This is a genomic window from Providencia sp. PROV174, from assembly GCF_028480685.1.
Classification (GTDB): Bacteria; Pseudomonadota; Gammaproteobacteria; order Enterobacterales; family Enterobacteriaceae; genus Providencia; species Providencia rettgeri.
This window is the reverse complement of the sequence record NZ_JAMPOT010000017.1, coordinates 168,991-226,661: the sequence shown is the minus strand read 5'-3', so window position 1 is coordinate 226,661 and position 57,671 is coordinate 168,991. Positions and strand designations below refer to the sequence as shown.

Here is a 57,671-nt window from a genome sequence, read left to right as displayed (position 1 = left end):
GTATTGCAGCATTTGTGATTGTTTCTGACCCTGCATTACTGGCGGGATTAGGAACGATGGCACAAGAACATATGCCAACACTGGCACAAGCGGACAAAGCTTACCCATGGTTAACACAATTCTTACCTGTCGGCGCTAAAGGGGTCGTATTTGCGGCATTAGCTGCGGCTATTGTCTCTTCTTTAGCTTCTATGCTGAACTCAGTGGCAACTATTTTCACTATGGATATCTACAAAGAATATATTGCTCCGTCAACCGCGGACCATAAATTAGTGAATGTCGGGCGGATCAGCGCGGTTGTTGCGTTAATTGTGGCATGTTTTATCGCACCATTATTAGGTAACATTGGACAGGCTTTCCAATATATTCAAGAGTATACGGGGTTAGTTAGCCCTGGTATTTTAGCGGTATTCTTACTAGGTTTATTTTGGAAGAAAACCAATGCAAAAGGCGCGATTATCGGTGTGCTGCTCTCAATTCCGTTTGCATTATTCTTAAAACTGATGCCGTTAGGTATGCCATTCCTTGACCAAATGATGTACACCTTCTTCTTTACTGCGGTCGTGATTGGTTTAATTAGCCTGACAACGGCAAAAGAAGATGACTGTGAGGGGGCAATTATTTTAACGTCGGAGACCTTTAAAACATCGACAGGTTTCAATATCGCATCCTACGCAATTATGGTTATCTTGTGCGTGTTATATGCGTTGTTCTGGTAGCGCAATATTTCTAACAACCTGATAATTAAATGATAGCACTAGGCGGGAAGGAACACTCCCGCCTTATTTTTTGCATTTATTAACTTAAATAATGAGCTAACATTAATATCGCAATCATTTTCGTTATTCTCGCCTAATAATATCCCTTTCTTATGTATGGTTAATTGTGTCTAAATTGATTTTTTTAATAACTATTTGTTATAAGTAAATATGCCAAATTGATTTTAATTTGACTTATTTTTAGGAATAATACTGAGACTTATTATTATTATCATTGGAACTATTTTGTGAAAAATTTAGGTTTATTTCGTTTACATCAGGTTGCCATTTTCACCTTGTTAGCGCTGGCTGTTCAAAACCAATCCATGGCAAATGAACAAAATAGCGACAAACAAGACTCTTTCGTTGTCAGTGCACAAGCACTCAAAGTGAATACTGCGCTGCAAGAAACGCCAAAATCAGTTTCGATTATTACCGAACAAGATTTGACCATACATGCTCCGCAAAAAATTGATGAAGCACTTCGTTATACCTCAGGGGTTGTTGCACAGCCTTATGGAGCTGATAATGATACTGATTGGTTCAAAGTCCGCGGTTTTGATGCTGCAACCTATTTAGATAATAGCCGGTTATATCGAGATGGCTATTATACTTGGTTGCTTGAACCTTATGGGTTGGAAAGTATTGAAGTCGTGAAGGGGTCATCAGCTGTTCTCTTTGGCGAATCCACTCCTGGAGGCGCTGTTAATTTAGTAACGAAAAAACCATCTATTAATGCTAAAAATGAAATATTTTTAGAAGCGGGTAATAACGATCACCAAGCGCTAGGTTTTGATCTTTCTACGGCATCAGTGGATGCAGGTGCCCGCTACCGTTTAGTGGGAACGATGAAAAAATCGGATGGGGAACTCAAAGACACAGATAATAAACGTCTTTATCTGGCGCCAAGTGCGGCATTTGACTTGTCTGACCAAACTGTACTTACGTTAATGGGAACGTATCTGCACGATGATGGTACGCCCACGAATCCTTTTTTCCCCGCAGCGGGAACATTAATTCACTCTAATTATGGCAAAATTAAACCATCAACCAATTTAGGTGAGCCTGATTACGATAAATATAAGCGAACTCAGTTTTCAGTGGGTTATTTATTAGAACATCAATTTAATGATGAGTGGCGTTTTGCGCAGCGTGTGAATTACGGTTACAACGACCTAACACTCAGAAGCGTTTACGCCTTCTTTAATGCAGATCCTGCTGTGCAAGAATTGGAGCGAGGTGTTGTTTTTCGCGATGGTAAAAACCAAAGTTTTAGCTTAGATAACAATATTGTCGGTGAATGGGATAGTGAGCGGTTTGAAAATACCTTACTTGCGGGTATTGAATTCCAATATCATCAAACCAAAGGTGATGAACAGGATAATTATGCTTTTGGTAAAATTAACCCGTGGAAGCCAGTTTATGGACACTATACCCCACTAGACCCATCTAATAATATTCATCGCACTATTGATAAAACACAAACTAGTATTTATTCACAATACCAAACAAAGCTTGATAGCAAATGGATTGGGGTCATTGGCGCACGTTATGATTGGGTAAAAACTGAAAATAAAGCACATAAAAAAGCAGAAGATGAGTCTAGAAACGATGGGCAGATGAGTTTAAATGCGGGTTTAATGTATATCGCTGACAATGGCATTTCACCTTATTTAAATTACTCTCAATCTTTTGAGGTTCAATCGACGATCGACCCAACCACCCAAAAACTGTATAAACCACTTAAAGGTGAGCAATTTGAAGCAGGTATCAAATATACGCCTTATTTTGTGGATGGCTATTGGAATATTGCTTGGTTCGATATCGAACAAAAAAATGCGTTAGTCACAACTCCTGAACACCCTGTTGCAACACAAACAGGTAAAGTCACTTCACAAGGTATAGAAACAGAACTCTTCGCAAGTGTTACTGATAATTGGGATATTAAAGCGACATACACTTATACCAATGCGCAAACAGATCAAACAAATGGTAAGGGACGTAAACAGGCTGGTATGATCCCCAAACATATGGCGACAGTCTGGACTGACTACGAAATTCCAATCGTGAGTAACCAGTCGTTAAAACTCGGAACTGGTATTCGCTATTATGGCCAATCAAAAGACAACCCAGCGAGCAGCAACCGTTCTGTTCCTAGTGCGATGCTCTGGGATATGGCCGCGATATATCAATTATCGAATAATTGGCAGTTCCAGTTCAATATGAATAACATTCTCAATAAAGAGTATGTTTCATCTTGTGATACCTGGTGCTACTACGGCCAATCGCGTTCATTTGTGTTACAAACAAAGTACACTTGGTAATTTTAAAAAAGGCATGCTAATAACCTTGGCATGTCTTGAGTCCTTTCTATGTTTCGATTAGCAAATATTAATATCGTTCGTGATCATCGTTCTATTTTATCTATAGATTCGCTAAATATACCGACAACAGAACTCACAGTAGTTCTTGGTCATAATGGTTCAGGAAAATCTACACTGGTTAATCTCCTTTCAGGGCAGATGGCACCGGATAGCGGACAAATCGATTTAAATGGCACGAGTCTTTCTCGATATAAAACGAAAGAATTAGCGCAGAAAATCGCGTATTTACCACAAAAACTGCCAGCCTCAGCGGGGCTGTCTGTGAAAGAACTTGTGCGCTTAGGCCGCTTTCCGTGGCGAGGTGCACTTGGTCGCTGGCAAGCTGACGATGAAATTATTATCCAGCAAGCAATGGAAAAAGCGGGAGTTGAGGGGTTTTCTTCGAGCTTAGCAGACAATTTGTCTGGTGGAGAGCGCCAGCGCGCATGGGTTGCCATGTTACTTGCCCAACAATCACCGGTTTTAATACTGGATGAACCGACTTCTGCATTAGATATTCACCATCAATACCAGTTAATGAATTTATTGAGTGAGCTTAATAAAGTTCATGGGATTGGTGTGATTGTGATCCTTCATGACCTCAACCTTTCTCTACGCTACGCAACACACATAGTGGCATTAAAAAAAGGGAAAATAGAATTTGAGGGAAAAAGTGTTCTTCTTCATGATGAAGCAAGGCTATCGTCACTCTACGATACCCCGATTAAGTTAATACCACACCCTAATTTTCCAGAGTCAGAACATCATAGGGTTGCTATCGTATGCGCTTAAAAATCAATTTGCTTGGCCTTATTTTATTAACAAGTACATTATTATGCTCATTTTATACACGGGCTTATTCTGTTACGGATAGTCGTGGTATTATCGAGTTCAATTCGCCGCCTCAGCGCGTTGTGGTTTTAGATTGGGATTTACTGGAGCAGCTATTAACCCTTGAAGTTACCCCTATTGGCGCCACGGAATTAGAGAGTTACCAGCAATGGGTTGTTGACCCAGTTGTTCCTTCTTCAGTCAAAGAGGTAGGAACCCGGGCTGAGCCTAATTTAGAGCAAATTGCCGCATTGAAACCTGATGTTATTATTGCAAGTAGCGCGCAAGAAGATTTACTGCCTTTATTGGAAAAAATAGCGCCAGTCGTTTATTTATCAAATTTTGCACGCCAAGATGACTCAGGGCTTGTAGCCATTGCGCATTTTAAAACGTTGGCTCACTTATTTAACAAAACCTCTTTTGCCGATGAATATTTAGTGAAAATGGATAAACGTTTTGCTGAATTAAGATCACAGCTTGAACGAGCTTTTTCCACGAAACCAAATGTTGCTGTTATCCGGTTTTCAAGTTTAAGCACTATTTTTCTTTATACTGAGAACTCAACGCTAAATTATGTTCTTGAACAGCTTGCATTAAAGCCCGCTATTTTAGTTCCCGCACGTGCTTGGGGAATAGAACAGAGACGAATAAATTCATTACAGTTTATTAATGATGGGTACGTGTTATATATCAAACCATTTGTAGAAGAAAAAAAACTAAATGATTCTATTTTATGGCAGTCGATGCCCTTTGTTAAACAAGGGCGGATAAATAGTGTTCGTCCCGTTTGGAATTATGGTGGTGTATTTTCCTTGCAATTAATGGCGGAAGCATTAACAGAAAGCTTATTACAGGTTGCTCCTCATAATGACAACTAAACAGTACTCAATACTATTTTTTGTATTAATGGTGTTTGCGCTGATTAATCTTCAGCTCGAACCTGGGGTTATACTCAGTCAGCAATTATTTTTAATTATTCATCCTGCTTCAGCCGATACATTTGCTGATTATTTTTATTTATATGGCCAATTACCACGCCTTGCTATGGCATTATTAGTGGGCGCGACTTTTGGTTTATTGGGCAGTTTGATGCAGCAATTAACACAAAATAATCTTACTTCACCACTGACATTAGGTTCATCATCCGGTGCTTGGTTAGCATTAGTGGTAGTCAATATTTGGTTTAGTAATGAGATTGGGTTATATCAAACGCTAGCTGCGATGGTGGGAGCATTACTTGCATTTGGGTTGGTAATATTAATTGCAGGTATTCGCAATATGACAGGCATTCCGTTGGTTGTTTCGGGAATGGTCATCAATATTTTGTTTGGTGCAATAGCGACTGCATTAATTACATTAAATTCTCAATTTGCACAAAACATTTTTATGTGGGGAGCTGGAAATCTAGCGCAAGATGGCTGGCAAAAAGTGGTTGGTTTATTACCTTTATTGTTCCCTATCATTATTATTATCTGTTTTGCACCTCGTATTTTGACATTATTGAAATTAGGTCATGAGGGGGCTAAAGCTCGTGGCTTATCCGTTTTACCTACTTTCTTGTTTTTTATTGTTTTAGCATCTTGGTTAGTGGCGGCGACTATTTCAACTGTAGGGGTTATTAGTTTTATTGGTTTATTAGCCCCAAATATAGTACGGCGAATGGGTAATATGAGTGCAAGGCAAGAGTTATTAAACAGTGCAGTTGTAGGCGCTATTTTATTGCTTCTTGCAGACAGCGGGGCTATCGCACTAACAAACTACCTTAATATTGTGGTTCCTACGGGGGTAATGACTGCTGCTATTGGTGCTCCTTTATTGATCTGGTTTAGCCGCCGAGCAATGACAGCCCAAGATCAATTATCGATAGGTCTATTACCAACAAAAATAATACTTTCCAAAACCACGGTATGTATTCTTATTTTATTGTTAGCAAGTGGAGTTGTATTTTCACTTTGCTTACAAACGAATGGTGAACAATATTATTGGCAACTGCCATCAAGTTTTCAATGGGATATTAAATGGCCTCGTTTATTAGCGGCTATATTCTCTGGCTTAGCATTGAGTATTGCAGGCGTTTTATTACAAAGAATTATTTATAACCCGTTGGCCAGCCCAGATATTTTAGGGGTTTCTTCAGGTGCTACAGCGGCACTTGTTCTATTTAGTTTACTATTAGGCACTGCTATTCAAACCTCATTTTGGGGTATTGCTTTAATCGGGAGCCTGATTGTATTAGGGCTATTGTTGTACCTAGGTAAGCGACACCAATACGCACCAGCAAGCTTAATTTTGACAGGGATCTGCCTAACGGCAACGTTAGAAGCTTTTGTTCAGTTCTTTTTAGCTCAAGGTACATTGAGTAGCTATCGGATATTATTATGGCTTTCAGGGTCAACTTATCGTGTGGAAGGGCAACAGGCCATTATTTTTTCAATCAGTATTGTTGTGTTAGCTATATTAGCGATCACGTTAAATCGTTGGCTAGTTTTATTATCAATTAGTCGGTCATTTGCACAGGGAAGAGGACTAAATTCACAATTAGCGACTATATTGCTATTAATCTTAGTTGCATTATTGTGTGCTTTTGTCACTTCTACTGTTGGCCCTATTGCATTTCTTGGTTTAGTTGCACCCCATATGGCTTTTTTAGTTGGCGCTAAAAAGGCGAAACAACAACTTATTATTAGTGGGTTGATCGGCAGTATATTAATGGTTTGGGCAGATTGGTTAGGACAAATTATTATTTATCCAACACAGATAGCTGCTGGAATATTTGTCGCCATTTTAGGTGGCGGGTATTTTTTATTGCTGATGGCGATGAATAAAATCAAGTCATAATTTATGGTGTAAATATGGCTAACCAAATCGCTACTCAAAAGACCTAACTAATATTGATAAGTCAGGTCATATCGCGATAGCCATAAAAAAAGATAAATACGAAAAGAAAATAGTAGTATTTATCTTATCCGTATTATTTCAATACCACAGCCCCAGAATGGCAGTAAAAAGGTGAGTTAAGTTGAGCCACGCTCAATTAATTGCCATTCGAGGATTTCATGGCTGTCATCGAGTTGCGGGTGCTTAATTTTATTGAGTAGCAGTTGAACGCTACGGATGCCAAATTGATGCATCGGCTGTACAATAGTACTTAATGGCGGCGTGGTTACTTCACCGAAGGGCACGCCATCAAACCCTAACACGGCAATATCATTGGGAATATGCAACCCCTGCTGATGTAAAACACTCATTGCACCGCCTGCGGTGACATCAGAAATCGCGAATACAGCATCGGGTTTGGGCGCATTTTGCAGTAACTTTTCCATGGCCTTCGCCCCTGCGGTGTAATCTAATTCTTCTACATACTCGATTTTACAATACTCAAAGCCAAGTTCAGTGAGTGCTTTTCGATATCCTTGTTCCCGTTGTTGCGAATAGAGGTAACGCATATCACTGTTAATTAATGCAATGCGTTGGCGATTTTTCGCTGCTAAATGATAAACGCCAGCGCTAGCGGCTTGTGAATTATCAATAGTAACCGAAGAAGCACGAAATTCTGGATCCCCCTCACCACACTGCACCCACGGAAAATCGCCAATCATATCCGTAAGCCCTGGCAAACAACTCACGGCATCCATAGTGATGACGCCATCAACAACCTTACCTCTGAGTAAACTCAGATAAGCGGATTCACGTGTTGGATTGGATTCAGAATTACATAACAAAATATGATAGCCGTGGCGTTCCGCTTCTTCTTCAATACCTCGTACAACGAGTGAACAAAAGGGGTTAGTGATATTAGATACCAACACCAATAGCATACGACTACGCGAGGTACGTAGTTGGCGCGCTAATAAATTAGGCTGATAATTACACTGAGCGATGGCGGCGAGAACTTTATCGCGAGTTGCGGGTTTGACAATATGTTGATCATTCAATACCCGTGAAACCGTTGCGGCAGAGACTCCTGCGATTTTCGCCACTTTTTCTATCGACATTGTTCACTTTTCCTTTTGTCTATTGCCATGCACAGTATGCAACATCGTGATGAAAAGTACGATTGATACAAGCAACTTGTGATGCAGATTGCAAATTTACCTTTTAGGTCATTATTGAACCATTCAGCTAGTTGCTGAAAGAAACAATTTGGCTATATTTTATAAATGAAATCGATTTCAGTAAAAATGTAATCGATTTCATTTTGGGATCTAGCTGCCATTTAGCAAAAAGCCTCATTTTATAAACAATAAAACATGAGAGGTAATGAATGGATATACAACTACAGCTTGCGAAATACACTGATCGGAATGAAGTCGCGCATTTGATTTATCACTCAACGAATGTCTGGTATCAGCAACATGGTTTAGGCGCAATATTTCAGTCTGCGCCTGAAGAGTGCCACTTATTTGTTGATGTATACCAACAACTTGATCCTGACTACCACTGGGTAGCCCGTGATCCACAACTTAATATTCTTGGCTCGTGTTTTTTTCACCCACGTGAAACCCATTTGGGCCTTGGGATTATGAATGTCCATCCCGATGCATTCGGACAGGGTATTGCAAAGAAATTATTGTCCAAAGCGGATGAATTAGCAGGAAATTTACCCATTCGCTTAATTTCAAGTGCCCTGAATTTAGACTCTTATTCTCTTTATCGCCGTGGCGGTTTTACACCTTACGCAATATACCAAGACATGGTGATTTCAGTACCCGAGCAAGGCGTAAATCTCCCTCGTTTGACCGAAGGAATTGTACGAGATGCTCGAACCGAAGACTTACCAGCTATTTTACAATTGGAAGCGGATTTATTGGGTATTAGTCGTCAGCGGGATATTGAATATTTTTTGAATGACACCAGCGGGTTATGGCGAATTGCAGTCTGGGAGCATAACCAGCGCATTGAAGGTTATCTTGCCTCTATCGCACATCCCGCATCGAGGATGTTAGGGCCCGGCTGCAGCTATCGTGATGAGGTAGCGCTGGATTTACTCGGTTGGATGTTAGACAAACATCATCGTGGTGCGATGCCAGTCGTTTTAGTTCCCGTAGAGCGAAATGCACTGTGCCAAGCACTATTGCGATGGGGCGGTCGAATTTGTGAATTACATCTTGCGCAAGCCAAAGGTTATGCGCAGAAACCAAGCGGCGTGGTTATGCCGTCCTTTTTACCTGAAAGTGGCTAATAAAAAATAGAAATTATTGGGGGTCTTATGGGTACAAATAGTCTCGCTCAAGGCGGTAAAAATACTGCCCATGTATGGGTAGTACCGCGATTGGCGTTAATGATGTTCCTTCAATTTTTTGTGTGGGGGGCATGGTATGTCACGCTAGGGGTTGTCATGGGGAAATATGGTTTATCAGCAATTATTGGTGATGCCTATTCGACAGGGCCTATCGCCTCTATTTTATCTCCTTTTGTACTAGGGATGGTGGTTGACCGTTTCTTTGCATCACAAAAAGTGCTTGGTGTACTGCATCTCATCGGTGCCGCTTTATTATGGATGATCCCAAGTTACTTTACGGGGGATCATAGTGGTCTGTTATGGATAATCTTTGGTTATATGCTTTGCTATATGCCAACTATTGCTCTTAGTAACAACGTTGCCTTTTATAGTTTACCGAACAGTGAGAAAGCGTTCCCAGTTGTGCGTGCATTCGGTACATTCGGTTGGATTGTCGCGGGGTTGATTGTCGGTTCAACAGGGTTATCAGATAGTACAGAAATTTTCACCTTGGCGGCAGCGGCTTCGTTGGTACTGGCGATTTACAGCTTTACATTACCACACACGCCAGCACCAGAACGAGGTAAGCCCGTAGCAATGCGCGACTTGTTATGTGCGGATGCGTTTGCCATGCTCAAGCAACGTCATTTTTTAGTTTTCATCATTTGCGCAATGCTGATCTCCATCCCATTGGCGGCTTATTATGCCTATGCGGCGCCATTTGTTGCAGCGACAGGGTTTACTAACGTTGGTGGCGTGATGTCTTTAGGGCAGATGTCAGAACTGTTCTTTATGTTATTGATACCTTTCTTCTTTGCGCGTCTTGGCATTAAAGTGATGTTACTCATTGGGATGCTGTCTTGGTGCTTACGTTATGTCATGTTTGCCTTAGGTATCGCTGAAGAACTGCGCTGGATGATTTATATCGGCATTTTCTTACATGGTATGTGTTATGACTTCTTCTTCGTTATTGGTTTTATCTATACAGACAAAGTTGCTGGCGAGAAAGTAAAAGGGCAGGCGCAGAGCTTGCTGGTTTTGTTCACCTATGGCGTGGGGATGTTAATTGGTTCACAAATCAGTGGCATGCTGTTTAATAGCATTGTTACAACGGAAGGTGCAGCGGCTCTGCCACAATGGCAAAGTTTCTGGTGGTACCCAGCGATAGGTGCGTTACTGATAGCCGCATTGTTCTTCTTCACGTTCAATTATAAAGAAAAGCCGGTGGAGGGGAAATAAGATGGCTAATTTACGCGTCTTAGTCGTTGGTTGCGGCAATATGGGAGCCTCTCATGCAGAGGCTTACCACCGAATGGAAGGGGTTGATATCTGCGGGCTGGTGGCTCGTGGCCATTCAAAAAACACTCTCAATGAACATTTAGGTGGTGAATATGCCACGTTTGATAATTACGAACAGGCATTAAAAGCAACGCAACCAGATGCGGTTTGCTTAACGACATACCCTGATACGCATGAAGCTTATGCATTGCTAGCACTCAAGGCTGGCTGTCATGTGTTTATTGAAAAGCCGTTAGCCACTACGGTTGAAGGGGCCAAGCGTGTCATTGCTGCGGCTAAACAAGCCCATCGACAAGTGGTGGTCGGTTATATTTTGCGTCATCACCCATCGTGGCAACAATTCATTCATCTAGCTCATGAGCTGGGTAAGCCATTAGTGATGAGAATGAATTTGAATCAACAAAGCCATGGGCAGATGTGGAATGTACACCGTAACCTGATGCAATCACTATCACCGATAGTTGACTGCGGCGTTCATTATTTAGATGTGATGTGCCAAATGACTCAAGCTCAACCAGTGAGTGTCAGCGCTATTGGCGCAAGATTGACCGATGAATTACCAGATAATATGTATAACTATGGTCAATTACAGGTTCGTTTTGATGATGGCTCAGTGGGTTGGTATGAGGCGGGTTGGGGGCCAATGATCAGCGAAACGGCGTATTTTATCAAAGATGTCATAGGCCCTCGCGGTGCGGTTTCGATAATGGCTCGGCATGGAGAAGGAAATAGTGACAATGTTGATGGGCACACACGCACTGACTCTTTACGTATTCACTATGCGGAGCTTGATAAAAACAATGCCTTTAAGCATCCCGACCGTTGGGTTGACTGCCAAGACGAGCCAGACCATTTGGCGCTGTGCCTAAGTGAACAACATTATTTTATTCAAGCGATTACGGAACAATTTTCATTAGAACAGGATCTACAAGACGCACTCAATAGCTTGCGAATTGTTCTTGCTGCGGATGAAGCTGTGCGTACACAGCGCACCGTGATTTTAGGGAGTGAGTCATGAAAACAATCCAAGGCCCCGGTATCTTTCTGGCACAATTTATTGGCGAAAAAGCCCCTTTTAACTCATTAGAAGGCCTCGCTGAATGGGCATCAAGCCTAGGTTTTACCCATATCCAAGTGCCAACGATCGACCCACATATCTTTGATTTAGATTTGGCAGCCACAAGCCAAACTTATTGCGATGAGCTGGTTGCCATGTTACAGCAATATGGTATTCAGATCAGTGAGTTATCGACTCATATACAAGGCCAATTAATTGCGGTACATCCAGCGTATGACACGGTTTTTGATGGTTTTGCCCCTGTGAGCGTCAGAGGCAATCCTCAAAAGCGCCAGCAATGGGCGGCAGAGCAACTCATCAAAGCGGCAAAAACCTCGCAGCGCCTAAAGCTAACTACGCACGTGACTTTCTCAGGCGCGCTGGCGTGGCCTTATTTTTACCCTTGGCCACCCCACAATGCACAGCTATTTGATGAAGCATTTGCTGAACTTGCGTTGCGTTGGTTGCCTATTCTGAATGTGTTTGACGAGTGTGGCGTCGATGTATGTTACGAGTTACATCCAGGGGAGGACTTACACGACGGTGTGACATTTGAGCGTTTTCTCGGCCTTGTCGATAACCACCCACGTTGCCATATTCTCTACGATCCAAGCCATTTATTGCTCCAGCAGATGGATTATCTTGCGTTTATTGATTGCTATCACCAACGCATTCGCGCATTTCATGTCAAAGATGCGGAATATTCACCAAATGGCCGAAGCGGTGTCTATGGCGGCTATCAATCATGGGTTGAGCGCGCAGGGCGTTTTCGTTCGTTAGGGGATGGCCAGATTGATTTTGTCTCTATTTTCAGCAAATTAACCCAGTACGGTTTTTCCGGTGTTGCCACAATGGAATGGGAGTGTTGCCTTAAATCTCCAGATGCCGGGGCGAAAGAGGGAGCTGATTTTATCACCAATCATATTATTCCAGTGGTTGATCATGCCTTTGATGATTTTGCAGCGGTAGATACTAATCTTCAACAAATCAAAGCATTACTTGGGATCGTGAGTGATAAATAAAGGATAAGGCGATGAGACTAAAGTTGGGAATGGTTGGAGGCGGCGAAGGTGCATTTATTGGTGCTGTGCATCGATTAGCAGCTCGTATGGATGATGAGTTTGAGTTAGTCGCGGGCGCGTTTTCTTCAAACGAGCAAAATTGTCAACGTACAGGGCAACGGTTACATCTTGCTCCTGAACGTAGTTACGCCAGCTATCAGCAAATGGCGCAAAGCGAGGCGGCACGTGATGATGGTATTGATGTGGTTGCGATTGTTACGCCTAATCACCTGCATGCCCCTATTGCCGTTGAATTTTTGCGTTCAGGTATCGACGTGATCTGTGATAAACCATTGTGTACATCATACTCAGAAGCTTTGCAGCTTGCCGATGTTGTGCGAGAAACGGGTAGGCAACTGATTCTCACGCATAATTACAGTGCTTATCCGCTAATTCGCGAAGCGCGCAGCCGGATATTGGCAGGTGAACTAGGCGAAATTCGTTATATTGAAGTGGAGTATTTGCAGCAGTGGCTAGCAACACGATTAGAGGAAACTGAAAACAAGCAGGCGAGCTGGCGTACCGATCCACAAAAAGCGGGAGCGGGCTGTATCGGTGATATCGGTACTCATGCGTGGCAGTTAGCTTCATTTGTCACAGGGATGCTACCAGAGGCCATTTGTGCTGAACTCACATCAATGATCCCTGGAAGAGTGCTAGATGATGATGTGCGTGTGCAAATGCGTTATCACAACGGAGCAAAAGGGCGTCTATGGGCGAGCCAAGTGGCCTGTGGTGAAGAAAACGGGTTGAGACTGCGCATATATGGCAGTCAAGGGAGTCTTTCATTTTCCCAAGAAAATCCTAACCAGTTATGGTTAAAACCATTTGATTCACCCATGTTTTGTGTGACTCGGGGATCAATGTCTCAATGGGCGGAAAACCGTGCGATGTCAAGGGTTCCGGCCGGGCATCCTGAGGGATATTTAGAAGGTTTTGCTCAGGTTTATCGTGAGGCGGCAACTCGTTTACGCGAGGGTAGCGGCGCATCACCGTTATTACCAGATATTGAAACTGGCCTACAGGGAATGGCATTTATTGATGCCGCAAAACGTAGCCATGATAACAGCGGCCAATGGATTGATTTTACGCAATATCGTTGCTCATCATAATCTCTGCAATAAATGGTCTGAGGCTAATGAGTTGGTATAATCTCGTTAATTACAGCTACAGCCTCTGTGTAATATCAGAGGCTGTAATAATGATTTTTTTCTTTGTAATACGGATAGGCAAAAGCATCGGGGGGAGTGAACCGGAAAGCTATACTACGTGATAGCATCAGTTAAAAGGAGAGGCATTCTCTCCTAGTGATGTTACACCACCAGCATGGTGTAACAAAAAGTGTTTCAATGTCGGTATGTATCTTGTTACGTGTGCAACTTAATGTCGTTATTTAATCTATTCTTGTTGAATAATTTCGACACTCAATGAGTAATTGATTTAGAGAACAACTGGATAATAACAATTCCCAGTGCAATGCATGCTAGACCAATTAATGCTGGAAAATCAAGTTTTTGTTTATAAACAAAAAATGATAATGCTGAAACAAGAAATATTCCCGCTCCAGCCCATATCGCATAGGCGATACCAATATTCATACTTTTTACAACTTGGGATAATCCATAAAAAGAAATGGCATAACCAATAACGACAATAATACTGGGTACCAACTTAGTAAACCCATCAGACGCCTTCATCATGGTTGTCGCGGTTGTTTCAGCTATGATAGACACCATTAAGATTGCGTACACTTTCAGCATAAAAACCTCTTTAACTTATTTAGCAAACATTCCAAAATGACAATTTTAAACGATGTTTGAGATAAAAATACCTAATGGCTATGAAACTCTACGCCTAAGTAAGCGTTTATACCAAGGGACTGGAACTGGGTGTACAATAGCCCGCAAAGCACGTGCATAATCCATAATTAATCCAGGGGTCCATGCCATCATCAGTGCACGCCGACGAATTTGAGCCGCAATCCATAATTCTGGCATACAAAGTACATTTAATATTCCGATAAAATCACTTCTCTTTTGCATAGACAAAACACCATCTAATGCAGCTTCTAAACCATATGCAACACTGCTGGAACAGTTTTGGTATGTTAGGTTATAAATAGGATACTGGCGATATTTTTCCCAAAAACTCAATAAAGAAGCATAGTTATAAACATTGAAAACAATCTGTCTGTCAGATTCACACCATTCTGATGCTTCAGCTTGATAATTAGGCAAGAAACGCCCTGGAACGTTATTATCAGCGGTTGCTTTTAGTAGCCTGAAAAATTCTGAAGGAGAGCGATCAATATCTTCTTCAGGGTATAAGCTGATATAGAGGTGCGGATAGAGTTCTAGAGATGCATGCCCCGTAGAGATTACTCCCTCAGAATCAACAGCCGCAATATAACGATTAATAATTGGCCTTGGTACAGGGCGTTGGTTCGCGGAGCCTTCGGGGGTCCAGATATGAACAGTCAAAATAGTATCTTGTTCAGTTTCTCTATTTAAAGGGGAAGATTGTAGGCTCTCTGTTATTGGTCGCATTGCTCCTTTTTTCTTAAACGACACAGGTAAAGGACGCATCAGTTCAAATATAGATGTTCCTCGTTGGATATGACGGGCTCGAAATGCTAACTTCAGGCATCCAAATCCACTTCCTATCATCAAAAAGCCAATGAAAAAAGAAATTGTTGCTTGGTGATGGGTAAACAAAAAAAAGGCAAACAGCATTTCAATGACGCCCCATAATAGGATTAATTGCCATCCAGGAAAACGTACGATCCAAGCTGATGCAACAACAAATAATCCGGTAATAAAAAAAACAAAACCGAACATCGCTGACAATAATACATTGCTATATGTTTGATTAATTAAGATAACCAATGCACAGAACAAAAATAGACCACCTTTAAAGAAAAGTATCGTTTTTTGTGTTCCAATTCCGCTTGAAGCGACACTTAAAGTGATCAGACTTTCAAGTAACAGTAGAATACCAAACAAATGTATTGGAAAAAAAAGAATACCATCAACACCATCAATGAAAATAAATATACCAATAAAACACCAAAGGAGCCCAATCCCCCAGAGGTAATGTGCTTTTCCTCTGATAAATTCGGCACCGAAAAGTAATAATGCAATTTGTAGCATCACTTATCCTTTGTTATTACATCAATTTTAGGATACTTCACCCAAAATAAACCAATTCCCAACAATCATTACTGGCTTGTTATGACTAAAAATAACACTTCCACGATCTTCTATATTCCACCAACGACCTTCTTTATCTTTCAGACAAAAGGTTATTATTGGAAGAGTGGTCTGAGCTTGCTCTTGTTCCCAATGTCGAGCGAGTTTTTCTCGGTCGTCAGGGTGAATAGATTCCATAATTTGCCTTAAATCGGAAAGGGGTATTAAATCAGCCTTCGGATATGAACAATCTGTGCTTCCCCATTCTATACCACCATTATCTAGATTAAGTTGATATACTAGGTGCTGCGGTTTATAAGCTCCTTGTGTGTCATCAATTCTATGAGTACTTCGAGCGACAACTCGTAAAAAAACCATTAATAATGATATTACGGTCAAATATCCCTGTATTAACCACAGTGACTCATGGCGAAATAGGCCATGAAGATAAAAAGGCCCATGCTGATTACGCGTGTAATAGATTGTAATAGTGGCAAGTATTAATAGTGCTATTGATCCTCCTCTGTTTCCCCACAGCATAGACAGGGTAACAGCAAGCAAAATAGGGATACAGAGTAGCGATAATTTAGCAGTATTACGATGATGATGAAAATAGGAATGGTATACCTGTATCGCAGTATCATTGAATATTAATATAGTGCTAATAATAAGAAGAATAAAAACAATACTTCCCCAAACTATATTAATTTTGAAAGAAGGCACCACCTTTTTGAAATGGGTATTAATTAGCCCCATAATCACTGTTGTCGCAAAGATATTGCCAGTAATATCAGCAATAAAACCATCCCAAAAAATATCATTAAGTGATGTATTATCAAGCCAATACAAACTGATAGAAAATAGAACTGCATCTGCAAAACTGACAATTATTGTTGCCGATAGCCATAACAATATTAGTTGCAGATCATCTCCTCGCTGAGCATACCTACGGACAATCCAAGCAATAGCAATACAAGAAAGTACTGCTAGAGCGGCATATATAAGTGAAAGGGTGATTTGCTCACTATCAAAGCCATTCAGAATCAAGTTTAATACAATGAAGCCAACCAGTAATGGTAGCCATTGGCGTTTGTGCATACATAAAAAAGCGGTTGTTGCGACCCCCGCAGGAAACCAAACAACAGAAATATCTGAATTCTCTGGTGTAAGTATTTCGGAGATTTCACCTGTTACGTAATAAAGTAATAGCCATCCTATTATTACGATTAACGTGGTTTTATTTGATAGTAAAGATGTTTTCATAGTTTATTTCAGGTTATGCATCATAAAGTTATGTTTGGCCTTATCTTAACGCGTAAAGGTCTACATCATTTCTCTTTTCAAAAAATATCAAAATGATATCTTGAGGTATAGCTATTATTATATTTTTTCCTGTATTTTTAGACACTTTTTATTTTATTATGAGTTCGGCGCTGTAGGTACTTCAATGAACATTACGCACCTAGAAAAAGCCAATAGCACACCTAATCTAAATTTCTTAAAAATAAAACACGGCTTGTTGTTTTCATAGACAGCTATTCGTGAAAGATACCCACGTCATATAAAGCAGTAGCCGAGCAATAATGGCAAAAATTGAGCGTGTCCACCACAATTAAAAATAGCTAACAAGAGTTAGGTATTTTTTAGACATTACCATGAGATAACACTATAAAAATACTAAAATAAGTATCTGACAGCAAATACAACTTCTTGAGATTTAAGGTGTGCTTTTATTTGCTCGTCTTGTAAGCCTCGAGTATTAGCAAATCGGTTCATGCCACTTTCGATTTTACCTAGAGCTACATAACAATACATCGCCGCACATCAAACTGTTAGAGCATACTGCCTTAAAAAATCCCGGCAACATCTGATAGCTGCTTGAGCCATTATGGCTGTTAAGTAGGATAATTTCAGTGACTTGTATGCCTGTAATTTGGTCATGTCGCCGAAGTCGTAACATATGTTTGGTGTGCTCTCGGCGGCTGACATCACGCCTCCGAGTTTGGCAAGCAAAGAACGGATAAAAGCCTTCTTTTTGCAGGCTGTCTAACAAGGTGATGGTTGGAATGTAAGTATAACGTTCACTGCAAGAATCGTGTTTTTCTTCAGAAAATACACTCGGTACAGTACGGAATAACTCTTTAAACCTGTTGTCCTATCACTGACCCACCAAATTTGGTGGGCTGGCGGAGTCTGAATTCGTCGCTTAACTAAATGATTTTATAGTGCTAATGTTCAATTCAACTTTTCAAAAGTGCCTAATAAGGTGCCTAAAAATGAATTAGTTTATTTCTTGAGTCTATGATTACTTAAATTCACGTAAAAAACTATATTTTTTTCGGTTAGCTTTAAATAAGGTATAATTTTTCATATTGGAAATATTCATAGTGGCTGTAATACTATTAATTTTCTAATAACCTTCAAGGTTTATTCATTATTGGCTCTTGTATAAAACATAATGGATGTTGTTCAGGATATGAATAATGTTGTTTAAAACCTAGAATAACATCCTTGGTTTTTACGGTATTGAATATTATTGGCCATAATTTAAATTAACCAGAAACTTTAACTTATTGATAATTAATGTGAAATGTGGATTTTACTGAAGGTAAATTATAATTAGTCTATTAGTAATTAAACTAAAAAAGGCCCACATGCCTAATGCGGGCCATAATATTTTTCGGTTAACATAAGTTTTAATATCCATCTTCATTAATTGAGACGTATTCATATAGATATTAATAGTACCTTCGATAAATTCATTGGTGTAATTTTAACTAATCTGTTGTTTTTTTTAAAAGAAAATCAGAAAGTTCTGGTGATAAATTTTGGCTGCCCATTTTAGGTGATGGCGTTTGCTGGTTACGATTTGGCTGGGGAACGTACTTTGCTAGAGTGAGTGCCGTTGAAATGGTTACTGCGAGATTATCAATCAGTGGAACACTTACTCGCTCATGAAGGATTGCGGGGAAACCTGCGAGTGCAGCTCCCCCCAAAATGACACAGGATGCCCCATCTTTTTGTGCACAGGTATCGCTGAGTTTCACTATCATTTCATAAGCTTTATCTGGATTGTTAACGATTTCTGCACCTGTCATTGAAACAGTTCTCACGGAAGCTAACCGGTTTGCTAGGCCAAAATTTTCAACTTGTTTTTCCAAAATAGGCTTCCATTTTTTGCCTCCCGAGAGAATTGAAAATTTACGTCCAAATAGCAGGGCAGTGGACAGAGATGCTTCGAGTAAGCCGATGACGGGAAAAGGCACCATCTCTTGTAAAATAGAGGCTTCGCCGCAGCCGAAACCAGCAATAATCGCGGCATCAAATTGTGCGTCTTTTTTAAGTTGTTTAGCCATCATATCAATGAGTGAATGCATTGCGATACCGATAGCAACCTCGCTGCCGATATAGTCAGGCCCAAAACTGGATGTTAGCCCAACAACCTCGACATTATCTCCTGCAGCTTTACGTGTTTCAGAGACGATGAGCTGAGTAAATTTCTCAGAAGTATTTGGATTAAGGACTAATAAACGTATTTTTTTCATTAAATTATTGGCCGTTGAGTCGGTAGATGCGATAGTTTTTTGGGTAACCGCTATAGTCGCTAAAGCCGATGCTCCGAGTATAAAATTTCTACGGCTGCTATTCATATTCATTTGAACTGTCCTTAGTTGAAATAACATAAATGTGATTATTGAACGGTATCTAATAAACGAAATAGGACAATCTTGTATTCTTGCTGTAAGGCAATTTTAAATTCTAGATCTCTGGAATTATTGATTCTGGTTTTAAGAGAAGAGAAAATTTGTTGTTTAGTGGCTTTTTTAACGGCCAATAAAAAAGGGAAACCAAATTTTTCATTATATTCTTTATTTAATTTAGCTAGTTCTTTGGCCTCTTCCTCTGTGCATTCATTGAGCCCAGCACCTGATTGTTCCCCTTGTGATAAGGCTGCGATGTTATTATTGCGCAAATTTTTGCACGCTAATTGAGGATGAGATTTAATGAGCTCTAATTGTTTCTCTGCTCCCGATTTTTCAACCACATTAACAAGATCAATATACATATTAACAAACCCAGTAAAAGGGCGTTTAGAGGCACTTTCGACAATAGGCCACGTTGTATCTTCAAAAATATTCGAGAATGTTTTTTCGTAATCATTAACACTCATTTTATTTACTTCATCAATATTATAAACTTGACTGGCAGTTACATAGTGTGCAGAAAGTAACAAAGGCAAAGAAATTAAAGCGCATTTAATTAATTTCATATCTATTCCTTTATATAATGGTAAAGTTGATTTTAATTTTAAAGAAATCAAAGGCATTATTTATTAATGCCTTTGATTGCGAGTGAGACTATTCTGTTTTCTTACAATTCAAATAATTTAGAATATAGATAATGAATTGCAAAATAGTTATTTGAAATTATAGTTCAATATCACGGTTACAATCTTTAGAATAAATATAGCTAAATTCTTCGTCGCCAACAGCATAACCTGCTTGCAGTGCATATGATGCCATAAAAATATAATCGCCTTTCTTGACAGGAACCCAATCATTATCGAGGTTATACATACCTTTACCCGATAATATTAACGCACCATGTTCTTGATAATGGGTTTCGATATAACCATGGCTAGCACCTGGTTGGAAGGTTAGAATATGGATATTCATATCAAAACCAAGGTCTTTAGGTAATAAGTCTTGTAAATGAACGTTGTGCATTCCTTCATAATCAATTTTAGGAAGCTCATTGACGTTACCACAAACCACGTGTGCTTTATGGCCCTCTGTTGGTTCATAAACGCGTTTGTATAAAAATATTTGTGAAGGGTTACCCTTGTTATTATTTTTAAAGCGCATGGTGACACCCGCTGGGCAATACAGGTAACCACCTTGGGTTAATTTATGTTCATCTTTATCAGAATAAGCAATTAGTTCGCCTTCAATGACATAAATAATACATTCAATTTTACCGCCACCAAAACCCGCTAAGTTACCACCTTCATTGAATAAGGTTCCGACGTAGTCAACAAAGCTAGCTCCTAATTTTGGGGTGGATAAAATTGTCATATTACAGTCAGTAAAACCGGGAATGATATTACAAACAACCCCGTTAGGTGGAATGATGGCATAATTATCTTTTTTGATAATTGCACGTGACGCCAAAATATCATTTGGGTAGCCAATTTGATTATCTAAATAACCCATTTTAACCTCTCCTAAGTAATTTCATTATTTGTTGTTTTGGCTATATGTTGCAGAACATCTATTCCAGATAGGCCAATTTATATAAAACTTCCGTCAGTAATTTCACTCCTTCAGCGAGATCGCTTAATGTAGTGGCTTCCGCAGGATTATGGCTGATCCCTTTAATGCTGGGAACGAACATCATGACGGTTGGAACAATAGGGGCAAATATTTGTGAGTCATGGCCAGCACCACTGTGCATGACTTTATAGCTATATTGATTTTCATCACAAATTTTTTTTACGAAAGTAACTAGCTGCTCATCCATTGGAATTGGTGCTTCGTCCATCCAGAGGTCGATTTTTACCTCAATACCCATTTCAGCGCAAATTCGTTGAATATCGTTCTCTATCATAGCGGTGAATTCAACTAGCGTTGCTTTATCGGTATGGCGACAATCAATCGTAAAATCAGTTTGGCCTGGGACCACATTCACCGTATTTGGGTGGGGAACTACTCGACCAAAAGTGAGTACTAATGGGTCACCATACTGTTTGGCTTTTTCAGTGGATTCATAACAAATACGGCTGAAGGCACAGATAGTATCTTTGCGATACCCCATTGGCGTTGTGCCTGCGTGATTGGCTTCACCTTTTAAGGTTATATTGTAACGACGTTGACCAACAATGCTATTCACAACGCCAATTGTAATATGTTCACGTTCAAGAACGTTACCTTGTTCAATATGTAATTCAACAAAGGTTTTAATATCACTGCGAGGTTTTTGGTTGGCGGGGCGAAATTTAAAACCAGCTTGCGACATTGCGTCGACAAAATTGACCCCTTCAGCATCTGAAATATGTTTAACGTCTTCCTTTTTGGCGATACCGACAATATTTTTGCTACCCCAGTACACGTAAGGGAAGCGGCTACCTTCTTCTTCCGCTAAGGAAACAACCTCTAATGTTCTGAGTGGCTGGCCATATGTTTTTTGCAGATAATCTAAAGCTATAAAGGCGGCTTCAATTCCGAATTGCCCGTCTAGATTTCCACCATTAATAACGGTATCGATATGTGATCCTGATAAAATCACTTGATCTGGATATTTACGGCCCTTGAGTTGACCAAACAGATTGCCAATATCATCGTAATAGGCATATAGACCTGAACTTTCGAATGCATTTTTTAACGCTTTTTGTGCACTAACCCATTCTTGAGTATAAAGCAGGCGCGTCATGCCATTATTTTCTACCGCGCCGTGTTGAGACAGCCAATTTGAAGTTTCTTTAACTTCTTTTGTAAAGTCCTTCATATTCATACCACCTAGTGATTTTTATACTGTGTGCTGTAGCAACAAAACAGTTTGTGTTGTCACTAAAGCGCGATATTTGTTTTCATAGGCAAAAGAAAATAATTAATGGTTCTACTGTATCTTTGTTATATTTGGCAAGGAACCCCTAATCTCTTATTTATCGAGTGATTAGGGGTAGAACGATGCAATAAATATTGGCAGGAGATCCGATTAATCATCGTATTTCCGTATTTATTTAGCTGGCAAATGGTGATTTATTGTCATAGGATTTTTGGTAAATATCATCAGAAACCAAATAATCATAAATTTCATCGACAATATCGATACCATTTACTTCACTTTGTTTTTCTCTTGCTAAGCTATTTTGTCCTGGGAATTGAACCTTATCGAAGCCTGGAGCAGGCTTAACGGCATTGAGTTCATTCATGACTTGAGTGATGTGTTTGCGGAACATCACAGGATCAGTAAAATAAGCAGGGTTGATAACAATATGTAATTGGCCCAGCTCTCTTCCTTGCGTTAAATCGTGGTACATGGAACTGACGTGTTTACCAAAAGGCAGTCCAAGTAATACACCGGAGAGAATATCGACCATCATCATCAAGCCATAACCTTTAGGCCCTGCAATTGGGACTAATGCCGTTACTGCAAATGGATCTGTTGTTGGGTTACCGTCTTTATCTACAGCCCAAGTATCTGGAATTTTTGCATTTTTTGAACGAGCATCTAACACTTTGCCCCAGGCTTGTACGGTAGTCGCCATATCAAAAGTGATATTATCTGTTTCACCCGGCGCTGAGAATGCGATAGGGTTAGTACCATAGTAGGTTTCAGCACCACCATAAGGAACCACCATCGGGTCTGACTGACAAACTGAAATACCTATCATGCCAGCACTAGAAGCCTGTTGAACAAAATAAGATAATGAGCCGCTGTGACCTATACGGCGCACTCCTACCACTGCAATCCCATTTTCTTCTGCCATTTTAATGGCTTCGTCCATACTCAGTTTTGCAGCAACGTGGCCTGCGCCGTTATCACCGTCAAAGACAGCACTACAAGGACCTGTTTTATCAAAAGTAAAATTAGGTGAGTTATTTGTGCCACCTTTCGAAATGCGCTCTGCATAATATTCGACACGCACTGCACCGTGGGAGTGAATACCCTTTGCATCGGCATGGACAAGAACATCAGAAACGATATCAGCATGATCTTTAGATAATCCTGCTGCATGGATTTTATTAGCGATGAGCTGATGGAGTTTTTCTTTAGAAACTTTCATACATAAATAACCCTTTAGTGTTTTCGAAGTTTAATAAAACTCTTTGCTGATACCAATGTAACAACTAAATTATCTATAAATGTGATCTAGATTATTTTTATTTGATTTTATAAAAAATTATGCAAATAGCCCCTTAATTATTAGAACGAATCTAATAGTTTTAAATTTGGTGTTTTTTCTTTTAATGTCCAGTGTATTTTAAAGGAATTTCTAACAATATATAAAGTGTGAGCATTCTCAACTTATTTGTAAGGTTTATTTGTAATTTTATTTTTCAATAAATGCCTATTTACTTTTTCATCTCATATATTGAGTAAATAAAACTTCAATTAATAAAAGTTGTTTAAAGGATGTCACTATGATCCATGCTTTCATAAAAAAAGGGAGCTTCCAAGATTCAGTGAGCTTAATGCTGATATCTCGAAAACTAAGTGAATCTCCAAATGTTTCAGAAATCTCCGTCATGATGGGAACACCAGCAAATAAGTCGTTACTTGATGCGACCGGATTTTGGCATTCATCCTTTGATGAAGCAACACCGAATGATATCTGTGTTGCGATTAAAACTGAATCTGCAGATACCGTTATTGTTGATGAAATTGCACAAGCGCTGGATGAATCACTCAAAGCATTGGCTCAAGGACAGCAGCAAACGGGGAAAAAACTCCAGCGTGTTCGTAGTTGGCGAATGGCCAAGAATAAGCTTCCAAATGCCAATGTTGTATTAGTTTCTATTGCAGGGGAGTTTGCCGCAGAGCTGGCTGACCAAGCATTAGATGATGGCTGTAACGTCATGATGTTCTCCGATAATGTGTCGCAAGCGGATGAGCGTAGATTAAAACTGAAAGCAAGCGAACGTGGTCTGATAGTGATGGGACCAGACTGCGGTACGGCTTACTTAGCCGGGGCACCATTAGCGTTTTCTAACGTAGCACCACAAGGAAACATCGGCATTATTGGGGCATCGGGAACTGGTATTCAAGAGCTGATATCTCAAATTACGCTTGCGGGACAAGGTATCACCAATGCGATTGGATTAGGTGGTCGTGATTTAACGGCGGAAATTGGTGGAGTCAGTGCCATGACCGCCATTGAATTACTCGCATCTGATCCGCAGAGTGATGTTATCGCCTTTGTTTCTAAGCCTCCAGCCAAAGAAATCCGTAGCAAAGTGATTGATAAGCTTAAGGCTCAAGGAAAACCAGTTGTCGCATTATTCCTCGGGACAAAACCCGAAATCAAACAGGATGGAAATTTATACTTTACTGAAACATTGGATGAAACTGCACGTGTTGCGGCCATGCTTGGCCGTGTTGAAAAAGCAGCAGCATTTCAACCGCAAGCAAAGGGCAAGAAAATTTCAGGCCTATATGCTGGGGGGACACTCGCGGCTGAGTGCGCAATGTTATTGGCAGAAAAATTAGGACTGCAAACAGACGCAGCTCACGATCAGGGAATGATGCTTAATCAAGATGGCCACAGAATTATTGATTTAGGTGATGACTTTTATACACAAGGCAAGCCTCACCCAATGATTGACCCTTCTACTCGCAACCAGCAAATTGCTGCGTTTGCTCAGAAAAATGATGTTGGGGTGTTATTGCTGGATGTGGTTATTGGTTACGGTGCTCAAATAGATTCCGCGCAAACACTAGCCAAAGAAATCAAAGCATTAAGAGAAAGTCGTCCAAGTAGCTCACCGATTGCGGTTATCGCTACCGTGACGGGGACTGAGCAAGATCCTCAAGTGCGCTCCGAACAAATCGCTTATCTAGAAGAGGCCGGTATTGCGGTGATGAATTCACTGCCTGAAGCGGTGACGCTGGCATGCAATATTATCTCTCCACCTGTGATTGTATTCCCCCAAAAAGAACAAGATATCCTGCAAAGCGTTTCGGTCATTAACGCGGGCGTACGCAGCTTTGCGGATGACTTACAAGCCAATGATATTCCAGTTGTTCACTACCAGTGGGCTCCAGTCGCTGGTGGGAATAAAAAATTAGCTAATATTCTGAAAAAATTGAAATAAGGGTTTGGATATGTACTCAACGATTGAAGAAGCAAATACCGCAGTAATTGAACGTATTCGTGCCGCTCGTCCTTTTTGGCAAAGTGTTGAACCTGCAAAAGATCTCATCCCAACTTTGCAACAAGGCAAAAAATTACTGCATGCGGGCCCACCTGTAACTTGGGAAGAAATGAGTGGTCCAGTGCGTGGTGCTTGTATCGGTGCGTGTTTATTCGAGAAATGGGCCGATAATGAAGATCAAGCACTTAACCTATTGAATAATGGCGAGATTGAATTTATTCCTTGTCACAGTGTAAAAGCAGTGGGGCCAATGGGGGGAATTACTTCCGCCAACATGCCTATGTTAGTTGTCAAGAATATGACCCATGGCAACGTTGCATACTGCAACATGAATGAAGGAATCGGTAAAGTCATGCGTTTTGGGGCATATGGTGAAGATGTGCAAGTACGTCATCGCTGGATGCGTGATTCATTAGGTCCTGTTCTGAAAAAAACCTTACAAACGTTAGAAAATGGCATTGATTTAACGGCGGTGATGGCACAAGGCATTACCATGGGTGATGAATTCCACCAACGCAACATTGCCACTTCAGCATTGTTATTAAGACAACTGGCACCAATCATGAGTGCGCTGGATATCGATAAAACTGAACTTCAGCAAGTGATGCAATTTTTAAGTATCACAGACCAATTTTTCCTCAATCTTGCAATGGCTTACTGCAAATCGGCGATGGATGCTGGCGCTGAAATTCAGCATGGCACCATTGTGACCGTATTAACGCGTAATGGTAAAAACTTTGGTGTGAAAATCAGCGGTATGGGTGATCAGTGGTTTACTGCGCCAGTTAACACACCGGAAGGTCTCTTTTTCTCAGGTTACAGCCAAGCTGATGCCAACCCAGATATTGGTGACAGCGCAATCACTGAGGCGTTCGGTATCGGCGGTGCAGCGATGGTAGCAGCACCGGGTGTTACACGTTTTGTTGGTGCAAGTGGTGGTATGAGCGCCGCATTAGATGTGTCTGAGGAAATGACTGAAATTTACTTAGAACACAACATGATGCTGCAAATTCCGACTTGGGATTTCCAAGGCGCGTGTATTGGGCTGGATGCGCGTAGAGTCGTTGAAACGGGTATAACACCGCTCATCAATACAGGGATCGCACATAAAGAAGCAGGGATTGGTCAGATTGGTGCGGGTACGGTAAGAGCACCACTGGCTTGCTTTGAAAAAGCGATTGTTGCGCTAGCTGAAAAAATGGGTATCAGCGAATAAATCGATAATTTTCACTCTGAAGGAGTTTAAAAATGATCATGCAAGCACTGTCCGTTAGCGCTCACTTACCTAAAGAAACAGGAATATTGAATTGCGTTGGACGCTTTAATCATGCACTTAATTTTGTCACTCCTTCAGGTGAATTATTGACATTACATCGCTATGGTCGAGGATTAAGCCCAATGGGCTGGATGGTCTCTGATACTGATTTTCAAGCTATTTTTAATGATGAGAATGAGTTTGTTGAGTATAAAAACGATCGATTGGTCAGCCCTAACTGGCAACTCATTGCGCCAAAAGAACACTTATCGCTCAAGTTGGTGCCACAAAAACTCCCTGATGGAACGTTTACAGCGCTATGGGATATCTTAAGGCAATCGAAAGCGAAAAGTGGTTTACACGGCAGTTTGAGTGAAGCGACAACCGGCCCATTATGTCGAGAGCTAAAAGAATTAAAAGCAAACTATCAACGATACCTTCAAGGTGAACGTATTGATTGGCAGTCGATAATTGGAAGAGGGCCGGGGTTAACACCAAGCTTTGATGATATCTTAATAGGTATGCTATTGGTCACCTTTCTTAATCCAGAGATTGACAGCGACAGCTTACCAAACTTTTTTCAAGATACTCCTTCTTTAGGGTCATTAACGACTCTGGTCAGTGTGAACTATTTACGTTTTGCTTCCCAGGGCATCTTTTCTACTCCACTACAAACATTAGCAACTGCGTTAGTGCAGCCGATGAAATTATCACAGGCGGTTCGCTTGCTGCTTCAGGTCGGCCATTTTTCTGGTGCGGATACGTTAATAGGCGTGTGGTTAGCGGGTATGGATGAAATGGGTTAACGTTCGCGAATAAACAAGGACAAACATGGAAACTATTGTTATCGCCTTAGGTGGCAATGCATTACTGCAGCGTGGAGAAGTGCTTTCCGCTGAAAATCAATACCAAGCTATCGCATCGATTGCGGGTACTTTGGGGCAACTTGCACAAAAATATCGTGTGGTGATTGTACATGGCAATGGGCCTCAAGTCGGGCTATTGGCCTTGCAAAATTTAGCTTATACCGATGTTCCTGCTTATCCTTTGGATATTTTAGTGGCCGAAAGTCAGGGAATGATTGGATATATGCTGATGCAAGAACTGGGACGCAAGCACCCTAAACAGCCAGTAGCAACGCTGCTCACTCGTGTTGAAGTTGATAGCAATGACCCTGCTTATCAAAACCCCACTAAATACATTGGCCCTGTGTATGACAAGCAGGAAAAAGAAAGCTTAGAAGCTGAGCTAGGTTGGGCGATTAAACCCGATGGCAAATATTATCGTCGGGTTGTTCCATCTCCTCAACCTAAAGCCATTCTGGAAATTGATGCCATCAAATGCTTATTAGATCAAAAGCATATTGTCATCTGTAATGGTGGCGGTGGTGTTCCTGTTATTCAGCAGGATAATGGATTTTGTGGGAGTGAGGTGGTTATCGATAAAGATTTATCCTCCGCACTATTAGCAGAAGTGCTTGAGTCTGACCACCTAATTATTCTAACCGATGCGGATGCCGTCTATCGGAATTGGGGAACTCCTGAGCAAAGCGTGATTAGATGCGCAACGGTAGCAGAGGTTGCCCCTATGGCAATTGATGATGGTTCTATGGGACCGAAATTGATGGCGGTCAGCCGTTTTGTACAGCGTTCTGGTAAACCTGCTTATATTGGTGCGTTAAAGCAAATAGATGCTATCTTGAAAGGAGAGGCAGGCACTAGAATTATACCATAGTGATTAATTGCTTTGATAATCAAGGAAGTATTAATGAAAAACGTTTCATTTGGTCATGATGTTTTACCCGCAATTGGCATGGGTAGTTGGAATTTGGGGCAGCAGCGGAAAAGTGCAAAAGAAGAAATTGAAGCGATACAAGCAGGCCTTGATGTAGGCTTAAAATTAATTGATAGCGCTGAAATGTATGGCAATGGGGCTTCTGAACAGTTAATTGGTAAAGCAATTTCAGGACGACGCGATGAAACGTTTTTAGTATCAAAAGTTTATCCCTTCAATGCCGGAGGTAAAGCATTAGTTAATGCTTGTGAGGCATCTTTACGCCGGTTAAAAACGGATAGGCTTGATCTTTACTTGCTGCATTGGGCTGGCGATATTCCTCTCGAAGAGACTATTAATGGTTTCGAAAAACTGCAATCTGCTGGGAAAATTCGTTATTGGGGAATATCTAACTTTGATATCAATGAACTGCAAGATATGTACGATCACCTCGCGGGTGGACGTTATTGTGCGACAAATCAGGTGCTATATAACCTTGGTAGCCGCGGTATTGATTATTCATTACTTAACTGGTGTCGGCATAAAAAAATGCCATTAATGGCTTATTCACCACTCGGCAGCGGCAATCAATTACTTAGACATCCAACGTTGAAGATGATTGCGCAAAAATATCAGGTCGTGCCAGCAACGGTTGCATTAGCGTGGGTGATCCGTGGCGATGGGATCGTTGCTATTCCTGAGTCAGGTAGCAGGGCGCATATGTTGCAAAATGCGCACGCTTGCCAGTTAGTATTAGACAACGACGATATTGCTTTATTGGATGAAAGCTTTCCACCGCCAACACATAAGCAATATCTGGATATTTTGTAATTCATTCAACGTTATTTTGTTGCTGGGTCAATTGGGCTCAGCAAGCTTTGGATGATGGGATCGCGCAGTTTGAACAGTTTCACGACCGTTTTTAATACTTCCCCTTGCTGATTGCTATTCCAAGCTAAGGATAAGGGGGACGGTCTTCTAGGCCTTTTTATTGATTTCTCAATCAGTTGTTGGTTTTGAATATAGGGTTTGCAAATAGAGGCAGGTAAAAAGCCGATCCCCGTTCCTTTTAGGTGACAGAGTACTTTGGTTTTCATATCAGGCACTTTGATTTCTCGTTGGCCTGATAATAGCCATGCAGTGCGTTTGGATAAAACTTGCGAGGTATCTTCCACATTGATAGTCGGGTAACAACGCAGTTGTTCATCGCTAAGAATACCATCAATAGAGGCAAGTGGGTGTTGATTGGCAACTGCAAAGACCCAATTGATTTTGCCTAAAAACAAGGTATTCATGTCGCTGTCCAATGATTCAGAACCTGGGACACCGATTGCAATATCACATTTGTTACTGAGTAGGGCATCCCATACCCCCATATACACTTGCCGAGTGATATTAAGGCGGGTGAAAGGAAAGCGCTCGGTTAGGTGTTGGAGTAGGTCAGCGACGGCATTTGGCTCATAGAGTAAGTTATTAATTGCAATCGTAATTTCTTGCTCGACACCTTCATTAATCAGCCGTAACTGATTTGGCATATTACTTAACCAGTTATACCATTCGCGGCAATGTTCAAGGAGATATTCCCCCGCAGATGTTAGGTTAACGGTTCGTGTCGTTCGAGTGAAAAGCTGGACTCCAACATATTCTTCTAAGATTTTGATCCGGTAACTGATAGTTGCAGTACTTTTGTAGAGTTGTTTTGCGGCTTGAGAAAAGCTCTGACACTGCGCAACAGTGATAAAGGTTGTCATCGTTTCTTGATCTAACATGTTTGTATCTCCCTAAAGTCAAAGGAAAAACCAATTTATAATATTTTTTAGATCTGCATTTTGTTTCACGTCATCCATTAAGTAGGCTTCATCATAATTGAAAGTGATAAGTATAAATTCTGGAGAATTGTTAGTAATTATTATCTTACTGAATATTAAGGAATTATATATAAAATAAAATGAAAAACTGTGACCTGTGATTTTTTATGGAAAAATTTTCCAAAAAATGATGTTAAATGTAATACAACCTGATAAACTGATTTTGTCATGTAGGTGGTTGTACAAAATAGTGGCTTAAAATTTTTAGTGTGTTAGGAGAAAATAATGGAACTTGTTCTATCTGATCTGACACCGGAAGCGTTTGCCCCCTATGGAGACGTCATCCAAGTTGAAGGATCTGAATTTTTTCATATCAATGATGGTACGACAGAACGTTATCATGCTTTAGGTAAGGCAGAGATTACAGATGCAAGTCCCGTTCTGATGAGTATTAGCCGTTCAGAACCTATTGATATGCCAATGAATGTTAAGCTTTTAGAAAAGCATCCGCTTTCCAGCCAAGCTTTTATCCCAATGAATGGTGAGCGTTTCATTGTGGTGGTTGCTGAGCCAGGGGATGATATCCCAGTTGATACCTTACGAGCATTTATCACCAATGGTAAGCAGGGTGTAAACTATCACCGTGATGTTTGGCATCATCCGATTTATGCATTTCAATCACAAACGGATTTTTTAACGGTAGATAGAGGCGGTGCTGACAATTGTGTCGTTAAGGATCTCCCTGAGCCTTGTCAAATAGTTTTTCCTTAACTACTCTATTGGGCAATAAGGGCTAGGTAATATAATTCCTTTCTGCCGATAGCAAACATAAAAGGTAAAAATAAATGACTGAACCACGCACAAAAGGAAGACCACAGACAGATAAAAGTTCGCCAAAAGGTGCGCAAGCACTTGAGCGCGGGTTAGATATTCTTCAATTTCTGGCTAACTCAGGTGGTAGCTCATCAGTCTCTGTTTTATCTGAGCAGTTAGGTTTGCCTTTATCAACGACATTTCGCTTGCTGAAAGTCCTTGAGCAATCAGAGTTTATTTTTCAAGACTCACAGCTTGGCTGGTGGCATATCGGTCTGCAATCATTCACAGTTGGGGCCACATATATGAATGATAGGGACGTCGTATCAGTTGCTGGGCCATTTATGCGCAGGCTAATGTTGCTATCAGGGGAAACGGCAAACTTGGCTATTCGTAATAATTTAGATGCTGTTTTAATTCGCCAATGCGAATGTCATGCGTTAGTGAGAATGTGTGCACCGTTGGGGAGTCGTTTACCATTACATGCATCAGGGGCTGGTAAGGCATTATTGTTCCCACTTGATGAAGAGGAAATGTTAGAGCTTGTCACACGCTCTGGTTTACAAGAATTCACCCCTAAAACTATCACCAGCATTAATGTGTTGAGAAAGGCGTTAGGGCATTATCAAGAACTGGGTTATGTCATTGATAATGAAGAACATGCTCTGGGTCTTAATTGTTTAGCGGCACCTATATTTGATCGTAATAATTCAGTGATAGCAGCAATATCTATTTCGGGCCCTAGTGCAAGGGTAACTGAAGAACGTTTTACTGAGCTAGGGGAACTGGTTCGTGACGTTGCTGCGGATATCAGCGCGGCATTAGGTGAGCGCCAATCATAAAGACCAGAGATCAGCGGGTGTTAATCATCCGCTAAAAAGAGGCTATTTAACAGGTGGTTAGCAGGTGATCAATGAGCTGACCAACCAACGAGTACAGAATACATAGATAATCCGTTTTTAAAACGGTTTTTTTAGACAAAAAATAAAGTTGGAAAAATTTTCCAAATAGGAGTTGTTATGGCTAAGATGCGCGCAGTTGATGCTGCAATGTATGTACTGGAAAAAGAAGGGATCACAACCGCATTCGGTGTTCCTGGAGCCGCAATAAACCCATTCTATAGTGCGATGCGTAAGCATGGTGGGATCAAACACTATCTTGCTCGTCACGTAGAAGGTGCTTCTCATATGGCTGAGGGATACACGAGAGCAAATCCGGGTAACATTGGAATGTGTCTTGGTACATCAGGTCCTGCGGGAACGGATATGATCACAGCATTATATTCCGCCTCTGCTGATTCAATTCCTATTTTGTGCATTACAGGCCAAGCACCAAGAGCTAAATTGCATAAAGAAGATTTCCAAGCAGTCGATATCGAGTCTATCGCAAAACCGGTCACCAAAATGGCTACAACGGTGTTAGAGCCCGCATTGGTTCCTCGAGTATTGCAGCAAGCTTTTCATTTAATGCGTTCTGGTCGTCCTGGACCCGTATTAATTGACCTACCTTTTGATGTGCAAGTCGCTGAAATTGAGTTTGACCCAGAGACTTATGAACCATTACCTGCTTACAAGCCAGCGGCAACAGTTGCTCAGGTTGATAAAACACTGGATATGTTATTCGCGTCGAAAAAGCCACTGATTATCTCCGGTGGCGGCGTTATTAACGCGGACGCGGCAGATAAGCTGCAAGAGTTAGCTGAAATCTGTAACGTGCCAGTCATTCCAACTTTAATGGGTTGGGGAACTATCCCTGATGACCACAAATTAATGGCAGGTATGGTGGGCTTACAAACGGCTCACCGTTATGGAAATGCCACTTTATTAGAATCTGATTTCTTATTAGGCGTCGGTAACCGCTGGGCGAACCGACACACTGGTTCTGTAGAAAAATATGTTGGTGACCGTAAAACAGTACATATTGATATCGAGCCTACACAAATTGGCCGTATTTTCTGCCCTGATTTAGGGATTGTCTCCGATGCTAAAGCGGCGTTAGCGCTCTTGGTTGAGCGAGCAAAAGCACGTAAACAAGCGGGGGCTTTACCTGATTACAGCAAATGGGTAGATGAGTGCCAAGCGCGTAAACGTACTCTGTTACGTAAAACGCATTTTGACAATGTACCTGTGAAGCCACAGCGTGTTTATGAGGAAATGAACAAAACATTTGGCCGCGATGTTTGCTATGTCACAACCATTGGTTTATCGCAAATTGCAGCCGCTCAAATGTTGCATATCTTTAAACCGCGTCACTGGATCAACTGCGGTCAAGCGGGCCCATTAGGTTGGACTTTACCTGCTGCATTAGGGGTATGTGCCGCTGATCCTAAACGTAAGGTCGTTGCCGTATCAGGGGATTATGACTTCCAATTTATGATTGAAGAATTGGCGGTCGGGGCTCAGTTCAAATTGCCATATATCCATGTATTAGTGAACAACGCTTACTTAGGTCTGATCCGTCAATCACAACGTGGCTTTGATATGGATTATTGCGTCCAGCTTTCCTTTGAAAATATCAATAATGATGCCATTGGTGAATACGGTGTTGATCACGTCAAAGTGGTTGAAGGCTTAGGTTGTAAAGCTATTCGTGTCTTTAAACCAGAAGATATTGCGCCAGCATTCAAACAAGCTGAAAAACTCATGAAAGAATTCAGTGTGCCTGTTGTTGTGGAAATCATTCTAGAGCGCGTCACAAATATCTCCATGGGAACCGAGTTGGATAATGTGACTGAATTCGAAGAGATAGCAACTTCTGAAGCCGATGCGCCAACCGCGACCGCATTTTATCAATATAAATAAGGATGCGAGAAAATGACCAAGTTTGCAGCTAACTTATCCATGTTATTTACTGAAGCAGAGTTTATGCAGCGCTTTAAATTGGCGGCTAAAAATGGCTTCAAAGCCGTAGAATATATGTTTCCTTATGATTTTCCAGCACAGTCTATCAAGCAAGAGTTAGATGAAAATAAACTGACTCAAGTTCTTTTTAACCTTCCAGCGGGTGATTGGAATGGTGGCGAAAGAGGCATTGCTTGTTTGCCTGAAAGGCAAAAAGAGTTTCAAGAAGGCGTCAAAAAAGCAATTGAATATGCAAACGTCTTGAATTGTAAACAAATTAACTGCTTAGTGGGGCGTAAAGACTCATCTCTTAGTGAAGAAAAAACGATGGAAACCCTCGTAGCAAATCTTCGTTATGCGGCTGAGCAGTTAGAAAAAGAGAATATACGTTTACTGGTAGAAGCTGTGAATACATACGATATTCCAGGTTTCTATTTGAATAAATCAGCTCAGGTCGAAGATGTAATTAAGCGTGTCGGTCATGCCAATATTTACTTCCAATATGACATTTACCATATGCAGCGAATGGAAGGTGAGCTAACTGAGACAATGAAACGTTTATTAAAGCATATTTGCCACATTCAACTCGCAGATAACCCTGGCCGTCATGAGCCAGGAACGGGTGAGATTAATTATACCTATTTATTTAAACAGCTAGAACAGATGGGCTTCACAGGCTGGATCGGTTGCGAATATAAGCCTGCGACAACAACAGAAGCGGGTTTAGGCTGGATGAAACCGTATTTATAATTAGGAGAGTATCATGAAATTAGGCTTTATCGGTTTAGGAATTATGGGTGGCCCAATGGCTGCTAACTTATTAAAGGGTGGTCATGAGCTAGCTGTAAATACTCGTGGGCAAATTCCGGCTTATCTTACAGATGAAGGGGCAAAGACATTTTCATCAGCTAAAGAAGTGACTGAAAACGCTGATGTTATCTTTGTTATGGTGCCAGATACCCCTCACGTTGGGGAGGTACTATTTGGTGAGAACGGCTGTGCATCTACAGCGTTGAAAGGCAAAATCATTGTGGATATGAGCTCCATATCCCCGATTGAAACCAAAGAATACGCTAGAAAAGTCAATGAATTAGGTGGCCAGTATTTAGATGCACCGGTTTCCGGTGGTGAAGTTGGCGCTAAGCAAGGCACATTAAGCATTATGGTGGGTGGTGAAGACTCGACTTTTGCTAAGGTAAAACCGCTATTTGAATTAATGGGTAAAAATATCAGTTTGGTGGGCGGAAATGGGGATGGGCAAACCTGTAAGGTTGCCAACCAAATTATCGTTGCATTAACCATTGAAGCTGTTTCTGAAGCATTAGTTTTTGCGTCAAAAGCAGGGGCCAATCCTGCACGCGTTCGTGAAGCATTAATGGGCGGATTTGCATCCTCGCGTATCCTTGAAGTTCATGGCGAGCGCATGGTAAAACGCATATTTGACCCAGGATTTAGGATCTCTTTACATCAAAAAGACTTAAATCTTGCTTTACAGGGTGCGAAGGCATTATCGATGAGCTTACCGAATACCGCGACCTGTCAGGAACTCTTCAATTTATGTGCCGCACATGGCGGTCAAGATAATGACCATTCAGCCTTAATCAAGGCAATTGAAATTATGGCTAACCATAAATTAGGAGACTAATACTTAGTCTAATTGTTTGAATGTAATGATCCTCATGTTTTAAGTGTAAATGTAAGTAGTAAGCAGTTTAACTAGTCGTTTATTTGCCCCATGTATCTGGGGCTTTTTTTTTGCATAGCATTAAGTGAATAAAAAAGAGGTAATATAATTAATGCATATTACCTCTATAAAATCTTACTTATTTATCTTTTCTATTTTATAGCATCCCACTTAAATATATTTTCAAGAATAATAGAAATAATAATTCCCATTAATAACCCATTTGTGATGATAGGCCTTACTATCAATGGAATATCTTGCATGTAAGTTGGAGGAACACTCATCAAAAATATGCCAATAAAAATAGGCAAAGCAAGCCGATAAATATTGCGCGGGTTTAAATCTAAAATACGAATAAATAACAAAGAAGACCAAAGCAGAGGTAAGTAAGTGACCATCATCACGGTACTACTGATCACTAAAGGAAAGGTAGAAAAGAACCCTGACAAAACGGGAACGAAACTAATAACAAAGAATAACAAACTACCAATAATAAAGGGCTTTTTACTAAAATCGTTGGTTTGAGTAATGAGCCCTATTGAAGAAACAAATGGCGCGAAAGGCACAATTCCTAGTGGTGAACAGGCAAAAGTGAGCGCACCAGAACTAATAAAACTACGACGATACATGGCTGGCGTTGCTGGCGAATCTGGATGAAATAAATCTGTTCCCTTAATCGCGCCAAACGTATTGGACGTATTTAGTAGTGAGGCAATAACACAGGTTGTGACAATACCATAATTGATAGTTTCAATTTTTCCGAGAGGGAATAGCTGCCAGCCAATGCCACTCACGCCTGTTGAGCCACTTCGAAAGATAACTGAAAATAATAACCAACCCAATATTGAGCCAATCAGTACAGCATATTTATTAATATGACGAGGGAGTAAGACAATAATTCCAATGATCAATACCATGATAAATAAAGCTAACAAGAATGTATTGAAATTAATATGGACAATATCTGTTGTGGCACTAAAAGGTAAGCCCAACATACCTTTTAAAAAAATAGTAATTAAGTTAGCGCCGAGTAACAGCATGAATACTGCCATCACACCAGGCGAAAATAGCAGAGCCAAATACTTTCCTGCTCCACTCAAACCGATAATGACAGTGATGATCCCTGCAATGGCAATTCCCACTGCAAAACTACCACCAATAACCTCTAATGGTGTTCCTTGAGCAGACTCTGCAAATGCAACAGATAAAATCGTTCCCCACCACAGCCCCGCAGGACCTTCCATGATAGAGCGCTTGTGTCCGAAAATAGCTTGAATTAAGCAAGCCAGTGATGTGGCTAAAAAAGCATACTGGGTAATTGTGTAAGTGGCGGCATTGCTCAGATGAAATGCAGATTGTAATGTAGGAGGTATAACGACTGTATTACAGAAAATAAAAAAGAACCATTGCAAGCCTGATAACATATTATCTTTGTTCAAACTAAACATAAATTACATCCTGTTATAAATAACAATACAGCACACCCAGTAAAGAGTGTGCTGTATTATTTACATCATATTACTGTTGGTGTTTTAAAATAAATTGCCCGATAGGCGTTTCACGAACACCAGTATTAATATCGTAGATAGTTTCTCCGCGTAAAATAGTGCGTGCAACTTGTGCACCTATTTTGCGCCCTACATAAGGGCTGACTTTATGGCGATACTCTAAATCTTGAGCTTTTAATTCATAAGGTGAGTTTGGCTTGATGAACACGAAATCTGCATCTTTACCAACGGTAATGGAGCCTTTATGCTTAAGGCCGAAGATCTTAGCTGCATTAGTTGCCATTAATTTGGCAAATAATGGGAGTTCCATTCCACGTTTTTGCACTGCTTCATCAAACATCAAGTCAACACAGCTTTGCATCCCTGCAATTCCACCCCAAGCTTTGAATACATGACCCGCTTTCATATCTGGTGGGCATGGTGAGTGGTCAGAACCTAAACAGTCGATTTCACCATTAAACAGTTTTTCCCACATGCCTTCTTGGTTCGCTTCATCACGAATCGGTGGTGAGCATTTTGCTAAATTACCAATTTTTTCAAACTGATTAGTTGTTAAGGCAAAATAGTGAGGGCAAGATTCTGAGGTAACATCCTGTCCTTCATTACGTGCCTTAGTCACTTCAGCAACGCCTTCAGGGCTACTGATATGGCAAATATGTATTGGGCAATTAGCCACTTTTGCCAGATATAGCACGCGGCGAATTGCCTCAATTTCAGTATATACAGGGCGCGAGGCTACATAGTCGTGAGCAGTTATGCGTCCTTGAGCTTCAGCTTCTCGACCTAATTCATCACAGATTGATGCATTTTCACAGTGAACTAATACACGAGAGTCGTTAAATTTACTGATAATTTCTGCACCACGTAAAAACTGAAAGTCATCAACATCACGGAAGTCATTATCAATAGTTTTGTCACCACAGGTGGCAACAAAGCATTTGAAGCCAACAACACCCACTTCATCTAGCTCGTGCAGTCTCTCGAGATTATAAGAGACTAAACCGCCAAATTGGGCTGCATCTACTGACAGTTTACCTGCGGCAGCGTCGAATTTTATTTGAATACTTTCACGGTCAACGGTTGCAGGTAGCTGATTTAATGGCATTTCGATGATAGTTGTGATGCCACCTTTTGCTGCTGAACGCGTCCCTGTTTCATAGCCTTCCCAATGTGTTCTTCCTGGTTCCGAAATGTGGGCATGAGAGTCAACCATACCTGGTGAAACGACTAGGCCTTCGGCGTTTATTTCTTCTTTTGCACCAGATAAACCAGAGCCAATAGCGGCAATTTTGCCATTTTTTACCGCGACATCTGTTTTAATTGCTTCGTTTTCAAGAATGACAGTACCGTTTTTAATGATTAAATCGTATGACATAGGGTATTCCTTAGATAAGATTATAATTTCATTTATTAACATTACTGTTCAGCGTGTTTTCAATATATTAAAACGGGCTGAATAGGGTATTTAATTCAGATTACATTGGGTTTTTTATGCCGATATCTGAATCATTCGTAGCTTTTACTTTATTTTCAACCACCTTAGTGGTGTCTTTTTTGAATAAAGAGTAGAGAACAAAGGCCAATATGACGCCAGCAAACCAAGACACTCGTGATATAGGCTCTAATACAGGGATGAATTTTCCACCAAGGGAGAAAATAACTGCAATAACAGTGACAACGAAAGCGGTAATATTAAATCCGTGCTCATAGAATTTATAATCGCCTGCACGGGTATATAAGACATCTAAATTAATATTTGTACGCATTACGATGAAATAATGCGATAGCATGACACCAATAACTGGACCTAAAATACCGCCAATAATATCCAAGAAAGTATAAATACTGTCCTGATTCTCAATTAGTTTCCAAGGCATGATTAATACGCTGATAACGCTGGCAATAATAACGCCGTGACGATAAGTGAGTTTGGATGGGTACAGTGCAGCAATTTGGTATCCTGCAGGAATAATATTACCAGCAGCGTTGGTGGAAATTGTCGCCATCAGAATAACGACTACCGCAAAGAGTGAGGCATATAAACTATCCCATTTTTGAACAATATCAAGTACGTTCCATGTATCAACGCCGTAGTGAATACTGGCGCCGGCTAAAATACATACGCTACTAATGGCAAAGAGCAAGTAAGCCACTAACAGGCCAGCGGTTTGTCCAATGGCTTGTTGTTTAAAACTAGTCGAATATTGAGTGAAATCAGAAGCATTTACCGCAGGAGCTGCCCAGACAGCGACAACACTATTAATAACGATAAAGAAAAAGAATACTTTACTTGGCGTTTCACTAATACCATTTGGGATATAATCCAAAATAGGTTGAATGCCCACTAAAGAAACTGACCAAATTGCCATACCACCAAACAAAATATAAATACAGGGGTTAAGAATGGCAGTAAGTTTATTTAATACCTTGCCTCCACCTAGTCCTATGGCAACATTCATTGCCCAGAAAATGATGAAAACAATAAAGGCTGGAATGGTAACCCCCATATAGGTTTCACCATTGCCTATATTTAAAAATTCAGGCCAAATTTTCCCGATTAATATTAATAGCGCTAATGAACCAGTAAAGCATTGTAAGCCAAACCACATAATAGCAGCAATACAGCCTCTTAATACGCCAGGAAAGAGTGAGCCTTTAATTCCATAAGATGCCCGAAGTAGCATCGGGAATGGGATACCATATTTAGACCCCGCCGCACCATTCATTACCATAACGAAAGCGATGCATATTGCGCTTAGTGCGATGGCAAACATAATGTTCAAAGTAGAAAGGCCTAGAATAAAAAAACCGCCAACCATTAGATAATTTGGGACATTGTGTACGGAACCCATCCATAGCGTAAAGTAGTTAAATGTTTTCCATGTTCGTTGCTCCGGTGTTTTAGGTAATAAATCATTTGTATAACCACGTTCACGATAAATCTCTTTTTCTTCTGAATAGTTCATATATGAGTCCTTCCACGCATATAATTTAAATTTGAAAGCGAGAGATTTAACTAATCGAATTTTTAATAAAGTAATAAAGTTATTGTTTTAATTTTTTAAATAATATTATTTTTTATATATACATCAACTTAATAACTAATGGTTTATATATAGTTATTAGCGTCAGTTTAATTAATTATATTGACTACCCAGGAATTAATTCTTGAACTCAATATAGCCACCGTTAACTGATGGATGCAATATAAATTTAAAAAATTTTTCCAAAAAATAGATCTGGAGCGCTTTTTTTGACAAAATAACATAATAAACAATGCGTTATAAAATATTTAGTTTTTTATTATTTCTTTTTTTGTATTTTTTTTGAGATGTTTTGTTCAATTTAAGTTAATTTACTCTATTTCTTCTTGATTTTAATGAAGTTTGATTCATTTTAAGTTTGTTTTAATGCTTTATTATTTTTGATTTAAATGCAGATTATTGATTTTTTTATGAAAAAATAATTGGAAAATTTTTCCAATTAAATCTTTATCAATTATTTTTTTTTGATACAATGACGAATAGAAGTTAATGGCTATACTCAGTGCTAAAACGTTTTTTAGAAAGTGGTGCTGAATATAATTCTCTCAATTTAATAAGCTAATCTATTTATCAGTAATATGCGCGCATTTGTAAAAATGAATGTGTATTTTGATAACCGATAATATTTTTCGAAATTAACAATATTATTTAACTGATTACTTAACCGTTCTATAGGTAGCCATATATGAAAATTATCATAGCCCCTGATTCTTTCAAGGAAAGCATGAGTGCAGAATGTGCCGCAAATGCCATAACTAAAGGATTTAAAAGTGTATTCCCTGATGCCCAATACCTTTGTTTACCGATTGCTGATGGTGGTGAAGGAACTGTTGATGCATTGATTGCAGCCGCAGGTGGTGAGCGAGTATCACTTGAGGTTAAAGGCCCATTAGGGGATATGGTAAGTGCTTACTATGGTTTATTACACAATGGCGAAACCGCTGTTATTGAAATGGCTCAGGCCAGCGGATTAATGCTAGTTAGTCCAGAGCAGCGTAATCCAATGCTGACGACGAGTTACGGAACAGGTCAGCTAATTCAAGATGCGCTTGAAAAAGGGGTGAAAAAAATCATCTTAGGGATTGGCGGTAGCGCAACCGTTGATGGTGGTGTCGGTATGCTTCAAGCCCTAGGTGTTGTTTTTTATGATAATCAACAAAATAAACTTGGTTTGGGCGGTGAAGTTTTAAATCATATCGCAACGATTGATACGTCAAGTCTGTCTCCTCAATTGCAACACTGTATGATCGAAGTGGCTTGTGATGTAGATAATCCTCTGGTTGGAGAGCGGGGTGCTGCGATGATATTCGGGCCACAAAAAGGGGCAACGGCTTCAATGGTATTGGAATTGGAAAAAGGTTTAAATCGTTTTGCTGAGCTTATCCAACAAATTAAAGGGCATGATTTTAGGCATTTATCTGGCGGAGGTGCTGCTGGTGGGATATCTGTTGCTGCCGCTGCATTTATGAATGCTAAGCTTAAACCCGGCATTGATATCGTTATTGATGCAGTGAAGTTAGAGCAAGAAATCTTTGATACCGATTTGGTTATTGTGGGGGAAGGTAGCATGGATGGGCAAACGGCAGGGGGGAAAGCGCCTTTAGGAATAGCCAAGGTTGCGGCCAAACACAATGTCCCTGTTATTGCATTAAGTGGTGTATTAGGTAAAGGCGTTGAAGCACTACACCAAGAAGGTATCGATGCTTTTTTCAGTATTTTGCCAAGATTAAGCCCGTTAGATGAGGCATTAAAGCAGGGGGCGGAGAACGTGCAACAAGCGGCATATAATATTGCAAAAGTTTTACAGTTAGGTAAGTTATTGTAATTAATTTTATTTTTATTTTTTTTGGATGTTGAGTGTTCGATAAAATTAATAACATTTAGTATAAAATAGATAAAATCCGTTTTAGTGTTGTGAAAACCTGTTTTGATTCAGGGTAGTTAGAAAGTGGATAGGGTTAATACCAATCCGCATTTGGTTATCTATAGAGAAGCGTCGTAAAGGCAACCGTAATGCCAGTAATATCTATCAACTGAATGTTGAGAAGCTGGCTTCAGCGGCACGTATTGCATTTCCTCAACTAGCAGATTTTGACCCGTCAAAATCTGTTCCCTCAAAACCTGACCCGTCAGAATCTGGGGGTGATCCGTCAGTAACTTCAAAACAAGATCCATCAGTAACTAATCCTTCATCGCAGAATTCTAACGAATCCAGCGATTAGTCAAAAATTGATTTTTTAAATCGTTACCCAGAGGTAGTGATTTACAGGACTAACTTACAGAAATGGGGATCTGCGGATGACCTTAAGTGCGCTGAATGGCTGTTTAGCCGCAAGTGTGAAGTATTCAAAGAGCTTGGACTGCAAGAGCCGAAAGAGCCAAATTTCACAGAGTGGGCTAACGATGTTCGCTTGATGGTTAACCAAGACGGGCGCACTCACAAGGAGATTTGCCAATTCTATAAACGTGTTAGCCAAGATGCATTCTGGAAAAAGAACGTTCAATGTCCGAAAACATTACGTACTCAGTGGGATGATTTATAGGCGGGCAGCATGAAATTAGTAAATGCACTAAAGAACTTCCATCCTAAGTCACCCACATTTAGTGACTCAGCCAGTTGTACGTCACCAGACCGTTTAACGGGTACTGATATTATGGCTGCGATCGGGATGACCGAATCACGAGCTAAGTTTGGGATGACAGCCTTTCTGGCTAAAAATGATGTCAGTGAAGAGGATAAATTTTCTACCGTGGAGGGCTTGACTCAATATGCGCTAAAAATAGCGCCTAAATTAGTTCGCAAAGCTGCTGGCAATAAATTGGGCTACTGTTTAATTGTTCTGTCTAAAATGACTTTTGAGGATTACGCTCGATCAGCAGGTTCGGTTTGCCAGTGTTCAGCATGTAGTGGGAAATGAATGCTTGATAAAAAAATTACTACAACAAAGTATTCAACGAGGGAAGCTATTTTTCCGTCATTTTCCAAGAGCCAGCCCAAGCGATATACCAATACAGAGCGCGATGTTGTGGAAACTAAAAAAGTGATTTGTGAGTCATGTAATAGTAAGAGCCAATTAATAAACCGTTGTCGTTGTAAAGGGAGGGCAAGGTCTTAGATGAAGTTCAGAGTGAATTACAAGTGACACCAGTTTATAAAGATTGTTCTCGTTGTGCTGGGCGTGGCTTCAATCGTGTACCGTCATCTGTAGCATTTAAAGCAATAAGACATTTAGTACCTGACCTTAATGAAAGAACATGGCGTAGAAATTGGAAGTCGTTCTATGAAATATTGATAAGTAAGTGTTTTGTTGAGGAAAGTATGGCAGAACAAGCATTTAGTCGAACAATTAAATAGTTTTAGTAATTAATTAAATTCAAATTATTTTAAAACTGTAAATTTAATGTTATTTGGTGTAAAAATAAAAACTTGTAAATTTACATGAGGTGGTATTTATGTGGAGTAATAAGATAAATTTAAAGATAGTTGTTTGGGGAACTATTATTGGTGGCTTCATTAGCTCATTAGTTAAATGGGGCTCTGAAGTGAATATGCCCCCGAGAGTTGCAGGAGAAATATCACCACCAGCAGCGAATATTGATGCGTGGTTTAGTTGGTTAGGCATCAATTCTCATTCTCTTGATTATTTTTATCAGGGATCATTGGTCGGTGGTGCTGTAACCTTATACCATTGGTTATTTAGTTTTGCGTTCGCTTTTGTATACGTCTTTATATCAGCTTATCTGCCTAAAATTCGAATGTTTTATGGTGTATTATATGGTGTTTTGATCACAATATTTGCTCATGGAATAATGATCCCATTATTTGGATTTCGTCATCCCTCATATAATGAGGGTAAAGTTGGTTGGCTCTGGAATTTAAATGGTTATGAATTAGTTAGCGAGATTTTAGGACATATTTATTGGGCTGTATCTATAGAAATATGTCTCATTGCAGTTTTAGCATCTTTTGCTCGCCCTATACGTGGTAGCTGGACTGTACGATAAAAAATACTTGCACTCACTGGTATAGAGTGTTGCATTTTGTCCGGAACTGGCTTATTTTTTTCCGAAAATGGACATTCTATAACTAGTCGCATAAAACCAATTCAAGGCCTGCAATCGCGGGCTTTTTTACATCCAATATATTCATAAAAAGTACTAGTGCGCTACGTAAATTCGATGTTATTGTGATAAGAGTGAATACGTTGTCACCTAACTTATAGAATGAAACCTTGCGATGTGATCTGACCCCATAAAGTTGGATGATTCATTAAGCGGGGTTTTTTATTGCCTCATTATTTAATCTTTAATAATATTATCTATCTAAATTAAATAGATATCTGATGTTCATATTTAATGAGGGGGTAATTAAATGAGTAAATTATTCTCAGTAGTACTAGCCATCTCAATTATGGCTGTATCAAGCAGTGCTTTAGCAGCAGAGAGAGGTCTAAATAAGGAAGAAGAAGCAAAGGTAGTTAGCCTAATAAAAAACCACCTTAAATTACCAATATCTGCAAAGTTCAAACTCGGTAAAATGATTGCTAATCCGTATGATGCATATTGCGGTTTAGTCGCTAAATCCAATAAAGAAACAATCCCTTTCATCACATCAATGCCTGAGCCTGTAGGTAACATTGACTTACGTAGAGTTGTTCTGGTTGGTGATAATGAATATAAGTATCGCAGTGTTATTGAACAATGTGAAGAGTATGGATACAAATTGAACTAATGCAGATCGGTGAGTCTTGAAAAGAATAGCATCCCGAAGTATAAATATATCATATTACACGTGTTATAGACCCGTCAGTAATGTCAGGTTTTATACCTAAAACAAACATAAGACTTGCTGTTACGATTGTTCATAGTTACATGTGTAGTTATGCACAATAAAAGAAAACCCCACCAGAGGGGTGGGGTCTTTAGATTACATTTTTTTCAAATGAGCTTCGACTTTTTGAATAAATGATTCTTTGGGAGCTTTTTCGCAAGCTTCAACAATTAACGGAGTGGATGTTGCAATACCACTAATATCTAAAGTAGGGTCTTCTACCTTACCTTTCTGGGTAATAATCTCAGCAGCACCAATTGCTGTTGGATAAAATGCATCATCGATTGCTAAGAAATCTTCGCATGTCCATTGAGATACAGGTTTTGCATCTGTTGCGGCGAAAGCTGAAGTGGTCATTAACGATGTTGCAATGATGCTAGCAAATAATATTTTTTTCATAAAATATCCTCATTGTTTTTAGTGAGACTTGCCTAATGCTTATTTTAATATAACTTATTATTTTAAAAAGCAAAATAATCATTATTTGAATGTTGTTTTTTGATGGCTATTATGTGTCGGATTATTGAAATAATAAAAATATATCTTCAATTTTTCTCTATAACGATAAAGTAATTTCAAGTGGTAGGTCTGCCGTTCTTGAAATCCACACGCAAAGTTGGGAGTTACTTTTTCATTCTGGTGCATGTCAAGGCTGACTGGCTAAACCCTATGACAATTACTCAGGGATCTGAGCAGGGGTATCGATTGAATTTTTTATTGTCGTTGATTTTTTATTTATATTTAATGAGCCATCTTTTGTTACTATGCTTCAAGCATCCCAATACATTAAAAATAATAATTATACTAATAATAAACAATTGCCCTTTTCTCTACTATATTCATAATATCTATTCATAAGGCGTGTATGTATAATGATTGATCTATTTAAATTGACAAAGAAAAGCTCTAGGCATATTTGTATAGCAATATATGTTGGTATTATTGCGGGTATATTTTCCGCTTTAGTTAAATCTGGCTTTGAAGGTTTGATTCCACCGAGAACGCTAGAAACAACCCCACCTCCCATTGTCTTGTTAGAAAAGCTTGGGCTAAATATAGATACTATGACTTATCATTGGATGGGATATAGTATTAATTGGGGCGGGAATGGTGTTCATATATTATTTTCGATAGTTATTGCAGTTATATATTGTGTTATCGCTGAATACTTACCTAAGGTGAAATTATTACACGGTATATGTTTTGGTATCGGTGTTTCTGTTTTTGCTCATGGCTTAGTTGTACCATTATTAGGATTGTCTGGCTGGCTTTGGACTGCTGGTTATCAAGCACTAATATCTGAGTTTGTTGGAACTGCTTTTTGGATTTGGTCTATTGAAGCTATTAGGCAAAACTTGCGTTATTGTTTAACTAAAGAAAAAGACGCTGAGTAGAGAGTGATGTTCACTCTTAATCTTTAATAAACTTATGGTCAGGTTAAACTTTTCATCTGAGCTATATCAGTTATTCATAAAAGATCGCCTAGGCGGTCTTTTTTATAGTTAAAATAAACATAAGATTTTCTGTCACGATTGGTCAGAGTTACATGTGCTGCTATGTGCAATAACCGATCTAAAATGTTAATTATTTGCCTTAAGATTCTGTTAAGGTTTAATTGATAAACTATAAAAAATTAACAGACAAAAGGAATTATTATGAATAAGACAGTTATTGCGCTCGTATTATCAGCAGCTTCATTTGGCGTATTAGCTAATAACCATGCTGGTGGATTTGTTTCGAATGATGGTTCTGTTGGTCCAAAAGGTGGGTTTGTTGCAACAGCTCAAGCAGTAACAACTGTCGTTCAAGCGAAAGAGCTTCCTGATGATGCATGGGTTTCACTTGAAGGTCATATTGTTAAACAGATTGGTAAAGAGCTTTACGAATTTAAAGATAGTACTGGCTCAATTGCTGTAGATATTGATGATAGGCGCTGGCGTGGACAGGTTGTGACACCTGAAACAAAAGTTCGTTTAGATGGTGAAATTGATAAAGAGTGGGCTTCATTAGAAGTTGATGTAAAGCGAGTAACCATTATCAATAAATAGCTGTAAATTTTTAATGAGCCCCATGATTGGGGCTTTTCTGCAATGAAAACTCGCTTACTAGCTTCTGTCTAATTCATATGTTAGATAGCTTTATCTATAGCTCTTTCAATCGCTTTACATTCGGGACTATTTCCACTGGACTGCTCTATTTTCCCAGGCAAGTTACCTTCGGGAGTATCCATTTTTATCTCGCAAGTATCTGACTTAGTTTGGGGTTTAGTGTTTGATGAACAAGCTGTTACTAAAGCGATAACAAAACATACTAATATAGCTTTGTTTTTATGCATACTGTCTATCCTGTTTTTAAGGGGCTATTCTTGATGCTATCAAAGGTTAAGCGTGAAGTGCAAAGTAATCAATAAAGCTGGTCAGTACGGCTTCTTTATCTTCTATAACGATGAGGTAATCGCAGAGAAGCGGAGGCGGCTATATGTCATGGAAACTTATAGTGGTAGTAATTTGCTTTATGTTACTCGCGATATCAATGATTGTATTTGGCGCCAACAGACTCACTGACAATACATGCGGTATTGATAAAGCCAGTTTAGAAAAACGCGCCAGAAAGTTATAGAACACTACAAAAGTCGGCAAGTTAACTTTTAATTATCTATATAGTGGATACCATGAATACAGTCAGTGCATTGTTATATATCGCTGCGTGGGTGGCCATATGGGGAATGTGGAAACAACACGAGAGGATAGGTGAGTTAAATACCAAAAATGCCGGACTACTCGTTGAGTTGACAGAGCAGGTCAAAATTAATGAGGATTACCAAAAACGTATTAACTCACTTCACGAACTCGACAAAACTCACACAATGGATCTCTCAAATGCAAAAGCTGAAATTGATAAGCTTCGCAATGATGTTAGTAATGGTACTAAGCGCGTGTACGTCAACGCCAAATGTCCAAAACCCGAAGCGAATACCTTCGAAAGCGGAGGCAATGAAAGCTCCGCACGACTTAGTGAAGCAGCTGAACAAGATTATTGGCGTCTCAGAAAAATGATAGTTGAGAACGAAAAACAAACTTTGTATTTGCAAGATTACATTAGAACGGAGTGCTTACATTAGTTCCAGCCAATGAAAGTTCTAATTAAAAAAAGTAAGTTTAAGAAGGAGATAGCTGCAAGTAGATATATAAAAGCTTTAAAGAATAGAGTTGTCACGTCTGCTTGATAGTTATCACTAATAAGAATAAATACAACGCAAAGAAATAGGGAGGTAACGATAAGTATGGTTGTGATCGGGAGGTTGTGTATAAGGTTCATATTTTGAAAACGTGATTTTATCTTGATTCTGTAATGGTGAGAGCCTTAAAAGTTATAGTACCAGAAATTGTATGGATAAAAAAAGCCCACACAGCGTTGGGCTAAATATGTTGCTTTATACAATTAAATATCGCCTTAAATATAGTTGGTATTTCAAAATACGCAAAAGTATTTCCAAATATTTTAAATTGATGGCTGTGTAAGACAACAACAGCGAGCTTTTAAGAAAACAGAGGCTTTTTAAAGGCAAAAAAATAGCCCCTAGATTGGGGCTTAAAAGGGATGGTCTATTTAACTGAGGGTAACTCTTGTAAATAGTTATACCGCTAAATAGGTCATTTTTTGAAAGTGAAAATAAAAGAACTCATTGTTTTGTAAAGATAGTAATCAAACCACTTTTCACCCGGTATATAGCAGACATATTTAAAACACTAAGAACCCACAGAAGGGAGCATCGGAACTGTTGCTATAAATGGCGATCTCTCTTGGGAGCTTTTTTGTGCTAACAGGTTGCTTTTATTTAACTAACTATTGATAAGTTTCTTATATCAAAAAAATGGATTTTTCATATTTTATAGGCGTACACTGATAGTTATGGCTAGCATGTATTTATTATTAAGATGGAGCTATAACATGGGGTTATTAAGTAGTGAATACGAACCTTTTGGAACTTTACTCGGATATGCTCCAGGAGGCGTAGCAATATACTCATCAGATTATGATTCATTGCCTAATGTGGAAAATAAAAAAGATATTTCTTTTCGAAGTTATATTGGCAATGAATATATGGGCTATAAATGGCAATGCGTTGAGTTTGCTCGCCGTTTTTTATACCTCAATTACGGTACTGTTTTTAGTGATGTTGGTATGGCCTATGAAGTATTTTCTCTGCGCTTTCTACGACACGTAGTTGATGATGACATTTTACCGTTAAAAGCTTTTGTTAATGGGAGTCCTGTTAAGCCTGCTGCGGGGTCATTGTTAATTTGGGATGAGGGGGGGGAGTTTAATAAAACAGGCCATATAGCAATTATCACCAAGGTTTATGATGATAAAGTTCGTATCGCTGAGCAAAATGTCATTCACCATAAATTGCCCATAGGCCAGCAGTGGACAAGAGAATTGTCTCTGAAAAGAGATAAAGGAAGATATACACTATCAGATACTTTCCCAAACACTAAAATTTTGGGATGGATGATACAAACAGATAGTGATGAGCATGCTTATTCAGGCCCGTATACTAATCCTGAGTTGCTAAAGATTCATGCTGCTAAAATAGATAATAAGATTGACTATAATAACGAATGGTTGAATAGCTCAAATCCCATAGAAAATAAATATATTCAAGCTAGACAAGGTCGCGCGCTAAATAGCGCTCTTCATGAATATTTTACAATATCTAGTACCGCTGAAAATAAACTTATACAAGCAACCAATGAAGTTCATCTTATGTATCTGCATGCGACAGAAAAAGTATTAAAGAGTGATAACTTATTGAAACTTTTTAATATTCCAGAAATTCTTTGGCCTCGCATACGTTTATCCTGGAAGAATCGGCGTCATGATATGATCACAGGAAGATTAGACTTTTGTTTGGATGAGCGAGGGTTAAAAGTCTATGAATATAATGCGGATTCAGCTTCTTGTCATACAGAGGCAGGGGTAATTATTGATAAGTGGGCAAAAGTAGGGCAGCTGAAAGATGGCAAAAACCCAAGTGGTTACTTAACTGAATTACTTTCTAGTACATGGGAACATTCTTCAGCTAAACCGTTTATTCATATTATGCAGGATGTAGATAGTGAAGAAGATTATCATTCGCAATACATGGCGCATGCAATTACTGAAGCGGGATTCGATTATAAAATTATTCATGGTTTAGACGAATTATTTTGGAATGAAACAGGTCAAGTCGTTGATAGTGATGGCCGTATATTAGAGTGTGTTTGGAAAACATGGGCGTGGGAAACTGCTCTTGAGCAAATTCGGCAGGAATGTGAGAAAGACTATGAGCATTCAGCGCTACAAATTCGTACCGGACACTCAGAATATAATGACGTCAGACTAGTTGATGTATTATTAAAGCCTGAGATTCGTGTCTTTGAGCCTTTATGGACAGTCATTCCAAGTAATAAAGCGATATTACCTATTCTTTGGTCGTTATTTCCCTATCATCCCTATCTTTTGAATACAAGTTTTGATATCAGTGACGAGTTACGCTCGAGTGGTTATGCAATAAAGCCAATAGCAGGCCGCTGTGGTGACAATATCGGTTTGATAGGTGAGTGCGACACGATTTTAGATGAGACTTCTGGCCAATTCGATAAACAGGAAAATATTTACCAACAATTATGGTGCTTGCCAAACGTTGCAGGGCGTTTTATTCAAGTCTGCACATTTACTGTCGGAGGTCACTATGGTGGAGCATGTTTACGTTCAGACCCATCATTAGTTATCAAAAAAGATAGTAATATGGAGCCATTATGGATACTTGATGATAATGATTTTTTGGAAAAACCATTATGTTAGAAAGTGTATTTTAAAATTAATATAGTTATATTTTGAAAGTGGCATTATTAAAATCTGATTTTTTGTAGTTTCTTAGGCCTTCAGTTAATAGCTGATGGCCTTTGTTTATAAAAAAATTGAAAAGCAAAGAAAAGCCCCAAATATCGAGGCAAAATAAACTGATACAATAGTTTAGAACACACTATCAGCATAGACATATTTATAAATGTTTTACATGAATAAAGTGTAAGCAAATACGGAAAAGAAAATACAAATTGGAGTCTCGTTAAATGAATAAGAAAATACTAGAGGATTCAAAATAAATATACCCTCTAGCATTTGAAATAAGAGCATTAATGTTTACTGGGCTGCTCTTTGTATTGCTTCTCCTCCTGCTTCTATATCTTCACCAACACCTTTAGTGGTATTACAGGCAGTTAATGTGAAAGCAACAACTAATGAGCAGATGAGGAAAGTGATTTTTTTTAACATATTGTCTTCCTTTAAAGTTTGAAGTTATAAGTTTCAAAAGATCATTTTTAATTATAGCAGAACAATTCGATGACTATTTCTAGCTGTATACAGCAGTAAGATTGGGGTTAAACCCTCATTTTTATGTGGAATTGCCGTAGTTAGTGATACCTGACAAATGAAAATGAGCTGCTATATTTTAAGTGTTAGTACTTATTTTGGGCGATCAATCTACATTAGCAATAAAGGGTATACTCTATGATATTAAAAGAGCTATTTATCCGTATGCTTTATGTTTTTCAATACTTATTATTTGGTTTTCTTTTGTTATTATCATCAATAGCCTTACCTAATTGGTTAGGTAACGTCACAAATTTTTTGTAGGATAGTATCTCATCGATAAATATTCAACGGAGTTACCATGCGAGTGAAGTCAATTTTTATGTTTTTAAGTATGCTTCTACTTAACGGATGTAGCGTTAAAGTGCCAAAAGATATATCACCTGTTGAGAAGTTTGATTTATCACGTTACCTTGGCGAATGGCATGAAGTAGCGAGAATAGATAATCGATTTGAAAAAGGATTAAGTAAAGTCTCTGCTAACTATTCTCTTCGTAATGACGGAGGTGTAAAAGTAGTGAATAGAGGATGGAATTCTGAAAGCAAAAAATGGAAAGAGAGTATAGGGAAAGCTTACTTTGTTGAATCCTCGGATACTGGGGCTTTAAAGGTTTCATTCTTTGGGCCCTTTTACGGCGGCTATAATATTATTAAGCTAGATGATAACTATCAATATTCATTAGTTGTTGGACCTAATAAAGGTTATCTATGGGTGCTATCACGTACTCCAACTATGCCACCAGAGTTATTAAATGAATATCTTAGTTTTGCAAGTAACCATGGTTTTGATAGGCAAAGAATATTGATATTCCAATAGTATTTATTCCTTGTGATTAGCTTTACAGTGTTGGTTACTGAAGCTATTAATGTTAAATGAGTCGGTTATTTGTGTTTCACATCAATTGAATAGACAGGGGATTTAACAGAATCAATAATATGTATTAGACTGAGAAATTTACAAACAGAAATTTTGTTTAGCGGGTTCGTATATGGCTGTTAGTAAGAAGAATTTAATTCATCAGTCTGAGTTTGCTTGTTAGGACAGTTATTCACAATTCGCAGACTATGTTCGCAAGACCAGCCGTTACATCTTAAGTAAAGAGCAGAATGTATTCCTTGATACTGTTCTAGCTACAATCAAGGGACGAGATCGTGAGTTGAAAGAGGGGGAGCATTTTTTACAGGGCTCAGCTTGGTATAGATATTTGTGATAGGACCGATAATGATGGCAACTGGATCGAAGAGGATATGTTAGGTTTTAGAGCTTCTCGTATGAAGCCTTTGGTTGATAGAGCCAAAGAAGGGCGTGCAAATCCCTCAGGCATTCCAGTGCTATATGTAGGTACAACAGTAAGGACTGCGATTTCTGAAGTGCGGCCTTGGGGCGGTGCTAATGTATCTTTAGCAACATGCAAACTTTTATCTCCATTGAGGGTACTCGATCTTTCGCTTGGTCATGGTAAGCCCTCACTTTCTGGGCCTATTTTTAGTTATATACTCGGTGGAAAAGAGCTTACAGCACAACAGAAAGAGAAAGCTGTTTGGACTGATATTGATAACGCATTTTCAACGCCAGTTACGCGGTCGGATGATAAGGCTAATTACGCACCGACTCAAATACTGGCTGAGCTTTTTCGCAGTGCTGGGTATGATGCAATAGCATATAAAAGCCATTTCGGAGATGAGGGCTATAACATCGCAATATTTGATTTAGATTCGGTCGATGTAGTTAGTTGTGCTCCCTATCAGGTAAAAACGATAAATATTATTGCCGAACAGGTAAATAATGCATGGTATAAGACTTCTACCTAATGAATCATGTCTTTATGTTTGCAAGGCTTAACATGAAAACTATTATATATTTCAGCAAAGGATAATTAATTTAGTGTGATGGTAAAAAAAGCCTAATTCTTTTAAGAAAATTGAATAATAAATAGTTATTGATGTTTACTTTGAATTCAACTCCTGTGAGGGAGCTGAATTGATATTTATTGAGTAGTTGCAAGCTATTGGTAATTCCATTAATGATTGAGGTGAAATAGTTTGTAAGCCCCCGTCTGAGTTCATCAATTCTCTTATCAATATTCAGATGAAAATCATCTATTTCACGCTGCCGCCATGCGTTGACTAATAACCTAAGTTGCTGCTGGAAAAAGACAATGTATTCCTTGACCGTTTCCGTGGTTCCTGAATATAGGGCTTGCCAGTGATTATATTGGCTATTGAAGATTAAGGCTAATGGTCGGGATGGTTTTACGAAACTATCATGTATTGGTTCGATAGTAGAGGTAGTGGGAGAGCTTTAATGTCGTCATGCAGTACATCCTACAGCACAATTTCAACATGAAATGGTTTGAAACTCGTTATAAATCAATTAATTAGGCTGGCGGGAGTTGAACCCGAGTCCGTAATTTTTTAATTTATTGATTGTTAAAGGAAATTCCCAATAGGCTTCAATCACGTGCACTAGATGTGCATATAGAAGTCATACTGGCGTATTATTATAGGGTATATATTTTAATATCATTTTAAATGCTCTATTTTAAAATTTATTGTTAGATTCAGTCAGTTATTAATAATTGACTGAATCACACATTAATGAAAGATATTACATATTAATAGTTTTAAACATTTGCTAATGTCTTTCTCTAATACTAAATGCACATTTTCCTTTTGCATTCTCGCCAGGAATGAAGGTCACATTTAATATGGATTCTTCTCCATCTAGGAGATTTTGAGGACTTAGCTCACTTCTTGGGAAAAAATATCGGGTATTATCAATATCAATTAAAAAACCGTAAGAAACGCCTCTATCATTAGTTATGACATTATCAATTGTTCCAAAAATTCTCTTAAATGATGTTTCTTTAGTACCGAGTATTAGATAGTTGAGTATTTTGTCAATTTTTTGTTCTGTAACTGAATCACAGGTTTTGATGAAGATTTCAAGCCCTTTTCGCAATGCTTGGATTGAACGTACATCTAATGAAATATTATTTGCTTCAATAAAGGAAATTACATCCTCTAAGACTGTTTTATCTGTAGCTTTATTGCTAAAAATAAAGGCACTTTCTAATACATCTATCAGCTTATTGATAGTTCCATGATCATAATCATTAGAATTAACGGCTTGTTCAATGATTTCTATAGAACGTTGTAGACATCTTTTAGCTTCTGAATAATCATGATCTTTTAAGAATAACTCAGCCATTCTGCGATAGCATGAACTTGCTTGGTCATAAGTACTGATTCGAAATTTACGATGTCTGGATGTCTGTAAAGGGATCAGCTCTTCATATAATGAAGACGCATTTGTATAATCACCCATAAGAGTTAGGATCCATGCCTTTAAAGTTTTTAAGGCTATATCTTCACCATCGATTTTTAAGGCTTCATCAATTTGTTCATTAGCTCTTTCAAATTCATCTTCAGAAATTAAGAATTGTGCATATGCGTATCTTGAAATTACTGATAGAGGGTTAAGATCTATAGCTTTCTCAATCTCTGCTTCGGCAAGAAAAGGAGATGAATCTTTCAGGATAAAGCTATGAATACGATAACACTCAGAAAAACTAGGCATGAGTTGTTTAGCTTGATCTACATTGCCTAGGGCACTTTCATGATTGCCATTTTTAGCATCACTCAAAGCTTTTTTTAGATATATTGAACAAATTTTTTCGTCCTTAGACGTCCAATATATAGCATTCAAATCATAGTTGTAGTGATTTTTTTGTATGCTTGCTTGATCTACAATTACCTGAAGCTCTTTTCTTTTTTCTTTTACTTTTTTATAAATCTCATTTGAGACAGGTCTAATAGTATTGATATATTCTTCAGCTACTCCTGTAAGACTATATACTTGTCCCCCTTGTGATTGTTGATCTTCAGATGAAATTAACATACTAGAATTATGTAGTTGATGAAGTGCTTCTTCAATCTTTATATCATTTATTCCGTTGAGATAAAATCTTAACTCTACCGCAGATACTGGTTTTCTAATACAGGCTATTACAGAAATAGCTTCTTTTTCAACATCACCAAGCCTGTCATAAAGGTTTTCAAAGCAAAAAGCTAGGGCTTCTTGGAAGTTGCTCGCACGTTTGTTAATTAATTGAGAGTTGGTACTACCTGCAGCAACAGCAAGAACATACCACTTTATTAAAAGAGGATTATTGTACAAGATTCGACAAAGGTCGCTTAATGAATCCGATTTTTTTTTGTATAATTTAGATAAATTAAGTAACCTAGACATATTCCTCATAAGCTCTACAGATGGTTTATCATCTAATTTATCTAACTTATATCGATATTCAATTTCACCAAGTCCAATTCTTGTAGTTATTAGTACTTTAGAGTTATTTGGGATATTAGCTAAAAAATCTCTAACTTCCGAGTTTGAGATAGTTTCTAGGTTGTCGATACATAGTAATACCTTGAATTGCTCCATATATTCTAGTATTTCATCCAAATCCTGATCTATTGATGAGCGTTTAATACCTGAAAGATTTAGTGCAATATCTTGGAATAGACCACTACATGTAGTAATCGCATTTTTAATTTGGCCACTGCCATTTGATGTTAACCGATTGGTCTTTAATGATACCCAAACAATGATATCAAAAATAGGTTCTTGATTATTGTCCAGTTCACACAACTCTAAAATATCATACAAACAGCGTTGAGCTAAGGCAGTTTTGCCTATTCCACCTTCTCCAACGATCGAAATTATTTTTGTATTTGAATTTATAAGTCTATTTATTGATTTTCTATCTTTATCTCTCCCGATGAAGCCAGTATCATCAAATTCGGGTAAAGGAAGATTGTTACTAATGTTTTTTGTATTAGCGCGCCAAAAAGAAGGTATTTCTAAGGATAGAGCAAAGGATGGATTATTTAGATTCTCCAATGCAAAGTGAATGTTTTTCCAATCAAATACCGTACCTATATTTTTTAGCTCATTAGAAAAGTCTAGTAAGCTAGAAAAGTCATTTGGTTCTAAAGGCCTAGAGTGACAAGTTCTATTTCGGCAAGCGCTTAATCTTTCTAGATTATGAGCTATTTTTTTTAATTCATCTTTCGTGAAAAATGATTGAATATCTATAATTTTATGTAATATTTTACTTAAATCAGAGAAATCTATAAAGTCTAATAACTCTAATAATTCTACATCTTTTGAAAAAACTTCTTTATTGTGCTCCAAATATCTATCTTTTGCTATCTTAACAACGTCTGGCGGTAGAAACTTGGAATAATCATCTGGCAACTCACCAGTGATAACTACTCTAAGATCTGTTTCAATTGCACTAATTAGAGAAAAGCAAGACATTCTAGTTGCAAAATTCCTGTTATTCATAACGGCTCCATAATAAATCAAGATTAATATTTATCTCTACTACTTATTGCTTTCCCTATAATATTTTGAAAGTAACAATCTAAAGTCTAATCGAATATACAAATAATGTTATATTCCTAGGCTGTATTTGGTTAAGACAAAAATACATGGCTATTTTTATAATAAATCGTAAGGTTTAACTATTTATCATGCTATATGAACTTCACAGTATACTTGATTTTTGTTAAACTATAATAGCTATAAATAATGGTTGATGGTAGTCTTTATTTAGTTTAATGAGTATAACTACATTGAGTTTAGACTAAGCATATTTGTGTGCTATTTTCCCATCATACTCCTTAAGATAACCCCCATAATGCCTAAACAACATCTCTGGCCCTTTGTGTCCCATTTGCCCAGCTAGCCAAAACAGGTTAGCGCCTTGGCTGATATGTCTCGTGGCAAAGGTATGCCTCGTCTGATATGGATTCCTATATCTGATACCAGCTTTCTTTAGCGTTGGTACCCATGCTTTCTTTCTGATTGAGTCAGCGCCAGCCCAGGGCTTATTTGTTTTCGGATCTTCAAAAATTACACCATCTTTCATAAAGGTGAATTGCTTTTGGTCATTCAGGGCGTTCATGGCTTCACTATTCAACTCTACCTTTCTGGTACCAGCTTTAGTTTTGGTTTTCTTAATAACACCTACTACG

49 protein-coding genes and 2 pseudogenes (2 of these 51 only partly in view) are annotated in these 57,671 nt (G+C 39.0%); 32 read left to right on the top strand and 19 right to left on the bottom strand.

Translation table 11 applies throughout. From position 1 onward, the window contains the following. The 5 genes from PSE60_RS15705 to fhuB all read left to right on the top strand — a co-directional run. On the top strand, positions 1-719 hold the 3' portion of the coding sequence (locus tag PSE60_RS15705) for a sodium/sugar symporter (protein ID WP_036958441.1). It extends 913 nt beyond the left edge of the window; only the last 719 of its 1,632 coding nucleotides appear in the window; the start codon falls outside the window, past its left edge; it ends in the stop codon at positions 717-719. Positions 720-1,006: 287 nt separating this feature from the next. Further along, positions 1,007-3,082 (top strand): TonB-dependent siderophore receptor, encoded by a 2,076-nt coding sequence (locus tag PSE60_RS15700; protein WP_272665988.1) that lies wholly within the window; start codon positions 1,007-1,009, stop codon positions 3,080-3,082. A gap of 48 nt (positions 3,083-3,130) precedes the next feature. Next, positions 3,131-3,913 (top strand): ABC transporter ATP-binding protein, encoded by a 783-nt coding sequence (locus PSE60_RS15695; protein ID WP_004912924.1) that lies wholly within the window; start codon positions 3,131-3,133, stop codon positions 3,911-3,913. Further along, complete coding sequence (locus PSE60_RS15690; RefSeq protein WP_272665987.1) at positions 3,904-4,830, top strand: ABC transporter substrate-binding protein; 927 nt, start codon at positions 3,904-3,906, stop codon at positions 4,828-4,830. Before PSE60_RS15695 ends, PSE60_RS15690 begins: the two co-directional genes overlap by 10 nt. Further along, on the top strand, positions 4,820-6,790 hold the full coding sequence (fhuB, locus tag PSE60_RS15685; protein ID WP_272665986.1) for a Fe(3+)-hydroxamate ABC transporter permease FhuB: 1,971 nt from the start codon (positions 4,820-4,822) through the stop codon (positions 6,788-6,790). Before PSE60_RS15690 ends, fhuB begins: the two co-directional genes overlap by 11 nt. A gap of 176 nt (positions 6,791-6,966) precedes the next feature. On the opposite strand, the gene PSE60_RS15680 is transcribed toward fhuB, so the two are convergent. Next, positions 6,967-7,947, bottom strand: a complete 981-nt coding sequence (locus PSE60_RS15680; protein ID WP_272665985.1) for a LacI family DNA-binding transcriptional regulator — start codon at positions 7,945-7,947, stop codon at positions 6,967-6,969. A 269-nt stretch (positions 7,948-8,216) separates the two neighbouring features. Here PSE60_RS15680 and PSE60_RS15675 point away from each other — a divergent pair, with 269 nt between their 5' ends. Genes PSE60_RS15675 through PSE60_RS15655 form a run of 5 tightly spaced genes read left to right on the top strand, consistent with a single transcriptional unit; the run spans position 8,217 to position 13,702 of the window. After that, positions 8,217-9,134, top strand: coding sequence for a GNAT family N-acetyltransferase (locus PSE60_RS15675; RefSeq protein WP_272665984.1), 918 nt, complete (start codon positions 8,217-8,219; stop codon positions 9,132-9,134). Between the two features lie 27 nt (positions 9,135-9,161). Further along, complete coding sequence (locus tag PSE60_RS15670; RefSeq protein ID WP_272665983.1) at positions 9,162-10,412, top strand: MFS transporter; 1,251 nt, start codon at positions 9,162-9,164, stop codon at positions 10,410-10,412. A 1-nt stretch (position 10,413) separates the two neighbouring features. Next, positions 10,414-11,490 carry a Gfo/Idh/MocA family protein gene (locus PSE60_RS15665; protein ID WP_272665982.1) on the top strand — a complete coding sequence of 359 codons (1,077 nt, stop codon included), beginning with the start codon at positions 10,414-10,416 and terminating at the stop codon, positions 11,488-11,490. After that, positions 11,487-12,551 (top strand): sugar phosphate isomerase/epimerase family protein, encoded by a 1,065-nt coding sequence (locus PSE60_RS15660; RefSeq protein ID WP_272665981.1) that lies wholly within the window; start codon positions 11,487-11,489, stop codon positions 12,549-12,551. Before PSE60_RS15665 ends, PSE60_RS15660 begins: the two co-directional genes overlap by 4 nt. A gap of 11 nt (positions 12,552-12,562) precedes the next feature. After that, on the top strand, positions 12,563-13,702 hold the full coding sequence (locus tag PSE60_RS15655) for a Gfo/Idh/MocA family protein (protein WP_272665980.1): 1,140 nt from the start codon (positions 12,563-12,565) through the stop codon (positions 13,700-13,702). 312 nt (positions 13,703-14,014) lie between these two features. Here PSE60_RS15655 and PSE60_RS15650 read toward each other — a convergent pair whose 3' ends face one another. The 9 genes and pseudogenes from PSE60_RS15650 to allD all read right to left on the bottom strand — a co-directional run bounded on the left by PSE60_RS15650 (position 14,015) and on the right by allD (position 23,564). Beyond that, the gene (locus PSE60_RS15650; protein WP_371021498.1) at positions 14,015-14,347 is read right to left on the bottom strand and encodes a DMT family transporter; all 333 of its coding nucleotides are present in this window, start codon (positions 14,345-14,347) and stop codon (positions 14,015-14,017) included. Positions 14,348-14,428: 81 nt separating this feature from the next. Further along, positions 14,429-15,739 carry an HdeD family acid-resistance protein gene (locus PSE60_RS15645; RefSeq protein ID WP_272665979.1) on the bottom strand — a complete coding sequence of 437 codons (1,311 nt, stop codon included), beginning with the start codon at positions 15,737-15,739 and terminating at the stop codon, positions 14,429-14,431. Positions 15,740-15,766: 27 nt separating this feature from the next. Further along, positions 15,767-17,041: an MASE1 domain-containing protein gene (locus PSE60_RS15640; RefSeq protein WP_272665978.1), complete on the bottom strand. Its 1,275-nt coding sequence runs from the start codon at positions 17,039-17,041 to the stop codon at positions 15,767-15,769. Between the two features lie 550 nt (positions 17,042-17,591). Then, positions 17,592-17,921, bottom strand: a pseudogene (locus tag PSE60_RS15635) (DUF932 domain-containing protein); the annotation flags it as partial. Positions 17,922-18,555: 634 nt separating this feature from the next. Next, positions 18,556-19,434, bottom strand: a complete 879-nt coding sequence (locus PSE60_RS15630) for an aspartate/glutamate racemase family protein (protein WP_196724405.1) — start codon at positions 19,432-19,434, stop codon at positions 18,556-18,558. Between the two features lie 35 nt (positions 19,435-19,469). Then, positions 19,470-20,048 (bottom strand): 2-oxo-4-hydroxy-4-carboxy-5-ureidoimidazoline decarboxylase, encoded by a 579-nt coding sequence (uraD, locus tag PSE60_RS15625; protein WP_272665977.1) that lies wholly within the window; start codon positions 20,046-20,048, stop codon positions 19,470-19,472. Positions 20,049-20,205: 157 nt separating this feature from the next. Continuing rightward, positions 20,206-20,991, bottom strand: coding sequence for a (S)-ureidoglycine aminohydrolase (allE, locus tag PSE60_RS15620; protein ID WP_004261565.1), 786 nt, complete (start codon positions 20,989-20,991; stop codon positions 20,206-20,208). 58 nt (positions 20,992-21,049) lie between these two features. Then, on the bottom strand, positions 21,050-22,282 hold the full coding sequence (gene allC / locus PSE60_RS15615) for an allantoate deiminase (protein ID WP_112307246.1): 1,233 nt from the start codon (positions 22,280-22,282) through the stop codon (positions 21,050-21,052). Positions 22,283-22,517: 235 nt separating this feature from the next. After that, complete coding sequence (allD, locus tag PSE60_RS15610; protein ID WP_004261559.1) at positions 22,518-23,564, bottom strand: ureidoglycolate dehydrogenase; 1,047 nt, start codon at positions 23,562-23,564, stop codon at positions 22,518-22,520. A 358-nt stretch (positions 23,565-23,922) separates the two neighbouring features. Here allD and fdrA point away from each other — a divergent pair, with 358 nt between their 5' ends. The 5 genes from fdrA to PSE60_RS15585 are packed head-to-tail and all read left to right on the top strand — an operon-like array spanning position 23,923 to position 29,512. Further along, positions 23,923-25,593: an acyl-CoA synthetase FdrA gene (gene fdrA, locus PSE60_RS15605; protein WP_036958432.1), complete on the top strand. Its 1,671-nt coding sequence runs from the start codon at positions 23,923-23,925 to the stop codon at positions 25,591-25,593. A 10-nt stretch (positions 25,594-25,603) separates the two neighbouring features. Further along, positions 25,604-26,869 carry a DUF1116 domain-containing protein gene (locus tag PSE60_RS15600; protein WP_094962122.1) on the top strand — a complete coding sequence of 422 codons (1,266 nt, stop codon included), beginning with the start codon at positions 25,604-25,606 and terminating at the stop codon, positions 26,867-26,869. Between the two features lie 32 nt (positions 26,870-26,901). Next, positions 26,902-27,714, top strand: a complete 813-nt coding sequence (locus PSE60_RS15595; RefSeq protein ID WP_104872850.1) for a DUF2877 domain-containing protein — start codon at positions 26,902-26,904, stop codon at positions 27,712-27,714. Between the two features lie 25 nt (positions 27,715-27,739). Then, positions 27,740-28,642, top strand: coding sequence for a carbamate kinase (locus PSE60_RS15590; RefSeq protein ID WP_104872849.1), 903 nt, complete (start codon positions 27,740-27,742; stop codon positions 28,640-28,642). Between the two features lie 33 nt (positions 28,643-28,675). Next, positions 28,676-29,512, top strand: a complete 837-nt coding sequence (locus PSE60_RS15585; RefSeq protein ID WP_004261547.1) for an aldo/keto reductase — start codon at positions 28,676-28,678, stop codon at positions 29,510-29,512. A gap of 11 nt (positions 29,513-29,523) precedes the next feature. On the opposite strand, the gene allS is transcribed toward PSE60_RS15585, so the two are convergent. After that, positions 29,524-30,450 (bottom strand): HTH-type transcriptional activator AllS, encoded by a 927-nt coding sequence (allS, locus tag PSE60_RS15580; protein ID WP_196719142.1) that lies wholly within the window; start codon positions 30,448-30,450, stop codon positions 29,524-29,526. 324 nt (positions 30,451-30,774) lie between these two features. Here allS and PSE60_RS15575 point away from each other — a divergent pair, with 324 nt between their 5' ends. The 5 genes from PSE60_RS15575 (at position 30,775) to glxR (ending at position 35,787) form a co-directional block, all read left to right on the top strand. Further along, a complete protein-coding gene (locus tag PSE60_RS15575; RefSeq protein ID WP_004261541.1) occupies positions 30,775-31,260 on the top strand; it encodes an ureidoglycolate lyase in 486 nt (161 codons plus the stop codon). Positions 31,261-31,334: 74 nt separating this feature from the next. Continuing rightward, a complete protein-coding gene (locus tag PSE60_RS15570) occupies positions 31,335-32,144 on the top strand; it encodes an IclR family transcriptional regulator domain-containing protein (RefSeq protein ID WP_094962123.1) in 810 nt (269 codons plus the stop codon). A gap of 177 nt (positions 32,145-32,321) precedes the next feature. After that, positions 32,322-34,103, top strand: coding sequence for a glyoxylate carboligase (gcl, locus tag PSE60_RS15565; protein ID WP_004261535.1), 1,782 nt, complete (start codon positions 32,322-32,324; stop codon positions 34,101-34,103). Positions 34,104-34,115: 12 nt separating this feature from the next. After that, positions 34,116-34,892, top strand: coding sequence for a hydroxypyruvate isomerase (hyi, locus tag PSE60_RS15560; RefSeq protein ID WP_004261532.1), 777 nt, complete (start codon positions 34,116-34,118; stop codon positions 34,890-34,892). Between the two features lie 13 nt (positions 34,893-34,905). Then, complete coding sequence (glxR, locus tag PSE60_RS15555; protein WP_094962124.1) at positions 34,906-35,787, top strand: 2-hydroxy-3-oxopropionate reductase; 882 nt, start codon at positions 34,906-34,908, stop codon at positions 35,785-35,787. A gap of 191 nt (positions 35,788-35,978) precedes the next feature. On the opposite strand, the gene PSE60_RS15550 is transcribed toward glxR, so the two are convergent. The 3 genes from PSE60_RS15550 to PSE60_RS15540 form a co-directional block, all read right to left on the bottom strand. After that, positions 35,979-37,274, bottom strand: a complete 1,296-nt coding sequence (locus tag PSE60_RS15550; RefSeq protein WP_094962125.1) for a uracil/xanthine transporter — start codon at positions 37,272-37,274, stop codon at positions 35,979-35,981. A gap of 70 nt (positions 37,275-37,344) precedes the next feature. Continuing rightward, entirely contained in the window at positions 37,345-38,709 is a 1,365-nt protein-coding gene (allB, locus tag PSE60_RS15545; RefSeq protein WP_272660707.1) for an allantoinase AllB, read from the bottom strand. Positions 38,710-38,809: 100 nt separating this feature from the next. Beyond that, positions 38,810-40,300, bottom strand: a complete 1,491-nt coding sequence (locus tag PSE60_RS15540; RefSeq protein ID WP_004261518.1) for an allantoin transporter — start codon at positions 40,298-40,300, stop codon at positions 38,810-38,812. Positions 40,301-41,063: 763 nt separating this feature from the next. Here PSE60_RS15540 and PSE60_RS15535 point away from each other — a divergent pair. The 5 genes and pseudogenes from PSE60_RS15535 (at position 41,064) to PSE60_RS15510 (ending at position 45,110) form a co-directional block, all read left to right on the top strand. Continuing rightward, positions 41,064-42,203, top strand: a complete 1,140-nt coding sequence (locus PSE60_RS15535) for a glycerate kinase (protein ID WP_004261517.1) — start codon at positions 41,064-41,066, stop codon at positions 42,201-42,203. A 433-nt stretch (positions 42,204-42,636) separates the two neighbouring features. Next, positions 42,637-42,921: a hypothetical protein gene (locus PSE60_RS15530; protein ID WP_228367525.1), complete on the top strand. Its 285-nt coding sequence runs from the start codon at positions 42,637-42,639 to the stop codon at positions 42,919-42,921. 9 nt (positions 42,922-42,930) lie between these two features. Beyond that, positions 42,931-43,733: pseudogene (locus PSE60_RS20650) on the top strand (antitermination protein Q). A 98-nt stretch (positions 43,734-43,831) separates the two neighbouring features. Beyond that, a complete protein-coding gene (locus PSE60_RS15515) occupies positions 43,832-44,383 on the top strand; it encodes a YagU family protein (RefSeq protein ID WP_004261499.1) in 552 nt (183 codons plus the stop codon). A gap of 367 nt (positions 44,384-44,750) precedes the next feature. Beyond that, the gene (locus PSE60_RS15510) at positions 44,751-45,110 is read left to right on the top strand and encodes a hypothetical protein (RefSeq protein ID WP_004261497.1); all 360 of its coding nucleotides are present in this window, start codon (positions 44,751-44,753) and stop codon (positions 45,108-45,110) included. 195 nt (positions 45,111-45,305) lie between these two features. Here PSE60_RS15510 and hdeA read toward each other — a convergent pair whose 3' ends face one another. After that, positions 45,306-45,608 carry an acid-activated periplasmic chaperone HdeA gene (gene hdeA, locus PSE60_RS15505; protein ID WP_004261494.1) on the bottom strand — a complete coding sequence of 101 codons (303 nt, stop codon included), beginning with the start codon at positions 45,606-45,608 and terminating at the stop codon, positions 45,306-45,308. A gap of 473 nt (positions 45,609-46,081) precedes the next feature. Between hdeA and PSE60_RS15500 the strand changes: the two genes are divergently transcribed. Continuing rightward, entirely contained in the window at positions 46,082-46,603 is a 522-nt protein-coding gene (locus PSE60_RS15500) for a YagU family protein (protein ID WP_004261490.1), read from the top strand. 261 nt (positions 46,604-46,864) lie between these two features. Continuing rightward, the gene (locus PSE60_RS15495) at positions 46,865-47,257 is read left to right on the top strand and encodes a YgiW/YdeI family stress tolerance OB fold protein (RefSeq protein WP_004261489.1); all 393 of its coding nucleotides are present in this window, start codon (positions 46,865-46,867) and stop codon (positions 47,255-47,257) included. 80 nt (positions 47,258-47,337) lie between these two features. On the opposite strand, the gene PSE60_RS15490 is transcribed toward PSE60_RS15495, so the two are convergent. Further along, positions 47,338-47,544, bottom strand: a complete 207-nt coding sequence (locus tag PSE60_RS15490) for a hypothetical protein (RefSeq protein WP_004261484.1) — start codon at positions 47,542-47,544, stop codon at positions 47,338-47,340. A 143-nt stretch (positions 47,545-47,687) separates the two neighbouring features. Here PSE60_RS15490 and PSE60_RS15485 point away from each other — a divergent pair, with 143 nt between their 5' ends. The 3 genes from PSE60_RS15485 to gss all read left to right on the top strand — a co-directional run bounded on the left by PSE60_RS15485 (position 47,688) and on the right by gss (position 51,056). Further along, positions 47,688-47,828 carry a hypothetical protein gene (locus PSE60_RS15485; protein ID WP_164564164.1) on the top strand — a complete coding sequence of 47 codons (141 nt, stop codon included), beginning with the start codon at positions 47,688-47,690 and terminating at the stop codon, positions 47,826-47,828. A 106-nt stretch (positions 47,829-47,934) separates the two neighbouring features. After that, positions 47,935-48,330, top strand: a complete 396-nt coding sequence (locus PSE60_RS15480) for a lysis protein (protein ID WP_231135894.1) — start codon at positions 47,935-47,937, stop codon at positions 48,328-48,330. 830 nt (positions 48,331-49,160) lie between these two features. Next, positions 49,161-51,056 (top strand): bifunctional glutathionylspermidine amidase/synthase, encoded by a 1,896-nt coding sequence (gene gss, locus PSE60_RS15475; RefSeq protein ID WP_272665975.1) that lies wholly within the window; start codon positions 49,161-49,163, stop codon positions 51,054-51,056. Between the two features lie 339 nt (positions 51,057-51,395). Here gss and PSE60_RS15470 read toward each other — a convergent pair whose 3' ends face one another. Beyond that, positions 51,396-51,527 (bottom strand): entericidin A/B family lipoprotein, encoded by a 132-nt coding sequence (locus PSE60_RS15470; RefSeq protein ID WP_272665974.1) that lies wholly within the window; start codon positions 51,525-51,527, stop codon positions 51,396-51,398. Between the two features lie 400 nt (positions 51,528-51,927). Here PSE60_RS15470 and PSE60_RS15465 point away from each other — a divergent pair, with 400 nt between their 5' ends. Next, positions 51,928-52,443, top strand: coding sequence for a lipocalin family protein (locus tag PSE60_RS15465; protein WP_272665972.1), 516 nt, complete (start codon positions 51,928-51,930; stop codon positions 52,441-52,443). 431 nt (positions 52,444-52,874) lie between these two features. Beyond that, entirely contained in the window at positions 52,875-53,438 is a 564-nt protein-coding gene (locus PSE60_RS15460) for an RES family NAD+ phosphorylase (RefSeq protein ID WP_272665971.1), read from the top strand. A gap of 823 nt (positions 53,439-54,261) precedes the next feature. On the opposite strand, the gene PSE60_RS15455 is transcribed toward PSE60_RS15460, so the two are convergent. Both PSE60_RS15455 and PSE60_RS15450 read right to left on the bottom strand, forming a co-directional pair. Next, complete coding sequence (locus PSE60_RS15455) at positions 54,262-56,979, bottom strand: NB-ARC domain-containing protein (RefSeq protein WP_272665970.1); 2,718 nt, start codon at positions 56,977-56,979, stop codon at positions 54,262-54,264. A gap of 301 nt (positions 56,980-57,280) precedes the next feature. After that, on the bottom strand, positions 57,281-57,671 hold the 3' end of the coding sequence (locus PSE60_RS15450) for a site-specific integrase (RefSeq protein WP_272665969.1). Its footprint extends 776 nt past the window's final position; 391 of the gene's 1,167 nt are visible here — the last part of the coding sequence; its start codon lies beyond the right edge, outside the window — the gene reads right to left on this strand; the stop codon is at positions 57,281-57,283.

What these genes read in the sequence shown, in the direction of transcription:
- PSE60_RS15695 (WP_004912924.1), top strand. Translation starts at nt 3,131, where the DNA reads ATGTTTCGATTAGCAAATATTAATATCGTTCGTGATCATCGTTCTATT.
- PSE60_RS15690 (WP_272665987.1), top strand. Translation starts at nt 3,904, where the DNA reads ATGCGCTTAAAAATCAATTTGCTTGGCCTTATTTTATTAACAAGTACA.
- fhuB (WP_272665986.1), top strand. Translation starts at nt 4,820, where the DNA reads ATGACAACTAAACAGTACTCAATACTATTTTTTGTATTAATGGTGTTT.
- PSE60_RS15680 (WP_272665985.1), bottom strand. Translation starts at nt 7,947, where the DNA reads ATGTCGATAGAAAAAGTGGCGAAAATCGCAGGAGTCTCTGCCGCAACG.
- PSE60_RS15675 (WP_272665984.1), top strand. Translation starts at nt 8,217, where the DNA reads ATGGATATACAACTACAGCTTGCGAAATACACTGATCGGAATGAAGTC.
- PSE60_RS15670 (WP_272665983.1), top strand. Translation starts at nt 9,162, where the DNA reads ATGGGTACAAATAGTCTCGCTCAAGGCGGTAAAAATACTGCCCATGTA.
- PSE60_RS15665 (WP_272665982.1), top strand. Translation starts at nt 10,414, where the DNA reads ATGGCTAATTTACGCGTCTTAGTCGTTGGTTGCGGCAATATGGGAGCC.
- PSE60_RS15660 (WP_272665981.1), top strand. Translation starts at nt 11,487, where the DNA reads ATGAAAACAATCCAAGGCCCCGGTATCTTTCTGGCACAATTTATTGGC.
- PSE60_RS15655 (WP_272665980.1), top strand. Translation starts at nt 12,563, where the DNA reads ATGAGACTAAAGTTGGGAATGGTTGGAGGCGGCGAAGGTGCATTTATT.
- PSE60_RS15645 (WP_272665979.1), bottom strand. Translation starts at nt 15,739, where the DNA reads ATGCTACAAATTGCATTATTACTTTTCGGTGCCGAATTTATCAGAGGA.
- PSE60_RS15640 (WP_272665978.1), bottom strand. Translation starts at nt 17,041, where the DNA reads ATGAAAACATCTTTACTATCAAATAAAACCACGTTAATCGTAATAATA.
- PSE60_RS15630 (WP_196724405.1), bottom strand. Translation starts at nt 19,434, where the DNA reads ATGAATATGAATAGCAGCCGTAGAAATTTTATACTCGGAGCATCGGCT.
- uraD (WP_272665977.1), bottom strand. Translation starts at nt 20,048, where the DNA reads ATGAAATTAATTAAATGCGCTTTAATTTCTTTGCCTTTGTTACTTTCT.
- allE (WP_004261565.1), bottom strand. Translation starts at nt 20,991, where the DNA reads ATGGGTTATTTAGATAATCAAATTGGCTACCCAAATGATATTTTGGCG.
- allC (WP_112307246.1), bottom strand. Translation starts at nt 22,282, where the DNA reads ATGAAGGACTTTACAAAAGAAGTTAAAGAAACTTCAAATTGGCTGTCT.
- allD (WP_004261559.1), bottom strand. Translation starts at nt 23,564, where the DNA reads ATGAAAGTTTCTAAAGAAAAACTCCATCAGCTCATCGCTAATAAAATC.
- fdrA (WP_036958432.1), top strand. Translation starts at nt 23,923, where the DNA reads ATGATCCATGCTTTCATAAAAAAAGGGAGCTTCCAAGATTCAGTGAGC.
- PSE60_RS15600 (WP_094962122.1), top strand. Translation starts at nt 25,604, where the DNA reads ATGTACTCAACGATTGAAGAAGCAAATACCGCAGTAATTGAACGTATT.
- PSE60_RS15595 (WP_104872850.1), top strand. Translation starts at nt 26,902, where the DNA reads ATGATCATGCAAGCACTGTCCGTTAGCGCTCACTTACCTAAAGAAACA.
- PSE60_RS15590 (WP_104872849.1), top strand. Translation starts at nt 27,740, where the DNA reads ATGGAAACTATTGTTATCGCCTTAGGTGGCAATGCATTACTGCAGCGT.
- PSE60_RS15585 (WP_004261547.1), top strand. Translation starts at nt 28,676, where the DNA reads ATGAAAAACGTTTCATTTGGTCATGATGTTTTACCCGCAATTGGCATG.
- allS (WP_196719142.1), bottom strand. Translation starts at nt 30,450, where the DNA reads ATGTTAGATCAAGAAACGATGACAACCTTTATCACTGTTGCGCAGTGT.
- PSE60_RS15575 (WP_004261541.1), top strand. Translation starts at nt 30,775, where the DNA reads ATGGAACTTGTTCTATCTGATCTGACACCGGAAGCGTTTGCCCCCTAT.
- PSE60_RS15570 (WP_094962123.1), top strand. Translation starts at nt 31,335, where the DNA reads ATGACTGAACCACGCACAAAAGGAAGACCACAGACAGATAAAAGTTCG.
- gcl (WP_004261535.1), top strand. Translation starts at nt 32,322, where the DNA reads ATGGCTAAGATGCGCGCAGTTGATGCTGCAATGTATGTACTGGAAAAA.
- hyi (WP_004261532.1), top strand. Translation starts at nt 34,116, where the DNA reads ATGACCAAGTTTGCAGCTAACTTATCCATGTTATTTACTGAAGCAGAG.
- glxR (WP_094962124.1), top strand. Translation starts at nt 34,906, where the DNA reads ATGAAATTAGGCTTTATCGGTTTAGGAATTATGGGTGGCCCAATGGCT.
- PSE60_RS15550 (WP_094962125.1), bottom strand. Translation starts at nt 37,274, where the DNA reads ATGTTTAGTTTGAACAAAGATAATATGTTATCAGGCTTGCAATGGTTC.
- allB (WP_272660707.1), bottom strand. Translation starts at nt 38,709, where the DNA reads ATGTCATACGATTTAATCATTAAAAACGGTACTGTCATTCTTGAAAAC.
- PSE60_RS15540 (WP_004261518.1), bottom strand. Translation starts at nt 40,300, where the DNA reads ATGAACTATTCAGAAGAAAAAGAGATTTATCGTGAACGTGGTTATACA.
- PSE60_RS15535 (WP_004261517.1), top strand. Translation starts at nt 41,064, where the DNA reads ATGAAAATTATCATAGCCCCTGATTCTTTCAAGGAAAGCATGAGTGCA.
- PSE60_RS15515 (WP_004261499.1), top strand. Translation starts at nt 43,832, where the DNA reads ATGTGGAGTAATAAGATAAATTTAAAGATAGTTGTTTGGGGAACTATT.
- PSE60_RS15510 (WP_004261497.1), top strand. Translation starts at nt 44,751, where the DNA reads ATGAGTAAATTATTCTCAGTAGTACTAGCCATCTCAATTATGGCTGTA.
- hdeA (WP_004261494.1), bottom strand. Translation starts at nt 45,608, where the DNA reads ATGAAAAAAATATTATTTGCTAGCATCATTGCAACATCGTTAATGACC.
- PSE60_RS15500 (WP_004261490.1), top strand. Translation starts at nt 46,082, where the DNA reads ATGATTGATCTATTTAAATTGACAAAGAAAAGCTCTAGGCATATTTGT.
- PSE60_RS15495 (WP_004261489.1), top strand. Translation starts at nt 46,865, where the DNA reads ATGAATAAGACAGTTATTGCGCTCGTATTATCAGCAGCTTCATTTGGC.
- PSE60_RS15490 (WP_004261484.1), bottom strand. Translation starts at nt 47,544, where the DNA reads ATGCATAAAAACAAAGCTATATTAGTATGTTTTGTTATCGCTTTAGTA.
- PSE60_RS15485 (WP_164564164.1), top strand. Translation starts at nt 47,688, where the DNA reads ATGTCATGGAAACTTATAGTGGTAGTAATTTGCTTTATGTTACTCGCG.
- PSE60_RS15480 (WP_231135894.1), top strand. Translation starts at nt 47,935, where the DNA reads ATGTGGAAACAACACGAGAGGATAGGTGAGTTAAATACCAAAAATGCC.
- gss (WP_272665975.1), top strand. Translation starts at nt 49,161, where the DNA reads ATGGGGTTATTAAGTAGTGAATACGAACCTTTTGGAACTTTACTCGGA.
- PSE60_RS15470 (WP_272665974.1), bottom strand. Translation starts at nt 51,527, where the DNA reads ATGTTAAAAAAAATCACTTTCCTCATCTGCTCATTAGTTGTTGCTTTC.
- PSE60_RS15465 (WP_272665972.1), top strand. Translation starts at nt 51,928, where the DNA reads ATGCGAGTGAAGTCAATTTTTATGTTTTTAAGTATGCTTCTACTTAAC.
- PSE60_RS15460 (WP_272665971.1), top strand. Translation starts at nt 52,875, where the DNA reads ATGTTAGGTTTTAGAGCTTCTCGTATGAAGCCTTTGGTTGATAGAGCC.
- PSE60_RS15455 (WP_272665970.1), bottom strand. Translation starts at nt 56,979, where the DNA reads ATGAATAACAGGAATTTTGCAACTAGAATGTCTTGCTTTTCTCTAATT.